We start from the raw sequence: 57,671 nt of genomic DNA on the forward strand, positions 1-57,671 counted from the left end.
TTCCTCGCCGCCATGGCTGCCGCCAGCATCACTGAAAGGGGGGCCGCAGAAACGGATCTTTCCTCGTCCCGCTCAGCCTGGCGGAGATCCGCAAGCTCATGGCAGCTTGCCGCCCTGGAACAGGTCACCGTCAGCGCACACAGCACGCCCTGAGATGGTCCCGCTTCCGGCGCAGCCACCAGGCCACCGCCGAACGCTGTCACTACCAACGCCGCACCCCGCATCACGAACTCCGGCAACATGGCGGACAGTCAGCTCGCTACACTCGAAAACAAGCCTTTGACCAGCGGCAATAGCAAAGTGCAACTGGAGTACTAGACCTGATGCGCGAGGCGCGCTTCACCACCATGTTCGCCGGCATTGAGACCCCGGACGCAGATGCGCTGCGTGCCATGAACAAGCGGCAGAACCTGCGCTCGCCACTACTCGAAGCCGTAGCCACCTCAATGCCCACGGCATCGAAGTAGTCGGCGGCATCATCATCGGCCTCGACACAGACACCGAGGCGAGCTACGGCCGTCTGACCGGCTTCATCGACGCCAGCGGCATCCCGCTGCTCACCATCAACCTGCTCCACGCACTTCCCCACACACCCCTGTGGCGACGCCTGCAGTCCGAAGACCGAGTTCTTGACGACCCAGGAGAACGGGAGTCGAACGTCGAGTTCCTGCTGCCCTACCCGGTGGTGCTCAATGGCTGGCGCCAAGCGATCGCCCACGCCTACGACCCTGAGCGCCTCTTCGCACGCTTCGCCCACCAGATGCGGCACACATACGTCCACCGAGCCACCAGTCCGCGATCGACCGCCATGCCCAGCCGTGCTGAGCTCCAGCGCGGCTTGCGAATCGCTGGCCGAGTGCTGTGGCACTGTGGGATCCGAGCCTCCTACCGCACAGCCTTTTGGCGTATGGCACTGCCTGCCCTACGACGCGGTGACGTGGAAGGGATGCTGCATGCCGCCCTGGTGGGTCACCACCTCATTACGTTCACTCAAGAGGCTCTTACCGGACGCGCCGAGAAAACGTTCTACGCGCCACGCGGCGCGGTACCAACCGCTCCCTGAGCCGACGATCGCGTGAAGGCTACGTCGTTCTCCCCCCACTGGTTACCAGGAGCGCCTTCAGCTGTCCGTTCGACGGCAGGCGAGGACATCACCGATACGAGCTCCGCGAGCCAGATGTCGTCTCCCACAAGCCCGGTGAACAGAGCCGCGAGGCCGGTGAACAGTACAGGGCTACCAGGGCCGGCAAGGACGTACATCGCTGCGCCGACGAGAGTCGGGGGTGCTCCCGCGGCGGCGAGGACGGTGCCGGTGCCTGCCATTACCGGCCAGCTGTACCGGACCGGGCGACCGCCCGCTGGGCGGCCATGCACAGAACAGCCCATTGGCAGGAGGTGCGGCACGGGCGCCGCAGTCCGGCGTGACAGGATCACGGGGCTGTGTCATCTGTCTCCTGCTGGCGGACTAGTTCCTGCTGGAAGCGGGCACGGGCAGCGGCACGGTTCACCTCTGCGGAAGAATCCCTTCGTCGGACGTCCAGGTCGCTGATCACCTCCCGGGGTCCGTAGAGCACCATCACGTCGCCGGCGCGCAGACAGGTTTCCGGCCTTGGCGCGCCGACCCAACGACCGCTTCGCCGCTGGATGCCCAGCACCAGTACGCCTTCCCCGCGCAGGTCCAGCCTCCGCAGCGGCTGGTCGACCACCCTGTGGTCTTCGCATACACGCAGTTCGCCCACCATCCAGTTGTCCGACAGGTGTAGCAGACCGGCGTAGTCCCTGGCCTCAAGGGTGGTGAACCGGCGCAGAAGGCGTTGCAGGACATGTGTCAGCCACCGGTCGGCGGCGGCTGTGCGGAGCACGATCAGCAAAAACCCCAGGCCGCCGACAATGATGCCAAGACGCAGCAGGCCGTCGGCGCGGCCGTGCAGGCCGGTGAAGGACAGCAGCAGCGAAGCCACGACAGAGACCATGCCTGCGCTGCCGAGCAGCATCAGCGTCATGGCGATACGTCGGCGTACTGGATGGCTGACCATGGTCTCGGCTTCCGAGGTCGTGAAGCCCACGCCACTGAAAGTCGAGCGGGCCTGGAATCGTGCTGCCTCGCGTGACATGCCGGTAAGGACAAGGGCGACCGTCGCGACCCTATTGATCAGCAACGACAGGATGATGACCACAAAGAACGAAAGAACACCGATCATCTTCGACCCCCGAGCGCATACTCATGGCTCCACACGTGCGACCTGGAAGGAACCACCGTTCTAGAGTGTCACCGGGACGGGTAGAAGCGCGGGGGCTCCAGGGCCTGCTTGGTTCAGTGTCCAGCAGCGGCTGCACCTTTATTGAGCATTGTGCGAGCGGCGCGCTCCCTTTGCCTGCACAGCGTGCGTCAAAGTCATAAGTAGCAGTCCCCCTGCGAGGTTCCCGGCGCCCGCCAATAGGAGATTGGAGCCGACATCAAAGTAGGTCACTGCGTCACCCAGCCATACGCCGAAGACCAGGTGCAGCACAGAAACGACGACGTGGTCGAACGGGCCCAGCGCGAGAAAGAATCCCACCACGTACGCCAAAATGATGCGACTGGTGGCGGAGTTGACGGCATGGAGGAGATAGGACAGCAGCGTCAGGAGCGTTCCGGCTGCCACGCCCCTGGTGAAGGTTGCCAGGCTGCTCTTGCTTGCGATGTCCTTGGCTACCTCCTCCAGGCTGTGATGCGCTCCCGCAGGCAGCGTGCCCTCCACGGTGAAGACCACGGCCATGATCGCCCCACCCACCAGATTGAGGAGCAGTACGACAATCCACAAGGTGCCGAGCTGAGTCCATGCCGAAGCCCGACGGCGATCAATCGCTGTAGCGACAGGATCGAAGAAGTTCTCCGTGAACAGTTCCGAGCGGCCGATCACAACAAAAATCAGCCCGATACCGAAGGCCAGCGCGCCGACGAGCTTGCCGACACCAGGGCCAAGCTCCGGCTCCACGAGCTCCCGCGCCATACCTAGGGCCACGATGCCGAACACGATCGTGACACCGGCGATGAATCCGGTGGACGCCTTTTCCAACAACGGCATGGAGAGCCGGCGCTCGCCTTCCCTCTTGGCTCGCTCGTAGATGTCACGGGGAGCCGGAGCTGTCGTCATGGGTGATCTCTACCACGTCGCCTGTCCGCATGCGCCTTGAAACAGGTAGCGGCAGTGGAACGCCGCAGGTTTCGAAACGGGGCGGCATAACACGCATCGCCGGTTAGCCAACCGGCGATCCCGCGCATCTTGATAGCCCACCGCCACGACCGCCCGTACGTCGAAAGGCACCACCCAGACGACCACAGACAAGCGTGAAGCGCTCATGGCCAAGGTGCCGTCAAGCGATCACGCTGCTGCGTAGCTCGCACGGAACAGATCCCGGGCATGCTCCAGGTCCCGCTCGGTGCGCAGCTGCACCTCCAGGTCGCCAGTGCCATGGTGGCCGACCCCTGTCACGTCCCGGGTGAACCCGGGCACGAGGTCTACCGTCTTTGGATCCGCCTTCAGGTAGACCAGCACCTTGGTCTGCTGGGGCGGTATCACGCAGGCGAAGTTCCGCAGCCGCTGATAGGCCGCGTACGTCTTGCGCTGGACACGGGTGACGCTCTCCCCCAAACCGAGGAGAACCTCGTCGGCAGCCTCGGCCAGCTCCGCGATGGCCTCGGTTCGCATCTGCGGCACCTGGAGCCCGCCCGCGCGCCGACGAGCCCGCCAGTTCGCACCCGACTTCCCGGCGACCGAGGCCACGGCCTCAAGACCGAGGAGGTCGGTGCCGAAGAGTCGGTAGCGCACCAAATCGATGCTGCGCCGGTGCTCACGTACGGCGTGCACGTCATAGCGAGTGAAGTCGCCGGCGATGCAGATAAGCCTCGGTCCGCTCCACAGCACCTGGGCCGCGGCCGTGATCCCGAGCCGGTCGCGGACCAGATGCTCGAACTCCGCCCGGTGGTCCATCAGCCAGCTGAGGTAGAACAGTCCCTGATTGATAACGCCCGAGTCGACGCCCCGCTTGTACTCGACGATGACCGGGGATCCGTTCTCATCGAGACCGAGCGAGTCTATCCAGCCACCGTGGACCGCACCGGTGCTGTACTCGCTCGCCAGGAAGCGGACCCCGAGCAGTGCTTCCATGTGGGCCTCGACGAGACGCTGCGCATCGGCTTCGACCTCGGCAAGACGCGACGTGACCTCAGTCACGCCGCCCTTCGTGCTGTAGAGCTTCAGGTTCGACACCGCCCCTCCCGTGCACCCAGTGTGACCGGTAACGAAGAGCGGAAGCAGTTGAATTTATTTCCGAACGCGCCCGAACCTGAACCCGCGCCCTTGGTGATGGAGAGCTTCGTGGCGATGTCGCGCCGGCTTGGTTTCTGGTCCCGCAAGTGGAGGGCCATGGACGGCATGGCTCGTCGGTGGCGGCGGCTCCGCCGATGCTCTTGCCGCAGGCGCCCGAGCACCACGCCGAGCAGCCCTCCCACGGTCAACTGATAGACGATGGCATGCCACGCCGCAGCGCTCGGAGGGCGGGTGTACGGCCCGCCAACAGGGATGAACCACGCGTACGGCCGCCGTGGCCAAAAGCAGATCCACCCCGCCGCACAGGGTCGGCCGGAGCGACGCCGCCGCTCACCGCGGCCGTGGCGCAGGCCGCGGTTCACCGTACGGGCCAGTGCCGGCGCAGGTGTAGGCGGGGGACGGCACGGCCGACGCGGAGCCGGGGCGCGGCCAAACTGGAGGTCGGCACCCCGCAGGGCCCCGGAATTCCTCACAACCGGACCATGACTTCTGCCCGTACGTGCCGAATGGGCGGCGCTGACCTCCGCCGGGTGTACGCCACGGTCGGCGTGACCGCATGGCGCTTGTATCGCGTCAAGCAGTAACGAGGAGGAAGTGCCGGAGATCGCGTTCGCCGGCGGTTGCCGTAGAAGCCCTACCACACCTACCAGTGCCTGCACGGCTCCGTGTCCGCACCGCGTGGGCGCTGGTCCGATACCGCGTCGCGGTCGGCGAACCGCGGCAGCCGGCGAGCCTGTCTCGGGCCCACAGGGTCTGCGTCTGCGACGAGCGCGGTTCAGCGGGCGCCGGCTTCCTGCTCGGGGTCCGCGGATTTGGGGGGATGTGCGCGCAGGGAGCCTGGGTGGGCCTTGGCGGTCGGGTCGTGCCTGGTCTTGATCAGGCTTGCCACGGTGACGACCGCGAGCACGAGGGCGATCACGGCAAGGCTGAGCGGGGTGGGGATCTCGGGGATGGCCTCGTGCACGTCGACGTGCGCCCAATGCAGGATGAGCTTGACGCCGATGAACGCGAGGATTAGCGCCAGCCCGGCAGACAGATACACCAGCCGGTCCAGCAGCCCCTTGACGAGGAAGAACAAGGCGCGCAGGCCCAGCAGGGCGAAGGCGTTGGCGACGAAGACGATGTAAGGCTCCCGCGTGACCCCGAACACCGCCGGAATGGAGTCGAGCGCGAAGAGCAGGTCGATGCTGCCGATGGCGAGCAGCACGATGAACAACGGGGTGACCATCCGACGGCCGTCGACGCGGACGGTGAGCTTGCCGCCGACGTAGTCGCCGGTGATCGGCAGGAGCCGACGGGCGGCCTTCACCATCACGTTGTCCTCGATGTCCGGGTCCTCGTCGCGGTGCCGGAACAACTGCACGGCCGTGTAGATCAGCAGCAGGCCGAACAGCAGGAACATGAACGAGAACAGCGCCAGCAAGGTGGCGCCGAGCGCGATGAAGATCGCGCGCATGACCAGGGCGAGCACGATGCCGAAGGTGAGCACCTTGTGCTGGTGTTCCGCCGGCACGGCGAACGTCGACATGATGATGACGAAGACGAACAGATTGTCGACCGACAGGCTCTTCTCGACGATGTAGCCGGCGAAGTACTCGGTGCCGAACTCGCCGCCGTATCGCGCGGCGAACCAGATGCCGAAGCCGACGGCGACGAGGATGTAGAACACCGACCACGTGGTGGCCTCACCGAAGCCGACCCGGTGCGGGCGGGCTGCGGCCAGGGTCAGGTCGACGGCGAGCAGGGCGAGGATCAGGGTGATGGTGACGGTGACGGTCCAGGTGAGTGCGCTGATGTCCAGCACCGGTCCTCCATTCGGTTTCGGGGTCGGTGTCAGTTCCGGTTCGGTCCTGGTTCGGCGGGGGTGACGTGGTGGTTGCGCCGGTGCCGGCCGGGGCGGTGAGCAGCAGCACCGCTCCGGCCAGGGCGGCGGCTGTGGAGGCGGCGAGGATGCCGACCTTGGCCTGGGCGATCAGGGCGGCGTCGGTGAAGGCAAGGTCTGTGATGAACAGCGAGACGGTGAACCCGATACCCCCCAGCGCGGCGACACCGAGGATCTCGCGGTGGTGCATGTCCGCGGGCAGGGCTCCCCAGCCCAGGCGGCGCACCAGGCAGGTCACCCCGCCGATGCCGACGATCTTGCCGAGGACGAGCCCGGTGATGATCGCCCAGGTCACCGGCTGGCCGAAGGCGTCGCCGAGCGCGCCGCCGCGCAGGTCGCCCCCTGCGTTGGCCAGGGCGAAAAGCGGAACCACCAGGAACGCGCTGACCGGGTGCAGGGAACGCTCCAAGTCGTCCAGGACTGCGCGCCCGGCCACGGGCGGGGCGGGGGTGAGCAGTCCGAGCGCGACCCCTGCGAGGGTGGCGTGCACGCCGGATTCCAGGGTCACGAACCAGACCAGCACCCCGACGGGGACATATGCCCAGGATGAGCTCACCCCGAGCCTTCGCATACCGGCGGCGACCAGCAGCCCGGCCACCGCGCCGGCCGGCCACCAGAGCTTGACGCGTTCGGTGTAGAAGATCGCGATGACGCCGATGGCGAGGATGTCGTCGACGATGGCGACGCTGAGCAGGAACAGCTTCGCCCCGCTGGAGGTGCGGCGCCCCCAGCAGCGCAAGGACACCGACAGCGAAGGCGATGTCGGTGGCCATCGGAATACCCCACCCGCGCCCCGCTTCCCCACTACCGGCCACGGCCACGCACACCAGCGCCGGGAAAACGACACCGCCGGCAGCGGCCAGCGCGGGCAGCGTCGCCGCACGGCGGTCACGCAGCTCCCCCACGACCAGCTCCCGCTTGATCTCCAGGCCGATGACGAAGAAGAACAGGACCATCACTCCGTCATTGACCCAGTGCCGCAGGTCGTGGGTCACCCTCGCCGCTCCGCCACCGAGGCTGACCTTCTGCTGCCAGAACTCGACGTAGCCGTCTGCCGCCGGGCTGTTCGCCCACACCAGCGCGCTCATTGCGGCAACGACCAGGATGATCCCGCCCGCACTCTCCGCGTGCAGGAACGCCCGCAGCGGGGAAGCGACCGCAGCCGCCACGCGTCTGACCGAACCAGCCACGCTTTCCGTCGCCTTCCTGCCCACGATGGTCATGCCGCTCGCGATGGCCGTGCGCGCGGCTCGCCTCGACTCTCGCAGAGATCGCCCGCAGCCGCACCGCGCCCCACCGGGCTGGGGGGACTCGGGCCGATCGCAGAGTCGAGCAGCTACGCAAGCAACCCGACCGCGTGTTCCTGGGCTACCGGCCCTCTATCACGCCACGGCCGCCCCACCGGCCCTGCGGGAAGCGTCCGCCGCGTGGTCGACCCTGCGTCGTACCGGGTGCCCGTCCCCCTCTGACACGTGTATCAGCGCGCATCCTACCTGCGCTGACGACCCGGACGAGTAGCGCGAGGAAGGGCATCAACTGACAATCAGGGGGAAAGAGGAAAAGGCTGCCGCCTTGTGTACGGCGGTGTCGCGGAAGGCGGTCACGATGGCCCTGTTGCTGTTCCTCATTCTCGTAGCAGTGGTCCTGGGCCTCATCGGTGCCGTGGTCGAGGGATTGCTGTACCTGCTCGCGATCGGCGTGGTCGTCTTGATTTGCGCGCTCGCCTATGCTGCGCTGCGGTTCCGCCGGGGAGGTCGCCGGCACCGCTGAACTCCCGCACTCCTCGAGCCTCCGGCGCAACGTGAGCGTCCATCAGTGCGCAGGTGCGGTGCCAGGGCCCAAAGGCAGTGGTGACCGGGACGGCGAGGCAGCATCCGCGTCACTCCGGCGCTCATCAGCACGACGTTGGAGGCGCCAGCCTGCGGCACAGGGTCCGGTTCCGCCACGCGGAAGAAGAGCTGAGCCAGGAGGTGACCCGGCTGTGACGATGCCGACCAGTCGGTTTCCTCCAGCATGAGGGCAGGATGGGTGGAGCCGGTCTGCAGCTTCGGCATGAGCCGGGCCATCGGTTCGTCGGAGTGGGGGGTCGGCAGGTCGTCGACCGGCGCCATCACACGGGCGACGGTCGTGGACTCGCGCTCCGTCTCCGGGACCCGCGTCTGCGCCTTTCAGGGTGACCAGGCCCACCGCGGTGTTCTCGTTGTCGACGACGGGAAAGGCGGCCGAGTGGCGGTAGCGATAGGGCGGGTCGGTGAGGAGTTGCTGACCGTCGTGGTATTCGGGACGGTCACCGGATCGGGCGTCACCGCGTCGCTTACCGGCAATCCTCCCAGCAGTTCGCGCAGTTTCGCCTGGCCGCCTTCCGCTGCGGCCACCGCGGTGACGAACCAGCCGACGACGACCAGCCACGGCGCAGGAAGACCACCGCGGTCACGCTGAGGCGAGCCAGTACTGCCATGCCGGGCGATCCGAATGAGCTTCCCGGAAGCCGCCCTCAGCCCCACGAGGATCACGGCGAAAATGACCAGGAAGCTCCAGTACACCTATCCGGATACCGGCCACGCGGCCCAAAACCGCACCGGCAAAGCGTCGAAAGGAAAGGGAACCGCCGAACCCGGGTGAGCAGGCGTTTCCTTTGGACCGGTGGCTCCTCCACCCGCGCTGGCACCGCGTCTACGGTGAGCTGAGGCGCAGTCCTGGTTCGACCTCCATGGGTCCGCAGGCGGCTCCGCGTCACGGCCCCGCAGTGGGCGGCGGATCCCCGGACGATGCGTAGCGCATGCGCAGCTCGTGGATGACTCCCAAAGCGGCGGCGGTGACCGGCACCGCGAGGAGCACTCCGACGATCCCGGCCACGGACGCGCCCGCGGTGAGCGCCACCAGGATCACCGCGGGGTGAATCCGCACGGTCCGGCTCTGGACCATCGGCTGGAAGATGTTTCCCTCCAGCACCTGTACTACAAGTACTAGCCCGACCACCCACAGCCCGATGACGAGCCCGCGGTCGGCGAGCGCGACGAGCACGGCTACGGTCCCGGAGACGAAGGCGCCGAGGTAGGGGACGTAGGCGCCGATGAAGACGATCGTGCCGAGCCCGATGGCGCCCGGCACGCGCAGGATCAGCAGGCCGGCGGTGATGAAGACGGCGTCGATGAGCGCTACCACGGTGGTGCCCCGCATGAATCCCTCGACGCCCTCGAAGGCCCGTCGGGCCATCGCCTCGACGGCATCGGCGCCGCCGCGCGGTACGAGCGAGCGCAGGGTGCCGGTGGCCCGGTCGGAGTCGCGCAGAAAGAAGAAGACCAGCAGCACCGCGAGCACCGCCATACCCAGGGCCTGGGCGACGACGCTCACTCCTGTGACGACCCCGGTAGCGACCGACCCGCCGAACCTGCCCAGCACATCCAGGGCGTGATCGGCGAGATCCTCCAGCGTGGTGCCGACCGCCCCGAACTGATCGGCCACCTGCCGCACCGCCTTCCGCAGCGAGGCGATGATCTGGCCCCAGGTGTCGACCAGCGCGATGGTGACGACGCACACGGCGCCGCCGACCACCGCAAGGACAGCGGCGCAAGTGAGCCCGGCGGCGACGGACCGGTTGGCCTTGGCCTTCACGAGCCACCGGTGGAAGGGGAGGAGCAGCCCGGTGCCGAGCAGGGCCAGCAGTACGGGAACGACGGCCGCCCGGAGCGCCACGCACACCTGGATCCCGTCGTAGCCGACCCCGGCGACCAACAGGATCACGGCGCACCAGGCGGCCACCCGGCGAACAGGCTCCGGAAGCAGCTGCACGCGCCCAGGGTACGCACCGTCGGCACCGATACTGCGCAACCGGCCCGCCCGCTGACATGCCGTCAGCTCCCGGCATGCGCCGCCCGGTGGCTGGCTGCGATCTTCGTCAGCCCTGCGTTCCTATGATGGCCGCATGCCCGGCCTGCACGCGAGCTCGCATAGCGCACACCGCCGCAGTGGGAACGCTAGGGCCGCCCGATCACCTGGCTGGTCCAGGTGATGCCGGTGTTCTTCATGGTGGGCGGGTTCGCCACCGCCGCCTCCCTGACCCCGCCACTCATAGGGGCGGCGAAATCGCCGACTGGCTGCTCAACCGCAGCGCACGGCTCGTACGGCCGACGACCCCACTCATGGTGACGCTCCCCACCGCCGCGCTGATCGCGCGTCTGGCGGGCGTCGATCCAGCCCAGGTGGGCCGAGCGGTGTGGTTGGCCTCCATCCCGCTGTGGTTTCTGCTCTCTACCTCATGGTGGTCTTTCGGACGCCACTGATGCACCGCCTGCACCGGCGGGCGGGGCTGGTCGTGCCGCTGGTGCTGGTGGGGCTGGTCGCGGCGGGGCCGTGGCGCGTCTGGCGTTCGACGCGCCGACGCTGCAGTTGGGTAACTACCTGTTCGCCTGGCTGGCGGTGCACCAGATCGGCTTCGCCGCAGGACGGGGCGCTCCCGTTCCGGCTCAGAGTGGCCGTGCCGCTGCAGGTGGGCGGTGCCGGGGTGGCGGTGCTGCTCACGGCTGCCGGCCCCTCCGCGGTCAGCATGGGCGACTATGCCGGCATGCCGCTCCGTAACCTCTCGCCGCCGACGCTCGCGATGCTGGCGTTGGCCACGGCTCAGCTGGGACTGGTGCTACTCCTGCGCGACGTGGGGAATCGGTGGATGCAACGCCTCGAGCCGTGAATAGCCGTGATCGCAGAGAACTCGGCGATTTTCACCGCGCTGCTGTGGCACACGAGCGCGCTCGTGCTCGTCGCCGTGGCCGTGTACGCCTCCGGTCTGGTCCCGCTGCCCCGACCCACTGCGGACACGGGAGCGTGGCTGCTGTGGAAACTGCCCTGGCAGGCCGTGCTCCTCACCGTGCTTGTGGCGGTCTTCGGCCGGCTCGAAACGCGCGGCATGCGGCGCAGCGACCTCACCTCGCGCAGTTGGTGGACGCCGAGGGCGCTCGGTCGGCCCAGGCCGCACGCCGCCGCGACCACGGTCGGTTACGCCGCCTGCGTGCTCTGCCTGCTCGGTGTGGTCGACGCCGGTCCGGCCGACCACGGGCCGTTCGGACTGCCGACCGCAGCCCTGGGCGGCTTCCTGGCCGGGGCGGCCCTGCCCCCGGCCCGCGCGGCAAGCGACTGCCGGGCTGGCTGAGGCGCTCCGCCGGCCCGCCCTTAATAGGGCTCTTTGAGATTGGCTCTGGCCGCAGTTTCGTGAACCACAGCGCCTGGTGCGCCAACACAGACAGATGCGCCGATCGCCCCGTCTCCCGACCGTAGGGCATGCTGTCGCGGTGAGTGATCCTCAACCAGCATGGCAGGAATGGCTGAACAGCCTGGACGTGCCACGAAAGGCTGCCGCGGAGTCGCTGCGTGCCCAGTTCAGCGCCCTCGGCGTGACCGATCCTGTCGACTTGATCAAGTCGGAGGTCATGGAAGACCTTCCGCAGCTCGCGGGATTCGTGCTGCTGCGGAGCCTGTGGCACGGTGCGATCGACGGCTGGGCCGAGCCGGGCTGGCTCGATCAACTGCCAGCCGCGCAACGCCTTCTTGCCGCCGGTGCGGACCGGGAGGACCTTGTTCGCCTGGTCCGAGCCGTTGCCTATGAGGTGGTGTTCGCGACGCTCGACGAGCTGGACGCCGGCGGCGATGTGAACGTGTCGGGTGTGGAGGCGGGCTGGGTGGTCATGGAGTGGGCGAAGATGGCTCTCCGACTGGGCGGGCCTTGTCGGGCCTGCATGAAGACCTCCTGACAATGGATCCCAGCGGGCGCGACGGAGCTGACCTCTGGCAATGAGGGCAGTGTTTTAGGCTGATTGATGCAGGTCACGACTGGGTGAGGATGCGGGTCCGGAGGAGTTCGAATGAGGCTCGTCCATACATGGCTCGCTTAAGCGTTTTCACCCGGTTCACGTGCCCTTCGACCACCCCGGAACTCCACGGAAGGGTGAGCCCGGCGGTGACAGCGTCGAGGTCCTGGCGGAGGAAGCCGGCGAAGCCCCTTATGGGCTTCGGTGCGTCCTGCTCGGCCTGCCGGATCCACTCCAGCAACAGGTATCCGCGCTGGTGGCGGGCCAGATTGGCGAACGCCCGAGCGCGATCGCAGGCCCGGGTGATCCGCGCAGGCGAGCCGGACTTGGAGGAGTCGCTCGCCCTGGCTTTCGGTGAGCGTCTCCCGGGGCCGCATGATCCACGAGGTGATCTCGCGAGGGCTCGGAATGTCGGCCCGGACCGGTTCGGCGGTGCCCGCGCGGAGGGCGGCGAGGTGTTTGCGGACGACCTGGCGGCTGCCGCTGTAGCCGCGAGCCTGGATCATTAGGAACAGGCGTGTGCCGCTGACCTGGCCCTGGGCGCTTCGGTGAAGCGGGCGTTGAGGTATGCCTTGAACGGCTCCAGGACGCCGTTGGGGCAGCGCTCGCGGGCGGAGGCCAGCAACTCGTCGAGGTCGGTGTCGCGGAAGCGGCGAACGGTCTTGCGGCCGAGGTTCAGACGACGGGCGATGGCGCTGATCGTTCAGCGTTTCTCCAGCAGGCGGCGGATGCCCTCGTAGCGGTGGCGGGTGCGTTCGATGATCTGGGTGCGGGGCAGCTCCGCGGGCGGTAACAACATCGGGGGCGGCTCGGGCGCCTCGGTCACTGTGTCCTCCGCGGCGTGTTTTGGCGCAGGCAGTGGCGGTGCTGGTGGCACGTCTTCTCCACCGCGGCGGACAGGTTCTGCAACAGGTGCCAGCGATCTGCGACTTCCAGGGCATGAGGTGCGGCTTCCTTGACCGTCTTTGTGTAGGCGCTGGCCCGGTCCCGGCAGATGATCTCGGCTCCGGGATGCCCGGTGAGCCAGGCCGCGAACGTCTCGGAGGTGCGGTCGGGCAGCACGTCCACGACCCGGCCGGCCTCGACGTCGACCAGCACGGTGCCGTAGGTGCAGCCCCCGCGGAAGGCGAACTCGTCCACCCCCAGAACCCGGGGGGGCGCGGTCCGGTACCGTCGGCGCCGTCAACAGCCTGAGCAGCCGGGTCCGGCCCGCCACCAGCCGCAGGCGGCGGCACAACCGCGCAGCTGGACGTCCGCCGAGTTCGATCGCGATCGACCGCAGCCAGCCTGTCAACCCGGTGCTGGAGCGGCGGTGCCGCTCGGACAGGCGCGGCACCTGCTCGACGAACGTCTTGCGGAAACAACTCTTCCGGTCACAGAAGTACCGGCGCACCCGCAGCCGGACTATGACCTGGCGAGAGGCTAACGGCCGCTCGTCCAGGGTGCGTTGGTATGCACTCTGAATGTGCCTCGCCTGTTTCCGGCAGTCTGGGCACCGGCCCGGGTGAGCCGTGGACACAGCCTCCGCTACAAGGACGTCGGTGGAGTCGCTGACGTGCTCCACTCGCACGTCGATCCCCGGAAACAGCGCCTCGACCGTCTTGCTCGCCATAGCAGGAAACACTCTGCCGAAACGATCCCGCGTTCCCGCCCTTGACCTGGGGATTCACGGAACTGCGGCCAGAGCCAAAATCACGGACGCGCCCGATTCATCCCCCAGCAGATCGCCGCCGCCCACTGCGCCGGTGCGGGGCGGCCGCCGCACACGGCACCAGGTGCCTTCTGATGGCACTGTGGCGTTATGGACGGCTACTGGTTCATCCTCGTACTCGTTGCCGCGCTGATCGTGCTGAATGCGCTGTTCGCCGGGAGTGAGATCGCGCTGATCTCCCTGCGGGAGAGTCAGGTGAGACGTCTGGGCCGCACTGGAGGGGCCTCTGCGGCTCGGCTGGTGCGCCTGACTGAGGACCCCAACCGGTTCCTGGCCACCATCCAGATCGGCATCACCCTGGCGGGATTCCTGGCCTCGGCCACCGCCGCTGTGTCGCTGGCCGAGCCCCTGGTGCCCGTCCTGGGCTTCGCCGGGCGGGCCGCCGAGCCGCTGGCGATCGCCCTAGTGACCTTGATCCTGACCTTTGTGACCCTGGTGGCGGGCGAACTCGCGCCCAAGCGTCTGGCCATGCAGTACGCACAACGGTGGGCGCTTCTGGCGGCCACGCCTCTGGATGTGCTGGCCACCGTCTCCCGTCCGGCCGTATGGGCCCTGAGCCGCAGCACCGACCTGGTCGTCCGCCTGCTCGGCGGCAACCCGCGCGAGGCCGAGCAGCCCCCCAGCCACGAAGAACTGCGCGACATGGTCGTCAGCCACCGGGGACTGACCACGGAGCAGCGCACCATCATCTCCGGCGCCCTGGAAATCCACGAGCGCCCCTTGCGTGCCGTCCTGATCCCGCGCCGCTCCGTGTTCGCCCTGCCCGACGGTACGCCGGCCGCTCAGACCCGTATAGACCTGGCCCGCTCCGGGCACTCCCGCGCCCCGGTCCTGCGAGCCGGTCACATCGACGAGGTCATCGGCATCGTTCACCTGCGCGACCTCATTACCAGTGATGACAGCACCTCGGTCGCCGGCCTCGCCCACCCCGCGCCCTTCTACTCCGACTTCATGAAGGTCTCCGAAGCGTTGCGGCGCCTGATGGCCACCCGCCAGCAGTTCGCCGTCGTCGTTGACGAGCACGGCTCTGTCGGAGGCATCGTGACCATCGAGGACCTCCTGGAGGAGATCGTCGGCGAGATCTACGACGAGACCGACCGCGACATGATGACCGTGCACACACAACGCGATGGATCCCTGGTCCTGCCCGGCAGCTTCCCCATCCACGACCTGCCCGACATCGGAATCGACATCGGCGACCTCGCCCGCGGCCCTTACACGACCATCGCTGGCCTCGTCTTGGCACGATTGGGGAACCTGCCGCAGCGTCCCGGGCAGAAGATCGAGCTCGCGGGCTGGTCCGTCGAAATTACCGGCATCCATCGGCACGCCATCACGACCGTGCGTCTCCGACCGCCGCGTCGGTAACCGAAACCCCGGTCGTTGGCGCTCATGTGCAGGACGTGACGCATCCTTCCGCCGTAGTCCTCAGGCTGTGGCTGCCCCGAGCAACCCGGCCGCCCAAGACCCAGTCATCGACAGCCTTGAGCGGATGCCTAGCGTGGGACGGTCAACTGACAAGGCGTTCGGCCAGATGCGGGCCGAAGGACTTCGACGTTGTTCCCAGCCCGCTGGGCGGCCGAGGTGGGGGCGAGAGTCAGGGCCCACCGCCACGGGCTTTGGCAAGGCACGCCAAGACTGGTCAAGGGGAATTTTTGGTCATGGTGTGCTCGGGCGTTTCCAGGTACTCGGGGCAGCCGGGATTACGGCAAAAGCCAGGCGCCCACACGGGCACCAAGACCCTCAGCGTCTCGTGCCGTCTCTTAATGACCATGTCCACACGCTGCTTGCAGACTGGGCATACCAGCCTCGTCCTTTTAGAAAAGTCCGGTTATCGGGCGCCGATGACGCCGAGGAGGAGCAAACGGCGCTGGTATGCGCGGGGAATTTGAAGTAGGCGAAGATCACGGCGAAGACGAAGAGGTTGTCGACCGACAGGCTGCTCTCCAGCAGCCAGGCGGTGGTGTGCTTGGTTCCTGCCGTCGTACCGAGGATGGCGAAGACGACGGCGCCGAAGAGCAGCGCGAGGCCAACCCAAAGACCTGCTCCAGGCCGCGGCCTCTCTGAACCCGATGACATGTGTTGTGCGGTGGGCGAGCAGGTCCACCGTCAGCGACACCACCACGGTCGTGGTGAACGCCAACCATAGCCAGAGGGGACTGCGTACACGTGGCCAGCCTCCCTGCGGCCGGTGTCGGAATACGCCGACCTTTCATACGTATCTGTTGCATATCGCCTCACGCGGCATGACAGCACCTGGGCTCTGGCCTCGCGGGTCCTCCGACCGCGATCACTGCCCCTCAGGGGCAGCCGCACCTGCAGCCGACCGTGGGACCGGCCCGCGGTGGCACCCCTATCGGCGGTGCGAGAGGCTGGGAGAGCAGGGTGCCGGGCCGTTGCCCGCGTCGACGCCATGGCGAGGAGAACGCAGCGTGATGCCCAGGCCGGTCGTAGTGGGAGTGGACGGCTCCCCCTCCGCGCTGGTGGCCGTGGAGGCCGCGGCGCAAGAGGCTCGGATGAGGGGAGCCAAGCTGCACGTCGTGCATGCCTTCATCTGGCTCGCCATGCATGTTCCGCCCGGCGGGTCGCCGCTCGGCCCGCCCACGGGGGGCGTGCGAGAAACCGTCGAGCGTCTGCTCGCCGAAGCCGTCGAACGAGCCCTGGTTGCCGCGCCCGGGGTGCTGGCCGACCAGGCGGTCATCGGGGGCGAGGCGGTCACAGCACTGGAGGCGGAGTCGCGGACGGCGCAGCTGATGGTGGTGGGCCATCGCGGCTCGGGCGGCTTCGCAGGGCTTCTGCTGGGTTCGACGTCGCTCCATCTGGCCTCTCACAGCCATTGCCCGGTGATGGTGGTGCGGGACCGGCTGGCAGAGGACGGGCCGGTGCTGCTGGCGGTGGACGGCACTCCCCAGAGCCGTGGGGCGGTCGCATTCGCTTTCGAGGAGGCTTCGCTGCGAGGCGCGGACATGGTGGCGCTGCACGTGTGGGGGACGTGGAGCGATCACGGTGACGCACGCCCGGCGGACCTGGTGGACCTGACCGGTGACGTCGAGACGCTTCAGGCCCAGGAGGAGCGCCTCTTGGACGAGTCCCTGTCCGGGCACCGGAAGGAGCACCCCGAAGTGACCGCCCATACGCGTGTCCTGCGAGGCCGTACGCGGCCCACCCTGATCGAGGCGAGTCGTGACGCCCAGCTCATGGTAGTGGGTGCACGCGGACGCGGCGGATTCACCGGACTGCTTCTGGGCTCGGTCAGTCAAGCCGTACTCCATCATGCGCACTGCCCCGTCACCGTAGTGCGTGCCGGTCTGATGTGACTCTCGTACACATGGGTCCGCGCACCTATGCGAAGGAGTGCGTGCCATCTGCGGCAGGCAGTCTGCGAGCCCCCAGAGCGCCTGTCCCGGCGTTCCTGGTGTATCCAGGCCGGATGCATGCCCGGTCGAAATAGGGGTGCCGCGGCCACTGCCCCTGGTGTCCCGCCCAGAACCCCAGGAAGACGACCCCGCCGAAGACGACGGCGAGCCCGACCCACACCCCGCTCCAGGCGGCGGCTTCCTTGAACCCGATGACATGCGCCTCTCGGCGCGCCATCAGATTTACGGCCGGCGACACCACCACGGTGACGGCGGACGCCGCCCATAGCCAAACGGCACATCGAGCACTGAAGGCACCCCACACGTGGGAATTGGAAGCCTGCATCCGTGAAAATTTTGACGCACCGGTTCCGCTTGTCGCCCGCACCCGCGCGCGGGTCCCGGCCTGGGCGTCGTCCAGAAGTGTGGCTGGAAGGGCGCCTGTGCCGATGGTGGCGCTGTCTGGTCGCCGGTGACGGCAGTCGTGGTTGCGGTCAGGTGCCGTCCGCGCAGCCTTGTTCTCGACGCGGTGCGGGTATCCCCAGAACGGCAGCGCGACCTGCCGCCCTCCGTCGGCTGGTCACAGCAGTCGACTTGCCTTCGGCTCCGTCGAGGCGCACGGCATAACCCAGGGACGTTGGTGTGCCGCTTGCCCACCGCACACGGCAGAGGGCGGTCCAGTCGCGCGGCTCCCGCTGGTCACTCCTCGAGGGTGGCGACCGTGTCGAGGCGGACTTCGTGCAGGGTCCGCCGTACAGCGCGGCGCGCCCCGAGGATGTGGAGCTCGGCTGGCTCCGGCAACGTAGTGGCTGCCCGGAGCAGTGCGTAGCCGCACGCCAGGTCCATCCGGGTCAGTTCGCTCATCTCCAGCTCCCATCTGGGGGCGTGGCGCAGTCGGGGATCGGCGAGCTGTTCCTCCAGCGGGCGGACCATCTGTGCCTCCAGAGCGCCGTTGAAGATCAGGGTGGCAACCTTGCCGTCGGTCGTCCTCGCTACGGGAAGGCGGCGGGGCGCGGGTGTGGGGCTGGATTCGGTGGCCACGGTGGCCTTCCTCATCGGACTGTCACGGGGCCCGTGCTTCCCGTTCCCCATCGGATGCGGCGGTGTTGCGGCCGTGTCCGAGAGGCTCGGGGAAGACGCGGGTGGAGTCGTCGGCTTGCCCAAGGTCGCTCGTCTTCGAACAGGGCGGTCTCTCGTGCGTCGCAGGGCCACCTGACACCCAAGGCGGGTGTGGCGGCCATCAGTTCTCGCGTCTCGTTCCGGGCGAAGCTGTGACGCGTGGTCTGTACGGGCGGTACGCCGGGTGGTGTTCATTCGGACCCGTTCCTGCGCAACTAGGGCCTGTTCGGAGCCGTGATCATGTGGTGGGGCGGAGGCTGCGGATCCAGATAATCGACCCCCGTAACTGAAGCCCCGCCAGGTAGCTGTCCCGTGTCTTGTCATAACGGGTGGCCACGCCCGCCACGCCTTCATCTTGTTGATCAGCCGCTCCACCGTGTTGCGTTCCCGGTAGAGATCGGCGTCGCAGGAGACGGGGCGTCCGCCCCTGCTGCTGCGCTTCTTGCGGTGGGCGGCCTCGTCCGCCTTCTCCGGAATCACCGCCTTGATCTGGCGTTTGCCCAGGTAGGCACGGTTGGCGCGGGACGAATACGCCTTGTCCGCCGCGACGGCGTCCGGACGGGTGCGCGGGCGGCCCACCGGGCCGCGGACCTTGACTTTCTCCAGGGTGGCGATGAACCGGGGGCTGTCTTGGCAGCCTGCCCCTCGGTCACCTCGAAGGCCAGCGGGCGGCAGCGCCGGTCGGAGGCCAGGTGGATCTTGCTGGCCAGTCCGCCGCGCGAGCGACCGAGTGCCGCAACCTTCAGCCTCGCGCGGCGCCGACGCCGGATGCGCCGCCGCTCAACTCTGTCGGGATCGTCCTCAGCCGCTCCTGCCGCGACCTACTCCTTTTGTCCTTTCCGGGCGCCCCCTTTGGCCGCTCGGCGGTCTCCTCCAGCGCGGCCAGAACGTCCTCGCCCACCCGCATGCCCGCCGCGTCGTGATGGGCACGGGCCACCGTGGAATCGACACTGACCAGGGACAGCTCCGCTTGTCCGCGGCAGGCAGCCTCGGTGATCATGCCCTCGTGGAGGGACTGGAAGACGCCGGCGTCGCGCCACTGGGCGAACCGCTGGTAGACCGTCTGCCAGGCCCCGAATTCCGGCGGCATCTCCCGCCACTGGCTGCCGGTGCGAAACCGCCAGATCACTCGCTCGACCTGCTCACGCAGGTGCTTTGGGTAGGGGACGTAGCGCCCGACCGGCAGGAATGACTCCACCAACTCCCACTCGGCGTCGCTGAGTTCGCATCGTGTCACGCGAGCGTTCTACCAGCCCTGCGCGTTTCCGGCGCGGTGGGGCCGACGGACTGCCGCCGACCCCACCATCGGGTCACCGCTCGTGCCGCTCCGGGCTCGTGATCCTGAAACGGGCCAGGTTGTCCTCGGTGGCCCATCGATGGAAGCCGGCCTTCTCCAGCACACGGACCGAGGCCGGGTTGGACAGTTCCACGTTGGCGCACACGGTATGGACGCTGGGCGCGGTGAAGGCGAACTCGGCAAGAGCCCGGGTGGCCTCTGGGGCATAGCCCAGGCCGCGGCGGGAGGCCACGGTGCCGTACCCGATTTCGAGGGTTCCCTCGCTGGGCGGCCAGAACAGGCCGATGGAGCCCACCACCAGGCCACTGTCACGTTCGATGATCAGACGGTGGCCATATGCGCCGAGCCAGGCGGGATGTTCTTCGAAGAGGCCGGCGATGACGCGGTCACCGTCGGCCGGGAAGTCGTCGGCCCAGTGCACCGACCTGGTGTCGTCGAGGACCGCGGCGGCCTCGGCGGTGGTCCAGGGCCGAAGGGCAAGGCGGGAGGTGGTCAGCTGCACATGGGCTGATGAAGAGGAGGAAGACACGTATCACTCCGGGTCGTTGGTAACGACCGGACCGCGCTGTCCTAGCACGCGGACCGGATGAGGGCATGCCGATGAAGGCCGACGGCGGCCATATTCATCAACCTCCCCATCCCGTGATCACGCGTCTCTCGCGTCGGCGTGACCGTAGCAACCCTGCCCCGGCCTGCGCAAAAAGGTTTCGATCCAGTCGCCGGTCGCACCGACCGACGGCCAACCCTCGAACACGTTGATCACGACTCCGAACAGGCCCTAGCGGCGCTGGACGACGCCGAGGATGTCCTGTGCGGTGATGATGCCGCTGAGTTGCCGACCGTCCATGACGAGGATCGGCAGGCCGCTGCGCGGACGGAGCTGCTTCCGCGGCGGGCCGCGGCACCCCCCTCACGGCTCTGGTCTCCGAGTACCTCGACTCCGCCTGCCGGGTGTGGGAGGACCTGCCCGGCACCCGCCGGGCAAAGGACCATGAGGGCGTGACAGCCGTGGTGTCCGCCCTCCTTCGGGCGGTCGCCGATGCGACGGTTGGGCTGACCGAGGGATACGAGACGACCCACCGGGCAGCCATCCGCGGGGAGGAGGCGACACGGCGGAAGTTCGTCGACGACCTCCTGGAGGGGCGCACCAGCCTCGGCCGGCTGGCCGAGCGCGCGCGGGCCGCGAGCGCCTTCGGCGCGGGCGATCCCGCCACTCTCTACGTCGAGGAGGGCGTGACCACCCGGTTCGCCGCGCGCGAGGTGCTGATCACCACCAAGGACGGCCTTCTGGTGTGTGTCCCGCGGCACGGGACCGGACGTTCCCGCTCCTTCACCACCGCTGCGGGCAACGCGGTCGGCGACCAGCACCAGATCGCCATCAGCCGGCCACGGCGGGGCCCCGGCGGTATCGTCCACTCCTGCCAGGAAGCACGCAGCACCCTCGACCTGGCCACCCAGCTCAGTCTGTCCGCCCCACTCGTCCACGCCGCGGACGTCCTGGTCTTCCAAGTCCTCTGCCGAGACCGCGCAGCCATCACCGACCTGGTGGCCACCGTCCTCTGCGGGCTGGAACAAGCACGCGGCGGCCCGCGGCCGCTCCTGACACCCTCACCGCCTACTTCGCCAGCGGCCGCCTGAACACCGCCACCGCCCGCCGCCTGGGGATGAGCGTGCGGGCGGTCGCCTACCGGCTCAGCCGCATCCGGCAGCTCACCGGCCACGACCTCACCGACCCCGACCAGCGCTACATCCTGCAGACCGCCGCGCTCGGCGCACGCCTGCTGAACTGGCCGTCCCACCCCCCTCCAGCCCGCCGACTCACCTTGAAGGGCCCGACGGTCGGCATGGTGCACGGGTCTCCCGAGGAACCTGCCGTGCTCCGCTGCCCCGTCCCTCCGCGGAGGCCGGTTGACCTTCTGCGTGTCCGCCGACCACGAGACGCCTCGGCAAGAGGTGATGAGCGACCATGGGCCGATGCGCACGCCGCCGCCTCTTTCTCGGTCGCTCCGCCTGGCCGCCTGGGTGGTGGCAGTCGTGAGCCTGAGCGTCTTGGCCCTTGGGGCGACGCTGCGGAGCACCGTGCTCGATCCGGACTTCTACCGTAGGGCCCTTGACCACGAGCGGGCGTACCAGCGGATTTACGACGACGTGTTAGCCGATCCGCAAAGCGCCGACCTCACCCGTGACCTGCTCGGCCGACTGCCGGTACCGGAGTCCGCGGTGACCGCCAATCTGAAACTTGTCGTTCCTCCGGAGACGCTGCGTGCCATGGGCGACCGCCAGATCGCCGAGGTGGTCCGCTACCTCAGAGGGGACCAGAACCATGTACGCCTCGCGGTGGACATCAGGCCCGTGGCAGAGAACATCGGCAGTCTCGCCGAAATCTATTTCGGTGAGGCCGTCGCCGCGATGCAGCAGCAGCCCGAACCCGATTTCCAGGCGTTCACCGAAAGCCTGGGCAAGGCAGCCGAGCGTGTGGTGGCAGGACATGCGCCGAAAGGGCTCCCCTCGCTCCCGCTCTCCCGCGAGCAGGCGGTGCGGGTCACCGCAGTGTTGCTGCGGGTCGTACCGGAGGCCGAGCGCTCCAAGGTCAGACGGGAGATTCAGGCGGCTCTGGAGAGCGGTGACGTGGCCTCGGCGCTCACCACCGTCACCTCGGCCGCAGTGTCCGACCGCACGCGCGCGGCCGTCGCGGACGTGCTGCGCGAGAGCGGTGGCAGCACGTGGCTGATCACCGCCGACATCGAAGCGTCGAAAGACGTCCTGGCTCCCGTCCACCGGGCCCGCACGGCCATACACATCGTGCGGTACGCGGTGGAGCCGGTTGCCGCTCTGCTCGGCACCGTCTCGCTGCTCCTGCTGTGGTTCTCGCCACCGCCCACCACGTCGCGGCGGCTTATGGCCTTGGGCTGGTCACTGGCCACGACCGCCGCCCTGATCCTGTCAGCGGTGGTGTACGGCCATCTCAGGGCGCGGGACCATCTGGTCGACAGCCCCTCCTCTTGGCCGCCCGCAGCGATCCGCCTAGTCGATGACGTGCAGCGCGCCCTGCTTGACCGGGTTCTCACGACCGCGACCACGGCCGCGACCCTCTTGCTGACAGCGGCAGCGTTGCTCGTCGCAGTCGCCTGGGCCGGGCAGACTCGGCATGCCACACTGTCGTCGGCGCGCACTCGCCCCATCCTGTTCCTGGCCATCGCGGTGACCACCGGCGCGGTGGTCGGCGCAGTGGTAATTCCGCCGGTGATCAACGGGCCCGCGCCACGGGTCTGCCAGGGCAGCCCGGACCTGTGCGATCTCCGCTACGACCAAGTCGCTCACCTCACCTCCCACAACGCCATGGCCTCGACGGCCGACCAGTTCATCAGCCCTTCCCAGGATCCGGACATCATCGGACAGCTCAATGCCGGAGTACGCGCGCTGCAGATCGACACCCACCGGTGGGAAAAGCCCGCGGAGATCGCCGACCGTCTTCGCGACTCGGACTTCTCACCCCGCCAGCAGCGCCAGCTTCTCCACGCTTTGGAGCAGGTGAACCCGCCCCGTGAGGGATTGTGGCTCTGTCACTCGGTGTGCGGCGCCGGCGCGCTCGAACTGGCGCCCACCCTGCGGGAGATCGGTGGCTGGCTGCGCTCTCACCGCTCGGAAGTCGTGACGCTGATCATCCAGGACGGAGTCAGCCCCGAGGAGACGGCAGAAGCGTTCATGCGGGCGGACTTGACCGACCTGCTGTACAAACAGGATCAGGATCCCACTCAACCGTGGCCCACCCTCGCCGACATGATCGACAACGGTCAGCGTCTGGTCGTCTTCGCAGAGCAGGCAGACGGTCCCGCGCCCTGGTACCGCGACTTTTACCGCTACGGCATGGAAACGCCGTTCGACTCCCGCAGTCCCCAGCAGATGACCTGCCTGCCGAACCGGGGAGGCACCGGCAAGCGGCTTTTCCTGCTCAATCACTTCGTCACCGATTCCGGGGCGAGCCGACTCGACGCCAGTAAGGTCAACAGGCGAGAGGAGGTCCTGCGGCGGGCGCACCGATGCGAGCGCAGGCGTGGCAGCCTGGTCAACTTCATCGCGGTGGACTACGCGACCCTCGGTGACCCACGCGGCGCGGTCGACGACCTCAACGCCGAGCGTGCGCGGTAGCTCGCCAAAGGAGCCGGCTCGGTGACATGTGCGCTGGAGTCAGGCGAACCAGGCCGCCGTGGAGAGGTCTGGGCGTATTCCCCGGGTGGCGCGGGCCAGAGCGACCGCGCTGGAGATAAGACCGACGTGGCTGATGGCCTGCGGACAATTACCCAGATACGTGCCGTCGGACGGGTCGATCTGCTCGGGCAGCAGCCCCACGTGGTTGGCGTGGGAACACAGGCGATCGAACAGGTCACCGGCCTGCTCGATCTTGCCCTGCCCCGTCAGGTTGTCCACGAGCCAGAAGCTGCACAGCAGAAAGGCGCCCTCGGGCTGATGATCCATGCCGTCCGGTGAACGCTCCGGCAGGTATCGGTACAGCAGTCCCCCGCCCGCACCCAGTTGCTCGGTGATCGCCCGGCAGGTCGCCACCATCCTGGGATGGTCGGCAGGCACTACCCGGCGCAGCGGCAGAGCGAGGAGGGAGGCATCGAGCGCTCCTCCCTTGCCCAGGTGCTCGGTCAGGGCACGGGTCTGCTCGTCCCAGGCATGGCAGAGGATGCGCTCAGTGAGCTGCTCGGCTTCGCGAGCCCAGTGGTCTGCGTCACCGGGCAGCTTCAGTCGGCGTGCGAGCCTGGCGGCCCGGTCAAGGGCGACCTGGCACATGGCGGCGGAGTAGGTGAAGGGCCTGCCGGAGGTGCGGACCTCCCAGATGCCGTGGTCGGGACTGCGCCAGGCATGCTCAGCACGCCCGGCGAGGCCGGCCAGCCAGTCCCCTAGCGTCGCGTCGAACGTTCCTCCGGTGGCTGCCCACTGGAAGGCACAGTCCAGGACCTCCCCGTAGACGTCGTGCTGGGTCTGCTCGACCGCGGCGTTGCCCCACCGAACGGGTGAGGACCGGCGATAGCCTTCAAGGCCGTCGTCCACCACCTCCGGCGCCGGGACTTCACCGTCGACGTCGTACAGAACCCGCGGCTGATGGTTGTGACGAGCGGCCCCAAGGGCCCACTGCAGAAAGCCCCCGGCCTCCGACGGCAGTCCGATGCGGCGAAGCGCGAAGACGGTGTAGGCGGCGTCACGGATCCAGGAGTAGCGGTAGTCCCAGTTGCGTGTCCCCCCGATGTGCTCGGGGAGTGACGACGTGGGAGCCGCGATGATCGCCCCGTTCTCGAAGTGGTCCAGCAGTTTCAGGGTCAAAGCCGACCGGCGCACCAGGTCGGACTGCGGCACATCGTCGACCACGAAAGCGGCCCAGCGTTTCCAGGCACGCACCGTGCTCTCCAGGCCGGCTTCCACAGACTGGTAAGGGCTGGGCGACCCCTCCCAGCGCAACCGCAGGGACAGCTCCTGCCCGGCGTGGAGCGTCAGGACGCTGTCCGGAAGCGTCACCTGAGGTGAGGACCACAGGCGCAGGGTGATGCCCTGCCGCACGCAGTCGAGCATCCAGTCTTCTCCTCGGCGACGGATGCGGGCGCCGCCGCGTGGCTCCAGGCGGAGACGAAGGGTGACCTCGCCCTCGACAACGCGGACCTGGCGTATCAGCTCCCCCGCCGCTGCTGGCGCGTCTTCCTCCAGACGTGCACCAGGACGCAGCACAAAGGCGTCCGTGACCCGCAGGACGCCGGTGCCCGTGCGAAGCTCCGTGATCAGAACGGCGGTGTCGTCGACATAGCGCTGGTGGCTCTCCCGCACTCCGTCCGGCGAGAGCTGGAAGCCACCGCCATGACGCCGGTCGAGCAAGGAGCAGAACACGGGGTCGCGGTCGAAGCGCGGAACACACATGAAGCTGATCTCCGCGTCCCGGCCGACCAGGGCGCAGCCGCGGCCGTCACCGATCAGGCCATGATCCTCGATCGGCAGGTACCCGTCTCGGCGTGTCAGTGGCTGCCAGGGCTCCATGAGCGAGCGAGTACCCACAACCGGGGCGGTTGATCCGTCCCTACCCGGCTCACGGTCCCCCCGTGGGGCCAGGCTCCGGCGCATCAATGCGGAGCGTATGGCGGTCACAGGGGCGCCAACCGTCAGCGGTAGCGGAGCACAGCATGGCGGCGTCATCGTGCAGCGGAACGCTGACGTGCTGGAGCAGGTCTTGGCGCACCATCTCCAGGACTGCCTGCGGGTCGCGTTCCTTGAGCAGGTGAGCGCGGTCGGCGAGAGGACAGAAGCGGCCCGCGACGTCGCGTGCTTCGGTGACTCCGTCGGTGCAGAGCAGGAGCCGGTCGCCGTGGAGGAAGCTCAAGCGGAACGGCTCCGGATGCTCTGTACCGTGACCGCCCAAGCCGAGCGGGAGGTCTCCACCACGCCCAGTCCCTTGCCTTGGACGTCGCCCGTGATCACCCTTACGCCATGGGGTGAGGTGACCACTTCGTAGAGGTCGCGGCCTATACGGGCCTCAGCCACGGCGGACATGTAGGAGACGGCCACACGCACCGCCCGGCGAGCCGCGGAACGGGCTTGACTCCGCGAAGGGCTGTTAGTTCACCGTGCGCCTTGGCGATGCGGCGGTGTTCCTAGCCCCCTCGCGAGCGAGAGCTGGTGGCAGGCCATCTTTGCGATGGAGCACCTTCGCCGTCTGGTGGATAACGGCAGCGACAGGTAGAGCTCATGCTCTGGCTCGCGGGGCGGGGTACGAGCAGGAGAGCTCTGACGGATACCTCACAGGCAGTCAGGGCAGGCGCGCGACAGCTTGGCGGGTCGTCGAACTCCGCAAGTCCGCGCGGAGAATGCGGAGCGCAACAGGTATGCCTGTGAGGAGTGGGAAACCGCGAGGTAGGGCTGCGGGCGTCTACCGCCCGCAAGAGCGTCTCTGGGAACCGTGGCGGAACAGCGTGGTGTCAGGGGTGGTGCCCACGGAGGTGTGCTTCAACCGGCACGCGGAGTGGGCGGAAAGCCAGTCCTGATTACCTCGTCTTGCCGAGACAGGGCGTTGTGGTGTCGACAGGCGGCAGACGCCACCGTGGACACGGCCCAGAAGACGTGGCCGGGCCAGTGTGCAGGCCGCCGATACGGATTCAGGACGGGATGCCGTCGGTCGCCTTCCGGTGGTCGCACCACCGCCCACCATGGCCACCGAACCTTGGTGGGCGCTGCTCAAGCCGCGCCCACTCGCCATCCGTCAGATCGCCCAGCCCCACGGCCAGAGCATGATCCGCCGGACAGAACCAGCGGCACCAGGCGACCCACCGGCTCAACCAGCAGTTTCTGCTTCCGCAGTTGGCCGAGGCCGGCTCTGCCTGGGCCTGACTGGACCGCTGCGTCCGGTGGGTCCTCCGCTACCTGACCTGATCGGGCGTTACTGTGTCTGCCGGAGTGATCCTGGTTTGTTCCGGCCTCCTGGAGCGGAAGCCGGACAGGGGCACTCGTTACAGGTGAGTGGTGATGGCCGGCATGAGGTCCTGGAAAGTGCGGCCGTCGGCGGGGCTGCCGATGGCTGCCATCTGCCAGCCTGAGCCGCTTCGCTGCACCTTGGCCATGATCTGTGCGGTGTGGCGGCCACCGCCGGTGAGGGTGTAGCGGGCGAGTTCCTGGCCGGTGGTCTCGTCGAGGAGGCGGCAGAAGGCGTTGTCGACTTCCTCGAAGGTCTGGCCAGTGAAGGAGTTCACCGTGAAGACGATCTGGTCGACGTGAACGGGCACGCGCTGCAGGTCCACGATGACCGACTCGTCGTCGCCGCCCTGGCCGGCGCCGCCAACGCGGTTGTCACCGGTGTGACGGACGGAGCCGTCGTCACTGACGAGGTGCTGGAAGAAGACAACGTCCACCGGCTTCTTGTCGGCGAAGAGCACCGCCGAGGCGTCCAGGTCGATCTCTCGGGCAGTGAGCTTGGCGAGGAAGCCCTTGCGCTGAGCGGCCTTCCAGCCCAGTCCCATGCGGACGACGGTGAGCGCGCCACCGTCGGACTTGCTCAGGCTGATCTGCTGGCCCTTGGTCAGATTCACGGACATGCGCTGCCTATTCGTTGTGGTTTTCGTGGTGGCTGTGCGGGAGGTACTGAGCGGCTGAGGTCAGGTCCGTACCGGTCCGGTGCCGGCCCCTGGCCCGTCGCCGGGCCGTTCGCCAGTCCTGTCACCAGGCTGCACCTTGATGATGCGGGGATCCTGGCGTCGCTCGGCGGCGTCTTCCGCCTTCATCGTCTTGCTCTCACTCTTGAGGATGCGTGCCGCCTTTCCCGCGTTGCGGGCCAGCTCAGGGAGCTTCTTGGCGCCGAAGAAGACGATGACGACGATGACGACGATGAGGAGTATCGCGAGTTCGCTGAATCCAAACACCAGTGTCCGCTCTCTGGAGTGGTGGGTGAGCCGGGCACGGGGTGCGGGTTTCGCCCGCACCCCGATGACGCTTTCGTCAGACGTTGACGCCGAAGTCGGTGGCGATGCCCGCCAGGCCGCTGGCGTAGCCCTGGCCAATCGCACGGAACTTCCAGTCGGCGCCGTTGCGGTAGAGCTCGCCGAAGATCATGGCTGTCTCGGTGGCGGCGTCCTCGCTCAGGTCGTAGCGGGCGAGCTCGGCGCCACCATGTTGGTTGACCACGCGGATGAAGGCGTTGCGGACCTGGCCGAAACTGTGGCCGCGGGCTTCGGCGTCGTGAATGGAAACCGGAAAGACGATCTTCGACACGTCGGCGGGGACAGCGGCCAGGTTGACCTTGATCACCTCGTCGTCCCCGTCGCCCTCGCCCGTGAGGTTGTCGCCCGCGTGCTCGACCGAGCCGTCCGGACTGGTCAGGTTGTTGAAGAAGATGAAGTGCTGGTCGGACGCGACCTTCCCGGCATCGTTGACCATCAGCGCACTGGCATCGAGGTCGTAGTCGGTGCCGGTCGTCGTACGGACGTCCCAGCCCAGAGCCACCAGTACGGCGGACAGGCCCGGCGCCTCCTTGCTCAGCGAGACATTGCCGCCCTTGGCGAGGCTCAGACCCATATCGCTTCCCTTCTCAAGACCTGGGCCCGAGAACGGGACGCCGCTTCGGACCCTCGTATGACACACCATTAGGAATCTACAGCAATGTAGAAACAGGTAGGGATGTGCTGGGCATGTCGGTAGGCGCCTTCAGGTCACACTGCCGACTCGGCCGCTGGGTGGGGCGGGCGGCGGGTGACCAGTACGATGCCCCCTCGACGCTCGTACGGTTCGGGGCGGCGGGACGGAAAGGAGGCCGCGCCATGGTTGACGGCACGGAGAAGACGAGCCCAGATGGGCGCGGTCGCAGGCGCCAGGGTGAACTCGAGATGCAGGTGCTGTCGGCGCTCGGCTCGGCACCCGGCCCGGTGACCGCCGCGTGGGTACAGGAACAGCTCGGCGGCGATCTGGCGTACACGACGGTCATTACGATCCTGACCAGGCTGCACGCGAAGAGGGCGGTGACCCGCACCAAGGCCGGCCGGTCCTTCGTGTGGACGCCGGTGGCGGACGGAGCCGGTCTTGTGGCCATGCGCATGCGCAAGCTGCTCGACAACGAGGAAGACCGCGATGCGGTGCTCTCCAGTTTCGTGTCGTCCCTGTCTTCACACGACGAACAGCTCCTGCGCTCCCTCCTCAATGAAGCTGACGATCCGGAGCGTTGACCGATGGGCGTCTTCGTCTTCCTGCCCCTGATCCTGCCGCTGACCGCACTGCCGATCGCGCGGCTGGCCGAACAGCATCTGCATCCGCGCAACGCGGCGCTGTTGCTGACCTGGGTAGGGGCGATCCTCGCCGCGTGCAGCACGCTGTGCCTCGGGCTTCTGGTGGTCGTTGGTACCGCGCAGCTGCCCGGCAACCCGCTGCCCGACAGCTGGTCCGACCCCGAGGTACGGGAAGCCGTGCCATACGACGAGGTGGCCGGGAAGGCATCCATCGGCGCTCTCGCCCTCGTGGTCGCGGCGTGCGCGCTTACCCTGCGACGGCATTACGGCTTCCGTGCCCGCGCCCACCGCACGCTGGCCGTGCATCCCGACACCTCGGAGGTCGCCGTACTCACCGATGAGGTGCCGTACGCGTACGCGCTGCCGGGCTCTCCGGGCCGGATCCTGGTTTCCACCGGCATGCTGTCCGGCCTGAACGAGGCAGAGCGACGGGCCCTGCTCGCCCATGAGCGCGCCCACCTCGCCGGACGGCACCACCGCCTTCTGCTCACGGTGCAGCTCGCCGGCTGTGCCAACCCGCTGCTGCGCCCGCTCCGTTCCGCGGTGGGCTACAGCACGGAGCGCTGGGCCGACGAGGAAGCCGCCCGGGTGACCGGTGATCGGCGGATGACGGCCCGCGCCGTGGGCAAGGCGGCGCTGATCTCCCAACACGCCGCCGTACCGGGGCTGGCCGCCTTCGCCGAGGCGGGCCCGGTACCGCGCCGCGTTGCCGCGCTGCTGGGGCCTGTGCCGACGCCCGGCAACTGGCCGCCTGCCCTGACCACGGCCGGGATCGCCGCTATCGTCGCCGCAGCCGGAACGGCCGCGTCGACCTTGTCCGCGCTCAACGCGGCGATCGCCCTGTTCTTCGTTCTGCAATCTGCCACCTACGGGTAATCCGGGCTGACCTGCGCAGGACTTGGCTGCCTCTACGCGACTGTAGAGTTCACGCACCGCATGGAGCGGCGGTTGCGGATGAACGAGCGCGAAGGCCCGGAGGATGCCAGGTGGGTACGCAGGACAGGAGGCGGCATGGTCGCCGGGCACAGTCGACCCGGCGACGCCGCAGGGTGGAAGACGGGTCCGGCCGGCTGACCCGACGCGGGCGGATAGCACTGTGGACCGGTGGGGCGCTGGCCGTCCTCGTGTTGGTGACGGCAGGGGCCGGGGCCTGGGTCTACCAGGGGCTGGACGGGAACATCAATTCCGCGGACGTGGACAACAAGCTGGGCGACGACAGGCCGGTCAATTTGAGTCCGGGCTCGAAGAACATCCTGGTGGTGGGCTCTGACTCGCGGGACGGCAAGAACGCGAAGTACGGCAAGGACCTGGACACCATGCAGTCGGACACGCTGATGGTCATGCATCTGTCCGCGAACAGGGACTGGGCCACGGTGGTGTCTCTGCCGCGGGACTCCTGGGTGAGCATCCCGGCGTGTGATCGCGGAAACGGGACGATGTCCACTCCCCGCCATTCAAAGATCAACGCGGCCTTTGCCATTGGCGGTACGAGCGGCGATGTTTCCGGAGCCGCCGCCTGCACGATCAAGACGGTGGAGCAGTCCACCGGCCTGCGTATCGACCACTTCATGTCCGTCGACTTCCAGGGCTTCAAGGGCATGGTCAACGCCCTCGACGGCATCGAGGTCTGCCCCGAGACGGCGATCCGCGACGAGAAGGCACACCTCGACATGGAGGCTGGGTGCCAGACCGTCAAGGACGAGAACGCCCTCGGGTACGTCCGCACCCGCTACAGCGTCGGTGACGGCTCGGACCTCGGGCGCATCGGCCGCCAGCAGGAGTTCATGCAAGCCCTCGCCGCCAAGGCTCAGGAGAAGCTCACCAGCCCGACCGCCCTGTACGACTTCCTGGACTCGGCGACCAAGTCCCTGTCCACTGACGAGAAGTTGCGGGAATCAAACCGCTGACCGGTCTTGCGAACGAGATCAAGAGCATCCCGAGTGACCGGCTGACCTTCCTGACCGTGCCCAATTACGGACGCGAGGCGGACGTACCCTCCGACAAGGCCAACGTGGTGTGGCAGTACCCGCAGGCCGCCGACCTGTTCACCTCGCTGGCCAAGGACCACGAGGTTGACAAGAAGAAGCTGGCGGCCGACTCCAAGGGTCCGGTGTACGCCGCTTCGGTGCGCGTGCAGGTGCTCAACGGCAGCGGGGTGCCCGGCCAGGCCGCGAAGGTTGCCGAAACGCTGCGGATGGCCGGTTACAGCATTACCGGCGCCGGCAATGCACCGACCTCTGCGGAGAAGACCACGGTCACGTACCCCCCGGGCCTCGAACAGCTGGCCGCGGTGCTCGCTTCCCGGCTGCCCGGTGTCGCGGCAGAACCTGACCCGGACGCCATGGCCGGCACCGTCATTCTCGTCGTGGGTGCGGACTTCACCGGCATGCGCTGACGCGACCTACTGGTTGGGGGAACGCCGGTGGGCCTGCGGCTGAGTGCCCCAGGCCCACCGTTTCCTTCCGATCGGTACGGGGTGTCAGCGCCGGGACTTGACGCGTTCCAGGGCAGCCACGCCCACGACGGCGAGAGCGATCTGAATCAGCCATTCGATCCAGTCGATGCCCTTGGAGTCCGCGACACCCAGCCCGCCCGCGATGGCGGTGCCCAGGAAGGCCGCGGCGATACCGACGAGGATCGTCCACAGAATGCCGATGTGCTGCCGGCCCGGAAGCACGAGCCGTCCCAGCACACCGATGATGATGCCGATCACGATCGCGCTGATGATGCCTGAGATCTCCACGCCTGCTCCTCCGGTACGTCGTATGAGGTACGTGTGCCCCGCTTGTTACAGGTCGAACTCGTGCGGCGGCAGATCGAGCGTGTAGCAGGCTTCGCGCACGATGGCCTGCTCGTCCTTGTCGAAGTCGCCGTCGGCGCCGCCGATGACGATGCCGATCTGGATGACGGCGCGGGCCTCGGCGGGCTTCTTCTTCGCCTTGGCGATCTCCTGAAGGACGCTGACCTTGCCGAAGGCGAAGTCGGCGGTCAGTTTGTTCAGGTTTTCGTCGAAGCGGCGCTGGAGGTCGTCCGCGGCGAAGTTCTGGAGTACGTCGTTGGTGGCGATGAGCTGGGCCACCCGCTGGCGCTCGGCAGGGTCGACGGTGCCGTCGGCGGCGGCGACCAGGGCGCACATTGCCATGCTGGCGTCGCGGAAGGCGCCACTCTTGAGGTCGTTCTTCTTCGCCATGAGCTGCGTCTGCATCGTCGACGCGGACTCCTTGAAGCGATCCCACAGGGCCATAAGAACTCCATATGCGTCAGGAGGTGTCCGGGCAGGAAGGGGGGGCCGACCCGGACACCCACATTCTTCTACAGTCACGTAGAAGCTATCAGGAGAGCTTGCCTTACTTCAGCCCTCTTCGCCCTCTTCGTCGTCTCCTTCGAAGAAGTCGCCCACCTCGTCGACGACTTCGGCGGCCACCATGCCGCCGACGACGCCGACGGCCAGCCCCGTCGCACCGGCGGCAACCACGGTGCCCATGCCGGGCCCGGAGCGGTGGTGACTGTCGCTGTGGTGATGCTCGCCGTGGCCGTGGCCGTAATCGTGCGGGACGTGGGTGGCGTGGGCGCCGTGTCCGGCAGCCAGTTGCCGTACCCAGCCTTCGACCTCGGCGTTCCAGTCGCGCTGATCGACACCCTGGTGGCCAACGGTGAAGCGGTTGACGGCGTCGTGGCCGGAGGAGAAGAGGCCGCCCGGCTTGTCGGCCTCCAGTACGACCTCCATGCCACCCGGGTTGGCCAGGAAGGTCACCTCGACCTCCCGAATGGCCTGCGCGTACTGCGGAGCCGGCGTGAGCTCGACTTCTTGGTAGAAGGGCAGTTGCTGGCCGGTGCCGCCGATGTGTCCGTACTCCAGGTCTGCCGACTTGAAGCCGAAGCCAAGCTGCCCGAACGCCTCCAGGACAGCCTCCTGCACAGGCAGCGGCCGTACTGTCAGCGGGTCCAGATCGCCCTTGTCCTTGCCGCCCGCCACCTGACGGGCCGAGCGGCACCCCATCGATCCACTGATACTCGGTCCCAGCAGACCCGTAGTCCTCATCCACACCCTTTCAAGGAGCACGTCTTGTCCGCCAGTCTGACGGACCCCGACGGTCCGGGACTCAGCCCCCGGGTTGTCCGATGAACGCCGTACTCGGCCTGTCGGCCGTCCTCGTCCTAACGGCAGGAACCGGCTACTTCGTCGCCCAGGAATTCGCGTACGTCGCCGCCGACCGGCTCGCGCTCGCCCGTGAGGCCGAAGCGGGTGACAAGCGCGCGGCGCGCGCGGTGAAGGTGCTCGAACGGCTCTCCTTCATGCTCTCGGGCGCTCAACTGGGGATCACAGTCACCGGCCTGGTCGTCGGCTTCCTCGCCGAGCCGGCCGTCTCCGCGCTACTGCGCCCCGCACTGGACGGCACTGGCCTCCCCGACGGCGCGGTCTCCGCCATCTCGGTGACGCTGGCCTTCGTCATGGCGACATTCGTGCAAATGGTGCTCGGTGAACTGGCTCCCAAGAACCTGGCGCTGGCCGTCCCTGACCGGCTCGCCAAGTCGCTGTCGGCTTCCACGCTCGCGTACCTCAAGGTGGTCGGCCCGGTGGTGCACCTCTTCGACGCCACGGCCAACAAGTTGCTGCGCAGGGTCGGCATCGAGCCGGTTGAGGAGTTGCACCACGGCGCGACTCTTGAGGAGCTCAGCCACCTGATCGGCGAGTCACACGAACAGGGCGAGCTGCCTCGCGCCAACGCCGAACTTCTCGACCACGCGCTGGAGTTCTCCGAGCGCACCCTGGACGAGGTCATGGTCCCGAGTGTCGATGCCGTCTACGTAAGCGCCGACGCACCGGCCACCGAGGTCGTGCAGCTGATCGCCAAGTGCGGCCACTCCAATTACCCGGTCACGGGCGAGCGCCACGACGACATCAAGGGCGTCATCGGCGTACGCGAGCTGATGCGACTGCCGGCCGCCCGCCTCGACCGGACCACCGCCGGTGAGCTGGCCAGACGCCCGCTGCTGCTTCCCGACACGCTGGCGCTGCCCGGCGCCGTCGAGCAGATGCAGGGGCACAAGCAGGAGTTCGCAGTCGTCCTCGACGAGCACGGAGGCTTCGCCGGAATCGTCACCTTCGAGGACATCGCCGAGGAACTGGTCGGCGAGATCGCGGACGAGTCCGACCGGGTCATCGAGATCGCGGTCGCCGACGGAACCGGGTGGCTGGTCGACGCCGGCCGCCGCCTTGACGAGATCGCCGAAGCCACCGGCATCGCACTCCCCGAGGAAGAGGATTACGGCACCGCCGCCGGCCTGATCGTGGACCGGCTCGGCCGGTTCCCGGCCATCGGAGACCGCCTCACCGTCGGCACCGTCCTCATCGAGGTCCGCACCCTCGACCGCCACGTCCCCGAGCGCATCCGCATGGAGCGCCTGCCGGACACCGACCCGGACGCGGATCTGCACGCCGCCCCGGCCGACGAGGAGCCGACCGCATGAGCTTCCCCCTGGCCCTCTTCGTCACCCTCCTCCTGCTGATCGGCAGCGGCTTCTTCGTCGCGGCCGAATTCGCCCTGGTGGCCGCCAAGCGCCACCGCATGGAACGCGCCGCCGCCCAGGGCCAACGCGGAGCCAGGTCGGCCCTGGCAGGGATGCGAGAACTCTCCCTGATGCTCGCGGGCGCCCAGCTGGGCATCACCATCTGCACCCTGGGCCTCGGCTCAATCTCCAAACCCGCCATCTCCCACGAGCTCGACCCGCTCCTGGAGAAGTTCGGCCTGCCCAGCGGACTGAGCTACGGCATCGCCTTCGCCGTCGCCATGACCGTGGTCGTCTTCCTGCACATGGTCCTCGGCGAGATGGCCCCCAAGTCTTGGGCCATCGCCCACCCTGAACGCTCCCGCCATGCTGCTCACCCCGCCCTTCCGCGCCCTGATCCGCCTCGTACGCCCGCTGATCTGGCTGCTCAACAAGATCAGCAACGCGCTCGTACGCCTGTGCCGCGTCACCCCGCGCGACGAACTCACCGCCGTACACAACCGCGAGCAGCTCACCCACCTCGTCGAGGAGTCCCAGCGCCTCGGCCTGATCAGCGAAACCGACTCCAGCCTGATCACCCGCTCCCTGAGGGAACCGCAGACCCCGGTGGCACAGCTCCATGTGCCCGCCGCCCAGATCAGTTACGTCGAAGCCGACGCAGACACCGATACGATCCTCGCCGCCGCGACGGCTGCCGACCACACCCGGCTGGTCGTACGAGACGGTGAAACGGTCGTTGGCTCGGTGCACGCCCGCGACGCCCTGGTCGCACGTGCCCAGGGCAGGACCCTGACGGCCCGTGAACTCGCTTGCCCCGTCCCGGAACTCGCCCCGAGCCACACCGTCGCCCACGCGGTCGAGCAACTCCAGTACCGCCGGGCTTCGCTCGCCGTCGTACGCGACACGGAGGGTCGGCTGACCGGCCTGATCAGCCTCGACGATCTCATCGTTCGACTGATGGGATCCTCGATGCGCTCGTCGTAGCTGGTTCGGCGACATGGAAGCCCCAGGCGGTTGCCTGGGGCTTCCTGTGTGACGAACACCCGGATCGCGCGCTGCCCCGATGACGCCGTGAACCAGCCAGGCACCGGGAAAGCGGTGCCTTGCCTCTCACACGGTCCGTAGTAAGGAGGCCGGTCCACGGAGGGGAGGATCTGGGCTCAGCCAAGGCTGAGGTACCTCACGAGGGACTGAAGATGTGATGCACCCCATTTTCATGCCCCCACGGATGCGAGAGCCCCGCTCCCACCGGTCGGGGAGCAGGAGCCCGCAAGTCCCCTTGCACGGACCGTTGTGACCACCGCGCGGCGTGGGGCCCCGAAGCAGCGGGACGCGCTCTTCGACAATGCGAAGTACTGTTGATCGTGTTCGTGGCGATGGCGCACATGCAGGAGCCGGTCATGGACGGCAGCCGCGCCACGTCTCACGGTCGATGCCCTCGTTGTAGAGGTTTTTCCTCGCGTCGATGAGGGGGCTCGGGCATGGAGGGGGTTGACACCGCTTACCCCGGCGATGTGGTCGGCCTCGTCAATGCCGCTGCCCTGCGCGTGGGCGACACCCTCTATGACGGCCGCCGGCTCTGTTTCCCGCCGATGCCGACCTTTACTCCGGAGCACTTGGCGGTCGGACATCGGCCGCTCGAAGCAATTCAGGCGTGGCATAGCCCAGTCAGGCCAAGCCGGTGTTGTGCAGGTCCTGGTGCCAGAGGTGCACGGTGACCGGGCGCCGGTGTCCGGCCGTCGTGGGGCCGATGGCGGGTCAGCCAGCCGTCGAGAGTGCTACCGCCTGTGCCGAACTGGTCGTAGTCCGCTTCACGGGCCTGCTTCTGAAGGTCACCCGCTGGATGGCCTGCAAGAAATCAGCGGTTCTGGAGGTCAAGCACACGGCGCTCGCAGGGAACGTCGTCCGAAGGCTTCGCCGAAGCCCTGACCGCGGTCGAGAAGTACCGTCGTCGGCCCGTACGCCGCCCTTGTGGTGGTAGCCCGTCCGGGGGCTGGAGTGCAGACGTGTCAGGCATCGCAACCGCCGCCGATTGCCTCGGAACAGTGGGATGAACCTGGGCGCGCACCTCACGACCAGTCGAATGCTGCCCGGCCGCGTCTCAAGGCGATGCGGTGCCACCTGTAACCCTCGATCCGCTGGGGCTGGTGGGAAATGCTCTCAAGGTTCGCGGAAACCGGTAGGTGTGGTGGCATCGCCCCTGACCAGCACATTCGTTGGTTGCCCGACCCTTGCCTGGACATCGCCTCCCATCACCCGGACGCCATGGGGTGAGGTGACCACTTCACATGGTGACAGACAGGCCCGCCCCTCCCCTTCCCCTGGGAGCAGCGCCCACTCCGAGGCGGAATCCGAAGACGTTTCGCTTGAGCTTCCTGGCTCCCCTGCGGACCTCGCCGGCAAGCGCCCAAAGGCATCACCGGAGGCGTTTGGAGCAGTCTGGGTTCGGGTACCCGTGGGGGCCCTGGGACCAATGCCCGCCGGGAGCAGCCATGACCAGTGCCACGCAGCCGCCGGAGCGCCCCATCATCGCCGGTATCGACAGAGGGCCCGGACATGAGCATCTCGTCCGGTTCGCAGCCCGCGAGGCGGCACTACGCAGACACCCCCTGCAAATCGCCCACGCATTCCAACTGCCACTGCCCGGAGTTTCAGTCTCCGACGAGGAGGAGAGCCGCTCCGGGGCCAAGGCGAGTGCCCAGCTGGTGGAGCACTACGAGCGGCTGGCCCGCGAGGAGGTTCCTGGCCTCTCCGTCGGCGGCGAGCTGATCATGGGGCATGCGGCTGCCGGGCTGATCGAACGCTCCGCGGAGGCGGAGCTGATCGTGATCGGCCACCGGGGCAGTGGCGGGTTTCCCCGGCTGCCGCTCGGATCGGTGAGCTGGCAGGTGGCCACGCATGCCGAGTGCCCCGTCGTCGTCGTGCGTCCCTCGCAGTCGGCGGAGCGGCCGGACAATCGTGTCGTGGTTGGCGTCGACACCGACGACGCCTCGCTGCAGGCCCTCGATGTGGCGTATCTGGAAGCCGATCTGCGCGGTGCTCGCCTCGACGTGGTGCACTGCGCCTTCGATGTCGCCACGTCTCCCACTGGGGCTATCACAACCGTCCCAGTGGACCCTACATTGGTGAAAAGCGGCCAGCAGGAGTTCTTCGACACCGAACTCAGAAGGCGGCGTGACCGCCACCCCGGCGTAGAAGTGAACCTGCGCATCGATCGCGCATCACCCGGACCCCTGCTCGCCGAAGCCTCCACAGGTGCGTGCCTGCTGGTCGTCGGCTCCCATCGGCGCACCGGGGTGCGCAGATTCCTGCTCGGGTCAGTCAGCGCCGAAGTGCTGCACACGGCACACTGCCCAGTCGCCGTAGTACCTGGTCAGCGCGATGGCTGATTCCCGTTACAGGCTCGGTCGGCCCCACAGGGCAGGCCAGGCCCGTTTGAGCCTGCGGGCCGCGGTCAACCCGGCACGGGCCGGAGGTCTACGAGGCGCGGACGACCAGGCCCGCCGGTCTTACGAATGATCCGATCAAACCCACGCTTGAAAGGTAGGACGCCCCATGAAGACCACGGTCAAGGACATGCTCGCCACCTATCCGGCCGACCTCGGGCAGATCGACCGCGACAAGCTCACTCGCTGCATCGAGGAATGTATCGCCTGCGCCCAGGCATGTACCGCCTGCGCCGACGCCTGCCTGTCCGAGGGCATGGTTGGCGAACTCACCAAGTGCATCCGCACCGACATGGACTGCGCCGACATCTGCAACGCCACGGCGTCCGTCCTGTCCCGTCACACCGGCTACGACGCCAACATCAGCCGCGCGATTCTCCAGGCATGCGCCACCGCCTGCAAAGCCTGCGCCAACGAGTGCTCCACCCACGCCGACCAGCATGAGCACTGCCGCCTGTGCGCCGAAGCCTGCCGCTCCTGTGAGCAGGCGTGCAATGACCTCCTCCAAGCCCTCGGCTGACCAAAACGCAGTCCTGCGGACGCATGCTCGCGTTGTCGGCGACGGCCGCAGCGAGCCATGACTCGCGCCCTGTGCTGACCACTGGCCATCGCCCTGACTCTTCGAGGCGCTGCTGAAACCTTCCACGGAGTCGTCTCCGAATACTGCCGTTAGCCACGTCACATCAGCGGACTTCGCGCCCGCCCTGGGTGTCCTGGCTATGGTCGCGCTGGGTCTCGTTGCAGTTCTCGACTGAGTTCTCGCCAGAGCAAGGGCGAGCACGGAAGTTCGAAATACCGGTCTGGCGCAGCTTCCCGCCGTGAACCGGCCGCTGGTCGCACAGGGCCGTGTGGCGTCCCGCAGCCATTTCGCCACCTGATCCCTCTCGGGGCTGCCACGGCGGACCGTGGCCTCGCCCTTGTCCTCGTCTGGGCTCGAAGAACATCCGAGGACAGACGCGCGCCGGGTGGGTACACGAGCGGCTGGCGAGACTCGATGCGCCGCGGCGGGCAGGAGTGTGGAGTGACGCTTTCAGACGTGGTCTACATGTGCCTGGGAATCGGGGCGCTCGGGGCAGCTGTCCTGCCCCGGGTGGTCTCCAAGCGGCCGTTCTCCCTGCCCATAATCTTCCTTGTCACAGGTGTCCTTATCCAGCTGCTGCCGCTGCCCGTACCGGTGGTGGATCCCGTACGCGACCGCTTGTGGGTCGAGCACACTACCGAGGTGTGTGTGATCGTGTCGCTGATGGGCGCGGGGCTCGCCATCGACCGGCCCGTCAGCCGTCGGAGGTGGTCCAGCACCTGGCGGTTGCTGGGCGTCACCATGCCGCTGACGGTGGTGGCCGTCGCTCTGCTGGCCTGGGGACTGCTGGACTGGCCGCCCGCCGTCGCCCTCCTGTTGGGTGCGGTGCTCGCCCCCACCGATCCCGTGCTTGCCGGGGAGGTACGGGTGGGAGAGCCGCTCGGTACCGAGCGTGACGAGGACGAGGCGCGGTTTGCTCTCACCAGCGAGGCGGGACTGAACGACGGACTCGCCTTCCCATTCGTCTATGCGGCCATTGCCCTCGCCACGGCGGCGGGCGCCGGGTGGTCGGCGGAGTGGATCGGCCGTTGGGCGCTGACCGACGCGCTGGGCAGGTGCGCCGTCGGGCTGGCCGCGGGCGCCGCTGTCGGCTGGTTGCTGGGGTGGATGTTCTTCCGTGCCAGGACGCCGGCCCTGCGGCTGTCCGAGCACATGGAGGGCTTCGTGGCGCTGGGGGCCACCTTCTTGTCCTACGGGATCGCCGAGGTGCTCCACGGCTATGGCTTCCTGTCCGTGTTCGTCACCGCCTGCGTCATCCGTGCCGCCGAGCGCAGCCACGGCTACCATAAGGTGTTGCACGAGTTCACTGAGCAGATCGAGCGGTTGCTCACCGCCCTTCTGCTGTTCCTGCTCGGCGGATACCTCGCCGCCGGCGCCTTGTCCGCCCTGACCCTGAGGGGGGCGGCCGTCGGTGTACTGGTGCTGCTGGTCGTCCGGCCTCTCACCGGATGGCTGGCTCAGGTGAAGAGCACAACTGGGCGACCGGAGCGCGTTGTCGTATCCCTGTTCGGCATCCGAGGGATTGGCTCGCTTTTCTACCTGTCCTATGCGCTGGGGCAGAACTCCTTCAGCGGACTGGAACGCGAACTGTGGACCCTGGTGGCCTTCACCGTGGTGGTCTCGGTGGTGCTGCACGGAGCGATGGCAACCCCCGCCATCAACCGTCTGGAACGCAGAAACCACCATGCGAAGCCCGGCGCTGCCCATAGACGCCCCTGACATGTGAATTGTCCGGTACCCAACCGCTCTCCGAGCCGCACACATGGCGTCAGTCGTCAGGTGCCGGGCACGAGCTGCCGCGTGTCAGGCCACGCATCAACCCCGCACACACCGAGGAAGGCCGTGCGGTCGCCGCTGGTAGCTGGTGAGGGCGGCGATGTCCATGCAACCGCACTGACCGGCCGCCGTGTTTTGCGTCAGGGCAGAAGGGGACACAGGCAGAATCTGCAAGGAGCCGAAGAGGCGTTGCCATGTTCGCCCTCAAGCGTCCCGCCGCGCGCGGCGCGGCACTGTGCCTGGTAGCCGCCTTCATGGCGGGATGCGCTCACGATCCGATCGGTTCCGCCGCACAGTCGCCGGACCCAACCCGACACCCGCCGGCTCCCTCACGGTCGTCGAACGGGCCGGGCAGACGATGGGCTTCGTGCCCGTGACCATCGGGGCGAGGGACCCTTCGCTTTCGTACTGGACACCGGCGCCTCAGCGAGTGCCGTCGATGATGACGTAGCCCGCGAACTGGACCTGTCCCGGTCAGGGGTCAAAGCGAACGCCCGTGCAGGGCGCATCACTTGCGCGAAGGTGAAGCCCGAAGGGTGCGGCCGCGTACCTCAGTCCGTGCCCGACGCCTGCGGACCTCCGCCCGGACCCTGACCGGACAGCGGTAGATCGAACCCGGCGCCCGTGAGGTTGTGAGGTCATCGCCCCTGCGCTCAACCCCAGGGCGGTCGACGATGTAGGCGACGAGTACGCCGGCGAGCATCGACCACGCAAGGGCCGCGTGTCTCGACTGCCATCCCGTGGCGCCGAAGAGGATCGCTGCTGTCAGACCCGCTGTGAGGGCTGAGGCGTTGGTGGCGAAGGCCCATTCCCGGCGTGCGCTGCCCGGTTCCCGCAGTTCCGCCGCGGCGGTCCTGACGGTCAGGGCGGCGACGATGATCGCCACTTCATCACTGAGGGGTCCATGACCCTGCCCTATCCGTCAGTGCTCGCCGGTACCGGTCCGCTGGTGCGCTGGTAGATGTCGGGGATGCCATCGTGGTCGTCGTCCCGGTTCTCGTCCTCGTACAGGCGGCGGTAGATCCCGTTGCGGCGCTTGATCAGCAGTGCGGCCAGGCCCGCCGCGATCAGTGAACCGATGAGGACTGCGGCCTTGATGTGTTCAGCTGCGGTCGGGTCGGGGAAGGCGAGCTCACCGATCAGCAGCGCGACGGTGAATCCGATCCCGGCCAGTACAGCGAGCGCGAAGACGTCGGCCCAGGCGAGGTCCGGGTTCAGCTGGGCTTTGGTGTAGCGGGCGGCCAGGTAGGTGCCGGCGAAGATGCCCAGGGTCTTGCCGATGACCAGTCCCAGCACCACTCCGAGCGGCTCGGGCTGGGTGAAGACCTCTCCGAGTGACGCTGCGGAGACACCGACGCCCGCGGCGAAGAAAGCGAACAGCGGCACGGCGACTCCTGCCGATACCGGGTGCAGCAGATGAGAGGTCCGCTCGGCAGGCGTGGAATTCTCGCCCTTGTCGCGGGTGGTGCGCAGGATCAGGCCCATGGCAACACCGGCGACGGTGGCGTGCACGCCGCCGTTGTACATCAGAGCCCAGGTGGTGATGCCCAGGGGGACGTACCACCACCAGCCCCGGACGCGGTAGCGCTGGAGAAGGTAGAAGACGACCAGGCCGGCCAAGGCTCCGCCGAGGGCGAGGAAGTTCAGATCGCTGGTGAAGAAGATCGCGATGATGAGGATCGCGCCCAGGTCGTCGACGACGGCGAGAGTGAGCAGGAAGGCACGGAGCGCGGAGGGCAGGTGGGTGCTGAGGACCGCCAGGACGGCCAGTGCGAAGGCGATGTCGGTGGCCATAGGCACGGCCCAGCCTTCGAGGCTGCCACCGCCCGACATCACCGTGGCGGCGTACAGGGCGGCCGGCACCACCATGCCGCACAGCGCCGCGACGACAGGCAGAGCTGCCGTGGCCGGGGTGCGCAGCTCGCCGACCACGAATTCGCGTTTTAGCTCAATGCCCGCGACCAGAAAGAAGATGGCGAGCAGTCCGTCGGCGGTCCAGTGCTGCACCGAGAGATCCAGGCCGAGGGCCGGTATCCCGAAGTGGAAGTGGCGTATTTGCTCGTAGACGTTGCTCCACGGGGTGTTCGCCCACACCAGCGCCACGACGGCGGCGGCCAGGAGCACCAGCCCACCGACCGTTTCCGTCCTCAGTGCTTGGGTTACGGCGGTCCGCTCAGGCAGCGGCAGCAGGCCGAGGAAAGGGGAACGCTCGCGTGGGGCGGGGGCCATCAAGGAAATCCTCCGGGGCATCGGCACAAGGGCATGCAGCCCCTAGGACGCCGACCAGACTTCCCGGCACACCGCGCGTCCGATGTGGCCGCTTCGGGCGGCCGTTGACGCGTTCTTTGCACCCTAACTGCCTTCTCCGAATCCCGCCAGGAGCCGGTTCACCTGCTGAAACGCACAACGAGCGGGTCCGTACACACCAAGGCGCGAGATGTGTACGGACCCGCTCAGGAGCCGGGCCGCAGGGCGGTCAGACGGTGGTCTTCACCGACTCCTGGTCTTCGTCGGCCTCGCCCGTCTCGCCGGCGTTGCGGGCGCGGACGAACTCCAGGAAAAAGTTCAGCTCGCGCTTGACGACGGGGGCGAGCAGGTACAGGCCGATGATGTTGATGACGGCGAGCATGAAGAGCACGGCGTCGGCCATGTCGATCAGGGTCTGCAGCGTCAGGAGCGAACCGGCGATCGCGAACAGGGTGTACACGACCTTGTACGTCAGTTCGCTGGCCTTGCTGCGGCCGAAGAGATGCGTCCATGCCTTGAGGCCGTAGTAGCCCCAGGTCAGCACGGTGGAGATGGCGAAGAGCATCACCGCCACGGTGAGGATGTACGGGAACCAGGGCATCACCGTGCCGAACGCGTCGGAAGTGATCGTGACGCCGACAGGATCCCCGTCCTTACGCGCTTGGGCCCAGCTGGCGGGGTTGGCGATGACGATGGTCAGTGCGGTCATCGTGCAGATGACGACGGTGTCGATGAACGGCTCCAGCAGGGCGACCAAGCCCTCGCTGGCGGGGTGCTTGGTCTTGACCGCGGAGTGGGCGATGGGCGCGGAGCCGAGACCCGCCTCGTTGGAGAACGCGGCCCGCTTGAAGCCGACGATCAGGGCGCCGAGTACACCACCGGCGACACCTTCCGGGTTGAAGGCGCCTTCGATGATCGTTGCGATGGCGGCCGGGACGGCGGTGACGTGCACCAGGATGACCACCAGGCAGGCCGCGATGTAGATGCCGGCCATGGCGGGCACGAGCTTGCTGGTGACGTTGGCGATCGAGCGGATGCCGCCGAGGAGCACGATGCCGACGAGCGCGGCGATCAGGATGCCGAAGAACAGGGCGCCGGCGGAGGAGCCCATCAGGCCGTCCTCGCCGCCGGTGACGGAGACCAGCTGGGCGTACGACTGGTTGACCTGGAAGAGGTTGCCGCCGAAGAGGCCGAAGAACAGGATCATGAAGGAGGCGAGGACCCCGAGGACCTTGCCGAGGGTCTTGCCGTTCTTGCCGAAGCGGTCGGCCAGGCCCTTGGGCAGGTAGTGCATCGGGCCGCCGGAGACTGTGCCATCGGCGTGCACCTCGCGGTACTTCACGCCAAGGGTGACCTCGACGAACTTGGTGGCCATGCCGAGGAGACCGCACAGGATCATCCAGAAGGTGGCACCGGGGCCACCGATGGAGACGGCCACCGCGACACCGGCGATGTTGCCCAGGCCCACGGTGCCGGAGACGGCGGCGGTCAGCGCCTGGAAGTGGTTGACCTCGCCAGCCGAACCCTTCTCGTCGTACTTGCCGCGCACCACATCGATGGCGAGGCGGAATTTGCGCACCTGTACGAAGCCGAACCAGCCGGTGAAGACGAGACCGGCGACGACGAGCCAGGCGACGATGAGGGGCAGGGCCGCCCCGCCGACGGGCACGGAGTAGAAGACGACTTCCACGAGCCACGTGGCTATGGGCTCGAAGAAACCGCTGACGGCTTCGTCGACGGTCTGAGTGATGGAGTCGAGTGACACTGTGGCTACCTCGATGGCGCAGGGCCGGGGCACGGGAGGAGTGCGCCGGTTGGTGTGCGGGCTTTGAGCGAACGCCGTTGTCCGATCGGCGACCCTGAGTGCGGTCCGTGGACTCGGACCGTGATCACTCTGGTCGTGCTGCCGGTGCGTGCCGGCGACTCCTTACGGCGGCTGGGGGTGGTGCCACCTGCGGAGTTGCGCAGTTCTACCACGCCTTTACGAGATCTTTAGTGACTCAAGTCACATAACTTTAAGTGATGATGGAAAGTCCCTGCGAACGAAATCAGACCGTTATGCGGGGACCGGGTTCCGTTCATCGGACACTTATGTCTTAGCCGACGGGCGGGCAGGGGATTCCCGTGCGATCCGTGCACCGAGCGAGGCACTTCTACGCAGGTGCCTTCACCTCCCCCTCCGCACTCTTCAGACAGCCCGGCGGGACACATGGTCGTCTGCGGTGACGACGCCTTGGCCCACCGATTGGCCGGGGCCTGCCGCCCCTATCCATCCGCTGCCGATCTCTCGTGGGCGGTCTGCTCGCAGGCCGAGCGCGGCGGTCGAAACGGCCATCACGCGCGCCACGGACCCCCGCCACCTGCTGAGCCGCCCGCCGGGCCGACACGCGGCCCGCCAGGGAAGCGGCCCGGACCGATGCCCCATAAGCTGCCGTCAGGTGCGCCGGGAAGTCTGGTCGACAAGTGGACATTCCCTGCCCCGGAGCCGCCTGATGCCGCTGTGCCGGGCCGGCGCAGATCGCATCGTCCGGACAGGATGGTTGTAAGGCTGCGAGGGCACATCGACGCGCGCAGCGCCGAACGCACCAGCCAGGCCCTCGTGAATGCCCTGGGGGCCTCCCCGACGAGCCTGGAGATCGACCTGTCGGGCGTGCAGCACCTGAGTGCCGACGGCACCGGTGCCTTCTCACCGGGCTCAAGGCGGCTCGCTCGCGTGGCACGCGGCTGACTGTGACTCACGCACCTCCGCAGGTGGCCAAGGTGCTCAACCGAGTCGGACTGCTGAGAATCCTGCGCGCCGAGGAAGGGCACGGCACTCCCGGCTCATGACGCTCCGGGAAACGGTCCCGCAGCTCTTCGAGAGAAGGAAAGCCGTGGCCAAGCCGGTGAACGCCGCTGTAGGCGGGACATGGATCTGCTGTCTCATGTGCCCAAAGCGACCAATTCCGGGTACGCGCGGTGAAGCGCAACAGCTTCGACCTCGAATTTCCGCAGTTGGCGTGGGCGGACGAGTCAGCGACCGCTCTAATCTGCTATCTGTCACCGTGATCCTCTGCAGGCTGCAGTACCAGGCAGTGCAACGGCGATTCCAGTCCTGGCTTGAGGGCTCGGGAACGGTCGTCGGTCTGCTGGGCCATGAGGTTCCCGGACACCGTGCCCGTGGGCTCAGGTGGCACAACCAGTTCCAGCAGTGCACGGTCACCGCCTGGCTCAGCGGTCCTCCGTGACGCGAAGTGCGTGGCGCTGGAAGAGTCGTGAGATGTCTCGCGCGGTGATGATGCCCATGAGGTGCTGGCCGTCGGTGACGAGGATCCGCATGCCGCTGCTCTGGTGGACCTTTTCCAGAACGTCTTCGAGGAAGTCGTCGGGCGCGCATGTGGTGCACTGCGTCAGCGGGGTTGCCACGTCACGTACGCGCAATGTCTCCCGCTGCGGCGCCGGCGTCTTCGCCAGTTGCGGCAGGTGGACCATGCCGCTGGGGCGTCCTTCGAAGTCGATCAGGGGCAGGGTGGAGTGGCGGGCCCGCATGGCCACTTCGTCGATGCAGCGTTCCACGGTGAGCCAGTCGGGGCAGGTTTCCACGGGACTCGACATGGCATCGGCTGCGCGTACCCCGTGCAGGGCTGCGGCCACCCCGGCGTGCCGCCGTTCCGCGTTGGCGACGATCATGATGAAGAAGCCGATGATCATTAGCCAAAGACCGCCGAAGGCGCCGCGCAGAACGGAGATCCATCCGGCGGCGATCAGCAGGAAACCGAATACCTGCCCACTGCGTGCGGCTGCCCGCTCGGCCCGGTCCCGGTCTCCGGTACGCCACCACATCAGCGCCTGCACCACACGTCCTCCGTCGAGCGGCGCGGCAGGCAGCAGATTGAACACTCCCAACACGAAGTTCACCCACCCCAGCCACACCATGACGGCCGCGGGCACCGCCCAGCCAGTCAGCGCGTTCAGACCAAGGCCCGCCCCGAACGCCGCTGCACCGACGACCAGGCTGGTGAGCGGGCCGCTCACGGCAACGAGGAAGGCTGCGCCGGCCGCGCGCGGCTTTCCCATCGCGGTCATCCCGCCCAGTGCCCAGAGCGTGATGTTCTCAACCGGGATGCCTTTCTTCCCCGCGGTGATCGCGTGGGCGGCCTCATGAGCCAGCAGGCTTCCGAGCAGCAGCAGGGCACCGGCCAGGCCGGCGACTGTGTATGTGGCGTTCGACTGTTCCGGAACCCAGGCGGGGAGCGTCTGCCCGCCCAGGCTGTATCCGAAGAACACCACGAGCAGGGGCACGGTCCAGTGGATGCGCAGCGGCACCCCGAGAACTCGTCCTATCCGTACCGAGCTGTTCATCACTGCCTCCCGCGGACTGAAGCAGGCGGTCCCTCACCCGAGCCGATGCGCCCTCCGGGCGTCCCCGCGACGGACCAGCACGGTGTCCGTCCACTGACAGTCTCCCTCGGTGGGGACAGGCGGCTGAGGGCGTGGCATTCCTTGACATGGATGCGTCACCTGTCGGGTGCGGCTGGGGCGTCGGGGCCACCGTTTTGCTCAGGGCGGCCCGCGTTCGGGCTCTCCCGGTCGGTGCTGTTCTGCGGGCGGGGGGAATCGCCTTGCTGGTAGATGTCGGGGATGCCATCGGCGTTCTCGTCTAGGGTCTCCTCCTCGTACAGCCGCCGGTACTTGTTGTTCCGCAGCTTCAGCAGCCCACATGCCAGCAGTGCGGAAGTCAGGGATCCGAGGAGGACGCCTGCCTTGATGCGCTCAAGGTCTGCAGGGTTCGGATAGGCGAGTTCACTGATCAGCAGCGAGACGGTGAAACCGATGCCGGCCAACATGGCCACGGCGATCACGTCCGGCCAGGCGAGGTCGGGGCTGAGTCGGGCCCGCGTGAAGCGTGCCGCGAGGTAGCAGCCGCCGAAGATACCCACAACCTTGCCGATGGCCAGGCCCAGTGCCACGCCCAGCGGTTCGGGTCGGCCGACGACGTCGCCCAGGGTGTCGCCGGATACGCTGACTCCGGCCGAGAACAGGGCGAACAGCGGAACGGCCACTCCGGCGGAGACCGGACGGACCAGGTGCGCGATCCGCTCGGCCGGACGTCGGCCTCTCTCTCCGTCCTTCGTCACCCTCAGCAGCAGCCCCATGGCGACTCCTGCCACGGTGGCATGTACGCCGCTGGCGTACGTCAGGCCCCAGATCACCAGTGCCAGCGGTAGGTACCAGTACCAGCCGTGCACCCGCCTTCGGTCGTGCAAGTGGAAGAACAGACCCAGCCCGAGTACGGCGCCGATGAGGGCCGCCAAGTTGATCGTGTGGGTGTAGAAGACGGCGATGACGACGATGGCACCGAGGTCGTCGACTACCGCCAGCGTGAGCAGGAAGGCGCGCAGCGCGGAGGGCAGATGGGTGTCGATCACCGCGAGTACGCCCAGCGCGAAGGCGATGTCGGTGGCCATGGGGACGGCCCAGCCGTTCCACGTTCCTCCCATGGACGTGGCGACGAGTCCGTAGAGCAGGGCCGGTACGGCCATGCCGCTTACCGCTGCGACGACGGGCAGTATCGCTGTTCCGGGGTGGCGCAGATCGCCGACCACCAGCTCACGTTTGAGTTCGGCGCCGGCGACGAAGAAGAAGATCGCCAGTAGCCCGTCGGCTGTCCAGTGGGTCACGGAGAGATCCAGCCCCAGTGCCTCAATGCCGAAGTGGAAGTCCCGCACCGACTCGTATGCGCCGCTCAGCGGTGTGTTGGCCCACACCAGCGCCACGGCAGCCGCAGCGAGCAGCACCATGCCACCGACGGTCTCCGTGCGCAGAGCGTCCGCCACGAACGTGCGCTCCGGCAGCGGGAGACGGCCGAGGAAGGTGCGGGTCTTGCGGTTGCCTCCGGGCATACAGCTGGCCTCTCGGTAATCCGGCAGAGAGTGATGGGATGCTTCCAGCCAGCAGGCTGCTCACGCCTGGCGGAGCCGTTCCAGCAGATGGGCGGCCGTGACGACGCCGAGCGCTCGGCCTGGGCCCCCGGCGCCCCCCTCGACAATGGCGATGAGGGGACTTCGGGTGCGAGTCATCAGTTCTGCGAGCTCGATGGCTGTGCAGTCGGGAGCGGCAGTGGGCAGGAATGGCCTTCCCACCGGGAGGCATTCGGCGACCTTCCGTCCCGCGAGCGCGTGATACAGGTGATCGGCATGCGGCTCGTCGATCACGTTGGCGAGCACGGGGTCTTCCTGCACGTAGCTGGGCACGAGGGCCCTGACCACGTCGGAAGCGGGCAGAATCGCGTAAGGCTGCCCAGCAGGGTCAACAACCAGCAGACCGGGCAGAGCGTGCTCGATGAACAGTCTCACCGCCTCTGCGGCATCGGCCTCCGTGCTGACTGACACGTATGGCTCTGCGAGGTCACGCGCACGCATGAGGGCTCGCCCCTTGGGAGTTCGCTTGGCTGTCACCTTTGCCCGGGCAGCGCTGCCCTGGTGCTCCCCCGGACCGTAGACCACGGTGCTGGGTGTATATGGATACCGCGGGAGCGAGGCCGTTCGGTGGGACGTGGTTGTCCTCGGCGGAGGGCGGCCTTGTGAAGATCGCCGTGAGGATCATGCCCACCACCGCCAGAATGGCGAGTGCCACCGCTGCCTTCACGCGCCAGTCGCCCCGTTCGCCGTCGCTGTTACGTTCGTCGGCCTCATCCTGAGCGCCTGGGAACTGGCAGTTCAGTGCGTCCATCAGCGATGTCAGCTCGGGGTCGTCCCGGGCGAGGCGTCGCTCGATCTCTGCGAGGATGCGCCGGTCGTCCATTGAGGGGTTCATACCGACCACCTGTGTCCTTGGGCTCTCCCCCCGCAGAGCGCACGACCGCTCGGCGGGGTCTCATGCCTATGAGGTGTGGGCTGGGCTCTGCGCTGCGTCGGGGGGCCGGAGCATGTCGACGAGGCGCAGGATCTCCATGGGCAGCGGGAAGATGAGGGTGGAGTTCCGGTCGCTGGAGATCTCCGACATCGTGGACAGGATCCGCAGGTGCAGTGCCGCGGGATGGCCCTCCAGCCGCACTGCGGCGTTCGCCAGTGTCTCGGCGGCCTCGAATTCGCCCTTGGCGTGGATGACCTTGGCGCGCCGGTCACGCTCGGACTCGGCCTGCCGGGCCATGGCCCTGCGCATGGTCTCGGGCAGCTCGACGTCCTTGACCTCCACCAGGGTTACCTTCACACCCCAGGGGTTAGTCACATCGTCGATGATCTGCTGGAGCCGCTGGTTGATCTCGTCCCTGTTGACCAGCAGCTCGTCGAGGTCTACTTGTCCGAGGATGCTGCGCAGCGTGGTCTGAGCGATCTGCGAGGTGCCCTTGATGTGGTCCTCAATTGCCACGACGGACCGGTTCGGGTCGACGACGTTGAAGTACGTCACGGCGTTGACTCGTACGGTGACGTTGTCCTTGGTGATCACATCTTGCGGTGGGATGTCCATGGTGATGGTCCGCAGGGAGACGCGGACCATGCGGTCGACGACGGGGATGATGAAGAACAGTCCCGGCCCTTTGGCGCCGATGATCCTTCCGAGACGGAAGATCACCCCGCGCTCGTACTCGGGCACGATCTTCACGGCGGCCATCAGTAGCAGGAGCAGGACGGCTGCGCCGACGATGATGCCGATCAGTCCTGAGTTCATGATCCATCTTCCTGTGGGTTGTGGCGGTCTTCCGGGGGCTCGGCGTTTTCGACGATCAGGCGCAGGCCGTCGCGATCGACGACGCGAATGTGCTGCCCTTCAGTGACGGGTGACTTACGGCCGAGGACGGTCCACCACGCGCCTTCGAGCAGGACCTGCCCCGTGCCGCCGTCGACACGACGCACCACGGCTTGGCGGCCCAGCAGTCCCTCGTGTCCGGTCGTCGCGGGAGCGCGGCGGGCACGCCACGCCAGCCGGCCGGCGAGTACCGAGCCCCCTCCGACCACTACGGCGGTGGGCCACAGCACGGCAGGGTCCACGCCGAGCTCACCGCGGAAGAGCAACACTCCAGCGAGTACGAGCGACACGGTTCCCCCGGCGGCGAAGATGCCGACACCGGGTGTGAGTACTTCTGCGACGAACAGGGCAGCGGCCAGCCCGAGGAGCAGCAGTCCTGCGACGTTGAAGGGCAGGACGCTGAGCGCGACGAACCCGAGGACGAGCAGGATCGCGCCCGTGATGCCGGCGAATCCCATGCCGGGGCCGGCAAGCTCGTAGATCACAGCCAGCGTGCCGATCGACAGAAAGAGGAACGCCAGCTCCGGGCTGGCCAGCAGTTGCCGCAGCTCGCCGAAGAAGCCCAGATGGTGCTCCACCACCCGCGCACCAGCCGTCTGCAGAACCACCTGGCGTTCTGCGTCCGCCGGACCGACGGTGACGCGGCGGCCGTCCAACTCGGTGAGCAAAGCATCACGCGACGGTGCCACCAGGTCGACCACGTCCGTTCGCAGGGCCTCCTGGTCTGACACCGCGGTGCCGTCGCGGACCATGTCCCGGGCGAAATCCGTGTTCCGCCCGCGCTGCTCCGCGATCGAGACCGCGAATGCGACCGCATCATTGATCACCTTGTCGCTCGCCTCCTCGCCCTGGCCGGACACCGGTGTCCCGGCGCCGATGTGGGTTCCGGGCGCCATGGCGGCGACGTGTGCGGACAGCGTGATGTAGGCGCCCGCAGACGCCGCACGTGCCCCGGACGGGGCGACGTACACGATGACCGGAATACCGGAGGCGAAGACGTCCTTGACGATCTCCCTGGTCGATTGCAGCAGCCCGCCCGGGGTGTCTGTCTCGACCAGCAAAGCAGCGTGCCGCTCCCGCTCGGCGATGCGCAGCCCTTCCTCAATGTGATCGGCGACCACAGGGGTGATGGTGCCCTCCACCCGCGTCAGCAGCACAGTCGACGACTGGGCCGCACTCATGGCGGGGGCGGCAAGAAGACAGCCCAGCGTCACAAGGAGGACCTGGATGACCCTCCGGACCAGTGAGCGGAGGCAGCTTCGGGGCACGGCGCGGTTCCCCTGTTCGCGTGGGTCCTGGTGGGCGTATTACTCACGGATTACCCGTGAGCGCAGGTCGGACGCCTGCCGAGGCCGGCAAAGGACGGCCGTCTCGCACCCACATAATTTGCCGTAGTGCGGCAAAATGGCACCATGCCGATGGGAAAGCGCAGCCCGGGTCCGCATGCAGCCACACCAGGTGCCACGGTGCCCGCACCAGATACCGCAGCCGCCGCAGAGAACAACCCCCCGACGGTGCATATGGACAGCCACCTGGAGCAGCTCGCCAGCATCTCGGTCAGTAGACAGCGGCTGCCTGATGAAGAGCTCGAAGGGCTGAGGCAGCTTGCAGCAGCTGCGGCCGGCCGGGGTATGGCCTTGCGCGTCCTGGTCGCCGAGTACCTTGCCTCGGCCTGCCGTGTCTGGACGGATCTGCCCGGTTCCCGTCAGGCTCAGAACCTGCAAGATCTGAAGGATGTGGCCTCCGCTCTCATCCGGGCGGTCAGCGATGCGGCGGTGGCACTGACCGAGGGCTACGAAACCGCTCACCGGGCAGCTGTCCGAGGCGAAGAGGCGACGCGGCGCGAATTCGTCGACGACCTCCTCGAAGGTCGCACCGATCTTGGCCGGTTGGCCGAGCGGGCCGAACGGTTCGGCCTCCGGCTGGTCGGCCCGCACAGTGTGGCCGTCGCGCGGGTCATGAACGCCCCCCTTGGGGCCGGCGATGACACCACCCGCTATGTCGAGGAAGCGTTGACCGCCCGGTTCAGTACGCGGAACGTACTGATCACCACCAAGGACGGCCTGCTGGTGTGCATATCCCCCGGCGCGGTGCCGGAGGTCCCTGAGTTCTTCGCCGACAAGGTACGCAACGCTGTCGGCGAGCAGTACCAGATCGCCATCAGCCGGCCCCGGCCCGGCCCCAGCGGCATCGTCCGCTCCTACCAGGAAGCACGCAGGTCCCTCGACCTCGCCGCCCTCCTCTGCCTGACCACCCCCATCGTGCGCGCCTCGGACCTGCTCGTCTTCCAGGTCCTCGGCAGGGACCGCGCAGCCATCACCGACCTCGTGGCCACAGTCCTCGGCGGCCTTGAGGAAGCACGAGGCGGGCCCAAGGCACTGTTGGAAACCCTGACCGCTTACTTCGCCAGCGGCTGCCTGAACACCACCACGGCGCGCCGACTCGGAGTGAGCGTGCGCACGGTCACCTACCGGCTCACTCGCATCCGGCAACTCACCGGCCACGACCCCACGGATCCCGACGAGCGATACATCTTGCAGACCGCCGCGCTCGGTGCTCGTCTTCTTGGCTGGCCGTCCCGTTCCCTCCAGCCCGCCGACTGATTCCCACCGCGCGAGAAGGGCGCAATCAAGGCCGCCATGGTGAGGCGTCCCCAGGGCTCTGACCCGGGCCACGGGAGATGTGTTCCGGGAAGGGCAGCGAAGCGCTATCAGCTGCTTCCGAGATACGGCCTCGACAAGTGACTTGAGTGAGCCTACCGGCAAGTACTCGATCCCCATGCCCCGCGACATCGCCGAAGCCGCCACGGCCCGCAGCGGTCCGTCCAGGCTGTCCGCCTACGTCGCCGTAGCCCGCCAGATCGAACGCGAAAACCTCAACGAACTCATCCAGGTCGCCGAGGCCGAACACGGACCCGTCACCGACGGGGAGATCCAGGCCCGGCCGATGCGGATGACGCGTCCGTGCACGCGGCGCAGGTAGGCGGTCCGGTGGATCACGTCCCGCACCGTGTCAGCTGGCCCGAGCGGAGGAGTTCGCGGCCACGCTGCACGAGCGTCTGGCGCCAGCACCCTCGCCCGTGGCGACGTCGTAAGCGGTCCTCACAAGCGGAGCAGGTCCGCATGCCCCCCGTGAACGGTGGCAGATACGCCGCTCCTCGTAGCGGAGCGGATGGGCGACGGGCTCGGCATGTGGTGGAGACCGCGCTGTCCGAGCCGTCGGGCAGACTCACCTAACTGATGGTTTTCAGAATGAGTTCTGCGAAATGCCCGTTACGTGTATGTCATCCGAGCCGATCATCAGGGGCACCCGTCACACAGGAGCGGGGGCGAGGCTGTGAGCGACGGGGGCCAGCAGGGCCGCCGGGCCCGGCCCATGAAGGGCCCCGCTGGTTTGCGGGGCCCTTCATGGGCCGACGCTCAGCGCGGTTCGATGGTGACCGTGGCGAGGCCCGATGCGAAAGCGGGGGCGCCCAGCTCGATGCCGACCCGCACGGTGCCCGGCTCGGCACCCTCGTCGACCTCCATCTCGGGGTAGACGACGGCCCACTTGCCCCGGGCCAGATCGAACCGGACGTCCTGGCAGGTCAGGGTGCGGTTGCCGTTGGACCGCTCGCCGACGCTCACGATCTCCTGCGTCTCGCCCTCCCGGGACATCGCCAGCTGGTCCTGGGTGAACCGCATGCCCTCTGGGGCGGTGAGCACGAGCCGCAGGGCACCGATGGTGCGCTGCCCCGTGTTGGTGATCGTGAACACCGCCGGGTACACCCACTGCTGGCCGGGCCGCACCCGGGCGTTCTCCGGCTGCGACTGGGTGACGCGGGCGGACAGCCCCGTCGTCGCGGCGATGACCTTGCCGACGAGCTGTACGGGCGTGCGCTTGCCGATGCTGGCCGAGCCGTCGCTCTTCAGGCCGGCCGTCGCGTCTTGCTGGGCGCGCATCGGGATGGTGTAGACGAGGCTGCCTGTGTCGCTGGCCGTGGTGTTCAGATGCGGGTTCGCGCGGATGATCAGGGTGCGCCCGGAGTCGTACACCTCATGGTCGAGAGGGCCGGAGACCACGCCGTCGACCGTGCCGTGGTAGGCGAAGACCGGCTGGCCGGTGAAGACGAAGCCGGTCGGGGCGGTGTAGCGCTGGATGATCACGCCGGGATTGACCGGCTGGCCGGTGGGCGCGAGGAAGCGCAGGTTGCAGCGGCTGGTCTGGCCGGGGGCGCTCTCGGGCACGACCTCCTGGAAGACCGTCAGCGCTGTCTCGTCGGCGACCGGTGCGGGCACGATGATCACGACCGGCAGGGTGAAGGTGTTGTCCTTGAGGTTGAGATCGCCGCCGTACTGGATCTCCAGGGTGGCCTCGTAGGTGCCCGGCTTGGTGGACTCGGGCGCCTTCACCCGGAAGACGCCGTCCAGGGAGGCGCTGAAGGGGACGAGCTGGGAGCCGGCGAAGGTGCGGGAGAGCCGGCGGTCGGTGCCGCCTGCGGCGTCGACCAGAACCAGACCGTAAGGCAGGTTCAGCACGACGGTGATCAGTTCGCCGTCGACCGTGGCGGGGCCGCGGCTCCTGATCCGCGCCCCGAGGTCGAATTCCTGGTCGCGCGGCACGGACGCCGGCGCGACGATCTCGCCGTACAGGTCGGCGATGGGCGGCGTCGGGGGCACGACGGCGGTGACGCCGTAGACCCGGCGGACGCGGTGGTTGTACCCGTCCCCGATGTACAGGCTCCCGGTGCCGTCCACCGATACCCCGTGGGGGTGGTAGACCCGGGTGCCGGCCGCAGGCCCACCGTCCGCGACGTAGCCGGCAGTGCCGGTGCCCGCCACGGTGGTGATGATCCCGCCGACCGTGACCTTGCGGACGCGGTGGTTGTTGGTGTCCGCGATGTAGAGGTTGCCCTCCTTGTCCACGGCCACACCGGCCGGGTAGTGGAGCCGGGTGGCGACGGCAGGGCCGCCGTCGGAGATGAACCCGGCCGTGCCGGTGCCAGCGACGGTGGTAATGATGCCGTTCGCGGTGACCTTGCGGACCCGGTGGTTGTAGCGGTCGGCGATGTAGAGGGCGCCCGCCGCGTCGACGGTCACTTCAAACGGGTGGTAGAGCGGGGTGGCGACGGCGGGGCCGCCGTCGGAGACGTACCCCGCGTTCCCGTTGCCTGCCACGGTGGTGATGTTGCCGTTGGTGGCCACCTTGCGGACCCGGTGGTTGTTGGTGTCGCCGATGTAGAGGTTGCCCTGCTCGTCGACCGCCACCGACCAGGGGTAGTTGAGCGGGGTGGCGACGGCGGGGCCGCCGTCCGAGATGTACCCCGAGTTCCCGTTGCCTGCCACGGTGGTGATGATGCCGTTGGGGGCGACCTTGCGGATGCGATGGTTGTGCCGGTCGGCGATGTAGAGGTTGCCCGCGGCGTCTACGGCCACCCCGGTCGGGTAGTGGAGCCGGGTGGCGACGGCAGGGCCGCCGTCGGAGATGAACCCGGCGTGCCCATTGCCCGCGACGGTGGTGACGGTCCCGTCGGGGGTGACCTTGCGGACCCGGTGGTTGTAGCAGTCGGCGACGTAGACGTTGCCGGCGCGGTCGATCGCCGTGCCGTGCGGGTAGTGGAGCTTGGTGCCGATCGCGGGGCCGCCGTCGGCGACGAAGCCCGCCTCGCCGTTGCCCGCCGCCGTGATGATCGTGCCGGCGGGGAAGGCCGCCGCCTGCGTGGAAGCACTCGTGGTCATCGCTGGTTCTCCTGTCCGAACATGGTGTGCCGCCGCGCACGGCGGCACACCGCCTCAGCCGGAAGTCATGGAACTCTTGCGCGAATTCGAAGCCGGACCCATGCACGATGCATGTCTTGTGTCGGGGAGAACCGATGAACGATCCGGCGGGACGTCGAGCCTAGCCGTCTCGACGTGGCAGATTTACCGCGCTCTTCGGACAAAGGTCCGGGCTTGGCGCACGGCCGGAAATCATCCGGCCCGCCACCTCGGAGAGCCGTCCCCAGCGGGTTTCCGTCCGCCGTCACCGCACCGTCCCGCTGCGGAAAATCGCCGCATGCACGTTTCTGCAAACGGCCCGATCGACGCTCTTGCCCCAGATCGATGCGTGGTGCAGTCGGCCCCGCGAGGTCGGCAAGGTAATACGATGCCGATCCAGCGCAGCGGAATTCGGGGTGGACCAAGCGCTTTGACACAGTTTCACGCCACGGTTTCGCCGGCTCGCAGCCGAGCATCCGCTGATTCGGGAATCAATCATTCCGGTAAATGGGGGCGGTCATGAATCTCGTAAGGAACGGCGGCTTCTCCGAGTACACGTTCAGGCAAGGGGCCCAGTGGGGGACCGGAAACCGTGGCGTGATGGCCGCCGGCCGCCACAACGGTGATCAGTTCCTCAGCCTGGCCGACTGGACCTGGGGGAAGTACACCGGGAACGGAAAGGCCGAGTATCCGGCGGAAGCGCAGGACGCCGTCGATCTCATCAACGGTGCCGCGGACGGGCACTTCCCGGAGGACGGGGACCACCCGTTCGCCAACACCGAGAACTTCCTCGACCTGAACGGCAACAGCACACTCGGCTTCATCGAACAGACCGTCCCGGTCACCGGCGGCCAGGCCTACGAGCTGTCCTTCTACCACGGCTACAACATCTGGCCCGGACACGACATCGGCCGCCCCACGTATCTGCGGGTCGAGGTCGAGACCGACGGCCGGCCGCTGCTGAGCGAGGACTACGTCCAGTACTACTCCGGCAAGGGCGGCAAGGCGTCCCACAGCGACGACCGGATCAACGACCCCGCCTGGCGCAAGCGCCGGCTCTCCTTCCGGGTGCCCGAGGGCCGGCAGCAGGTGACGGTACGGTTCGCCAACCCCGGCAGGGCCGGGCTCCACCCCGACCTGGGCGCCAACGCCGACGGCCACAGCGGCATGCAGCTCGCGCATGTCCGGCTGGACGGCTCCGGCGGCGGCAGCACCCTGCTCACCGTCGCGCAGCGCAAACCGGAGCAGACGAAGGTCAGGCAGGGGCAGATCTGGCAGTTCCCGGTCGTGCTCACCCTGACCAACGCCGGCAACCGCCGGATCGGGACGCACCGGGTGGTCTTCACGGCTCCCGAGGGGCTCTACTTCATGGAGGACCGGCTCGTGATGACCCGTCAGGAGGACGATCCGACGG

Annotated in this window: 47 protein-coding genes and 10 pseudogenes (1 of these 57 running past the window's edge); 24 read left to right on the forward strand and 33 right to left on the reverse strand. The window is 67.8% G+C overall.

Annotation, left to right across the window (positions count from 1 at the left end; all coding sequences use genetic code 11):
• The 3 genes and pseudogenes from G412_RS41835 to G412_RS38585 all read left to right on the forward strand — a co-directional run.
• Positions 1-153: pseudogene (locus tag G412_RS41835) on the forward strand (IS701 family transposase); the annotation flags it as partial.
• 170 nt (positions 154-323) lie between these two features.
• Complete coding sequence (locus G412_RS39855; RefSeq protein WP_157839175.1) at positions 324-467, forward strand: hypothetical protein; 144 nt, start codon at positions 324-326, stop codon at positions 465-467.
• Between the two features lie 140 nt (positions 468-607).
• On the forward strand, positions 608-1,063 hold the full coding sequence (locus G412_RS38585) for a DUF4070 domain-containing protein (protein ID WP_244283259.1): 456 nt from the start codon (positions 608-610) through the stop codon (positions 1,061-1,063).
• Positions 1,064-1,430: 367 nt separating this feature from the next.
• Here G412_RS38585 and G412_RS0127955 read toward each other — a convergent pair whose 3' ends face one another.
• The 6 genes and pseudogenes from G412_RS0127955 to G412_RS41840 all read right to left on the reverse strand — a co-directional run.
• Complete coding sequence (locus tag G412_RS0127955) at positions 1,431-2,201, reverse strand: cation:proton antiporter regulatory subunit (RefSeq protein WP_037650073.1); 771 nt, start codon at positions 2,199-2,201, stop codon at positions 1,431-1,433.
• Positions 2,202-2,339: 138 nt separating this feature from the next.
• Positions 2,340-3,137, reverse strand: a complete 798-nt coding sequence (locus G412_RS0127960; protein ID WP_028814962.1) for a formate/nitrite transporter family protein — start codon at positions 3,135-3,137, stop codon at positions 2,340-2,342.
• A gap of 228 nt (positions 3,138-3,365) precedes the next feature.
• On the reverse strand, positions 3,366-4,253 hold the full coding sequence (locus G412_RS0127965) for a DUF5655 domain-containing protein (RefSeq protein WP_028814963.1): 888 nt from the start codon (positions 4,251-4,253) through the stop codon (positions 3,366-3,368).
• An 835-nt stretch (positions 4,254-5,088) separates the two neighbouring features.
• The gene (locus G412_RS0127970; RefSeq protein ID WP_028814964.1) at positions 5,089-6,117 is read right to left on the reverse strand and encodes a TerC/Alx family metal homeostasis membrane protein; all 1,029 of its coding nucleotides are present in this window, start codon (positions 6,115-6,117) and stop codon (positions 5,089-5,091) included.
• On the reverse strand, positions 5,999-6,934 hold the full coding sequence (locus G412_RS41150) for a Na+/H+ antiporter NhaA (RefSeq protein ID WP_244283251.1): 936 nt from the start codon (positions 6,932-6,934) through the stop codon (positions 5,999-6,001). Before G412_RS41150 ends, G412_RS0127970 begins: the two co-directional genes overlap by 119 nt.
• A gap of 43 nt (positions 6,935-6,977) precedes the next feature.
• Positions 6,978-7,418: pseudogene (locus G412_RS41840) on the reverse strand (Na+/H+ antiporter NhaA); the annotation flags it as partial.
• Between the two features lie 382 nt (positions 7,419-7,800).
• Between G412_RS41840 and G412_RS40345 the strand changes: the two are divergent.
• Complete coding sequence (locus G412_RS40345; protein ID WP_167546497.1) at positions 7,801-7,965, forward strand: hypothetical protein; 165 nt, start codon at positions 7,801-7,803, stop codon at positions 7,963-7,965.
• 963 nt (positions 7,966-8,928) lie between these two features.
• Here the strand turns inward: G412_RS40345 and G412_RS0127990 are convergent.
• Positions 8,929-9,987, reverse strand: a complete 1,059-nt coding sequence (locus tag G412_RS0127990) for an AI-2E family transporter (RefSeq protein WP_028814966.1) — start codon at positions 9,985-9,987, stop codon at positions 8,929-8,931.
• A 685-nt stretch (positions 9,988-10,672) separates the two neighbouring features.
• Between G412_RS0127990 and G412_RS39860 the strand changes: the two genes are divergently transcribed.
• The 3 genes from G412_RS39860 to G412_RS36305 all read left to right on the forward strand — a co-directional run bounded on the left by G412_RS39860 (position 10,673) and on the right by G412_RS36305 (position 11,939).
• Complete coding sequence (locus G412_RS39860) at positions 10,673-10,882, forward strand: hypothetical protein (RefSeq protein WP_157839176.1); 210 nt, start codon at positions 10,673-10,675, stop codon at positions 10,880-10,882.
• A gap of 6 nt (positions 10,883-10,888) precedes the next feature.
• Positions 10,889-11,341 carry a hypothetical protein gene (locus tag G412_RS37425; protein ID WP_028814968.1) on the forward strand — a complete coding sequence of 151 codons (453 nt, stop codon included), beginning with the start codon at positions 10,889-10,891 and terminating at the stop codon, positions 11,339-11,341.
• Between the two features lie 139 nt (positions 11,342-11,480).
• A complete protein-coding gene (locus tag G412_RS36305; RefSeq protein WP_244283252.1) occupies positions 11,481-11,939 on the forward strand; it encodes a hypothetical protein in 459 nt (152 codons plus the stop codon).
• A 73-nt stretch (positions 11,940-12,012) separates the two neighbouring features.
• Here G412_RS36305 and G412_RS36310 read toward each other — a convergent pair whose 3' ends face one another.
• The 3 genes and pseudogenes from G412_RS36310 to G412_RS41845 form a co-directional block, all read right to left on the reverse strand.
• Complete coding sequence (locus G412_RS36310; RefSeq protein ID WP_078607453.1) at positions 12,013-12,303, reverse strand: transposase; 291 nt, start codon at positions 12,301-12,303, stop codon at positions 12,013-12,015.
• 515 nt (positions 12,304-12,818) lie between these two features.
• Entirely contained in the window at positions 12,819-13,136 is a 318-nt protein-coding gene (locus G412_RS37430; protein WP_028814969.1) for a transposase, read from the reverse strand.
• Positions 13,137-13,380: 244 nt separating this feature from the next.
• A pseudogene (locus tag G412_RS41845) lies at positions 13,381-13,608 on the reverse strand (hypothetical protein); the annotation flags it as partial.
• Between the two features lie 189 nt (positions 13,609-13,797).
• Here G412_RS41845 and G412_RS0128030 point away from each other — a divergent pair.
• Positions 13,798-15,075: a hemolysin family protein gene (locus G412_RS0128030; protein WP_028814970.1), complete on the forward strand. Its 1,278-nt coding sequence runs from the start codon at positions 13,798-13,800 to the stop codon at positions 15,073-15,075.
• A 469-nt stretch (positions 15,076-15,544) separates the two neighbouring features.
• Here the strand turns inward: G412_RS0128030 and G412_RS41155 are convergent.
• Positions 15,545-15,850, reverse strand: a pseudogene (locus tag G412_RS41155) (TerC family protein); the annotation flags it as partial.
• 292 nt (positions 15,851-16,142) lie between these two features.
• Here G412_RS41155 and G412_RS0128035 point away from each other — a divergent pair.
• Positions 16,143-17,024, forward strand: a complete 882-nt coding sequence (locus tag G412_RS0128035) for a universal stress protein (protein ID WP_028814971.1) — start codon at positions 16,143-16,145, stop codon at positions 17,022-17,024.
• Positions 17,025-17,199: 175 nt separating this feature from the next.
• Here G412_RS0128035 and G412_RS38595 read toward each other — a convergent pair.
• The 4 genes and pseudogenes from G412_RS38595 to G412_RS0128050 all read right to left on the reverse strand — a co-directional run.
• Positions 17,200-17,409: pseudogene (locus tag G412_RS38595) on the reverse strand (hypothetical protein); the annotation flags it as partial.
• Between the two features lie 353 nt (positions 17,410-17,762).
• Complete coding sequence (locus tag G412_RS0128040) at positions 17,763-18,104, reverse strand: STAS domain-containing protein (RefSeq protein ID WP_028814972.1); 342 nt, start codon at positions 18,102-18,104, stop codon at positions 17,763-17,765.
• Between the two features lie 316 nt (positions 18,105-18,420).
• A pseudogene (locus G412_RS38600) lies at positions 18,421-19,419 on the reverse strand (IS5 family transposase).
• 73 nt (positions 19,420-19,492) lie between these two features.
• A complete protein-coding gene (locus G412_RS0128050; protein ID WP_028814974.1) occupies positions 19,493-20,008 on the reverse strand; it encodes a GNAT family N-acetyltransferase in 516 nt (171 codons plus the stop codon).
• Positions 20,009-20,478: 470 nt separating this feature from the next.
• Here G412_RS0128050 and G412_RS36320 point away from each other — a divergent pair, with 470 nt between their 5' ends.
• From G412_RS36320 to G412_RS0128060, 3 genes are read left to right on the forward strand one after another with little or no spacing between them, the layout of a single operon-like run.
• Positions 20,479-21,117: a hypothetical protein gene (locus G412_RS36320; protein WP_051338657.1), complete on the forward strand. Its 639-nt coding sequence runs from the start codon at positions 20,479-20,481 to the stop codon at positions 21,115-21,117.
• 20 nt (positions 21,118-21,137) lie between these two features.
• Positions 21,138-21,584 (forward strand): helix-turn-helix domain-containing protein, encoded by a 447-nt coding sequence (locus G412_RS41160; RefSeq protein ID WP_244283265.1) that lies wholly within the window; start codon positions 21,138-21,140, stop codon positions 21,582-21,584.
• The gene (locus G412_RS0128060) at positions 21,514-23,628 is read left to right on the forward strand and encodes a phosphoinositide-specific phospholipase C-related protein (RefSeq protein ID WP_244283271.1); all 2,115 of its coding nucleotides are present in this window, start codon (positions 21,514-21,516) and stop codon (positions 23,626-23,628) included. Before G412_RS41160 ends, G412_RS0128060 begins: the two co-directional genes overlap by 71 nt.
• Positions 23,629-23,667: 39 nt before the next feature.
• On the opposite strand, the gene G412_RS0128065 is transcribed toward G412_RS0128060, so the two are convergent.
• The 5 genes and pseudogenes from G412_RS0128065 to G412_RS0128085 all read right to left on the reverse strand — a co-directional run bounded on the left by G412_RS0128065 (position 23,668) and on the right by G412_RS0128085 (position 28,530).
• Positions 23,668-25,509, reverse strand: a complete 1,842-nt coding sequence (locus G412_RS0128065; protein WP_028814976.1) for a glycoside hydrolase family 15 protein — start codon at positions 25,507-25,509, stop codon at positions 23,668-23,670.
• Between the two features lie 49 nt (positions 25,510-25,558).
• Positions 25,559-25,912, reverse strand: a pseudogene (locus G412_RS38605) (SpoIIE family protein phosphatase); the annotation flags it as partial.
• 1,060 nt (positions 25,913-26,972) lie between these two features.
• Entirely contained in the window at positions 26,973-27,554 is a 582-nt protein-coding gene (locus G412_RS0128075; RefSeq protein WP_028814978.1) for a TerD family protein, read from the reverse strand.
• A gap of 60 nt (positions 27,555-27,614) precedes the next feature.
• A complete protein-coding gene (locus tag G412_RS0128080; protein ID WP_028814979.1) occupies positions 27,615-27,878 on the reverse strand; it encodes a twin-arginine translocase TatA/TatE family subunit in 264 nt (87 codons plus the stop codon).
• Positions 27,879-27,954: 76 nt separating this feature from the next.
• Positions 27,955-28,530, reverse strand: coding sequence for a TerD family protein (locus tag G412_RS0128085; protein ID WP_028814980.1), 576 nt, complete (start codon positions 28,528-28,530; stop codon positions 27,955-27,957).
• Positions 28,531-28,772: 242 nt separating this feature from the next.
• Here G412_RS0128085 and G412_RS0128090 point away from each other — a divergent pair, with 242 nt between their 5' ends.
• The 3 genes and pseudogenes from G412_RS0128090 (at position 28,773) to G412_RS36325 (ending at position 31,629) form a co-directional block, all read left to right on the forward strand.
• On the forward strand, positions 28,773-29,174 hold the full coding sequence (locus G412_RS0128090) for a BlaI/MecI/CopY family transcriptional regulator (RefSeq protein ID WP_028814981.1): 402 nt from the start codon (positions 28,773-28,775) through the stop codon (positions 29,172-29,174).
• Positions 29,175-29,177: 3 nt separating this feature from the next.
• A complete protein-coding gene (locus G412_RS0128095; RefSeq protein ID WP_028814982.1) occupies positions 29,178-30,110 on the forward strand; it encodes a M56 family metallopeptidase in 933 nt (310 codons plus the stop codon).
• 194 nt (positions 30,111-30,304) lie between these two features.
• A pseudogene (locus G412_RS36325) lies at positions 30,305-31,629 on the forward strand (LCP family protein).
• Between the two features lie 84 nt (positions 31,630-31,713).
• Here the strand turns inward: G412_RS36325 and G412_RS0128105 are convergent.
• The 3 genes and pseudogenes from G412_RS0128105 to G412_RS36330 all read right to left on the reverse strand — a co-directional run.
• Positions 31,714-31,977: a GlsB/YeaQ/YmgE family stress response membrane protein gene (locus G412_RS0128105; RefSeq protein WP_028814983.1), complete on the reverse strand. Its 264-nt coding sequence runs from the start codon at positions 31,975-31,977 to the stop codon at positions 31,714-31,716.
• 45 nt (positions 31,978-32,022) lie between these two features.
• Positions 32,023-32,478, reverse strand: a complete 456-nt coding sequence (locus G412_RS0128110; RefSeq protein ID WP_028814984.1) for a tellurite resistance TerB family protein — start codon at positions 32,476-32,478, stop codon at positions 32,023-32,025.
• 108 nt (positions 32,479-32,586) lie between these two features.
• Positions 32,587-33,261: pseudogene (locus G412_RS36330) on the reverse strand (sporulation protein); the annotation flags it as partial.
• A 95-nt stretch (positions 33,262-33,356) separates the two neighbouring features.
• Here G412_RS36330 and G412_RS36335 point away from each other — a divergent pair.
• The 5 genes and pseudogenes from G412_RS36335 to G412_RS0128140 all read left to right on the forward strand — a co-directional run bounded on the left by G412_RS36335 (position 33,357) and on the right by G412_RS0128140 (position 40,490).
• Positions 33,357-34,706 (forward strand): hemolysin family protein, encoded by a 1,350-nt coding sequence (locus G412_RS36335; protein WP_051338658.1) that lies wholly within the window; start codon positions 33,357-33,359, stop codon positions 34,704-34,706.
• Positions 34,703-35,729, forward strand: a pseudogene (locus G412_RS36340) (hemolysin family protein). The gene G412_RS36335 and the pseudogene G412_RS36340 overlap by 4 nt, the downstream one beginning before the upstream one ends.
• Positions 35,730-37,237: 1,508 nt before the next feature.
• On the forward strand, positions 37,238-38,134 hold the full coding sequence (locus G412_RS0128130) for a universal stress protein (RefSeq protein ID WP_028814985.1): 897 nt from the start codon (positions 37,238-37,240) through the stop codon (positions 38,132-38,134).
• 166 nt (positions 38,135-38,300) lie between these two features.
• Positions 38,301-38,711 carry a four-helix bundle copper-binding protein gene (locus G412_RS0128135; RefSeq protein ID WP_028814986.1) on the forward strand — a complete coding sequence of 137 codons (411 nt, stop codon included), beginning with the start codon at positions 38,301-38,303 and terminating at the stop codon, positions 38,709-38,711.
• 501 nt (positions 38,712-39,212) lie between these two features.
• Positions 39,213-40,490 carry a cation:proton antiporter gene (locus tag G412_RS0128140; protein WP_028814987.1) on the forward strand — a complete coding sequence of 426 codons (1,278 nt, stop codon included), beginning with the start codon at positions 39,213-39,215 and terminating at the stop codon, positions 40,488-40,490.
• Positions 40,491-41,055: 565 nt separating this feature from the next.
• On the opposite strand, the gene G412_RS40580 is transcribed toward G412_RS0128140, so the two are convergent.
• The 3 genes from G412_RS40580 to G412_RS0128155 form a co-directional block, all read right to left on the reverse strand.
• Positions 41,056-41,433 (reverse strand): hypothetical protein, encoded by a 378-nt coding sequence (locus G412_RS40580; RefSeq protein ID WP_208857944.1) that lies wholly within the window; start codon positions 41,431-41,433, stop codon positions 41,056-41,058.
• Between the two features lie 29 nt (positions 41,434-41,462).
• Entirely contained in the window at positions 41,463-42,776 is a 1,314-nt protein-coding gene (nhaA, locus tag G412_RS0128150; RefSeq protein WP_028814988.1) for a Na+/H+ antiporter NhaA, read from the reverse strand.
• Between the two features lie 247 nt (positions 42,777-43,023).
• Positions 43,024-44,559: an alanine/glycine:cation symporter family protein gene (locus tag G412_RS0128155; RefSeq protein ID WP_028814989.1), complete on the reverse strand. Its 1,536-nt coding sequence runs from the start codon at positions 44,557-44,559 to the stop codon at positions 43,024-43,026.
• Positions 44,560-45,330: 771 nt separating this feature from the next.
• Here G412_RS0128155 and G412_RS41850 point away from each other — a divergent pair.
• Positions 45,331-45,522: an STAS domain-containing protein gene (locus G412_RS41850; protein ID WP_028814990.1), complete on the forward strand. Its 192-nt coding sequence runs from the start codon at positions 45,331-45,333 to the stop codon at positions 45,520-45,522.
• A 482-nt stretch (positions 45,523-46,004) separates the two neighbouring features.
• On the opposite strand, the gene G412_RS0128165 is transcribed toward G412_RS41850, so the two are convergent.
• The 6 genes from G412_RS0128165 to G412_RS0128190 form a co-directional block, all read right to left on the reverse strand.
• Positions 46,005-47,135 carry a site-2 protease family protein gene (locus G412_RS0128165; RefSeq protein WP_028814991.1) on the reverse strand — a complete coding sequence of 377 codons (1,131 nt, stop codon included), beginning with the start codon at positions 47,133-47,135 and terminating at the stop codon, positions 46,005-46,007.
• Positions 47,136-47,290: 155 nt separating this feature from the next.
• Positions 47,291-48,676, reverse strand: a complete 1,386-nt coding sequence (nhaA, locus tag G412_RS36350; RefSeq protein WP_078607460.1) for a Na+/H+ antiporter NhaA — start codon at positions 48,674-48,676, stop codon at positions 47,291-47,293.
• A 60-nt stretch (positions 48,677-48,736) separates the two neighbouring features.
• Positions 48,737-49,195 carry a CBS domain-containing protein gene (locus tag G412_RS0128175; RefSeq protein WP_028814992.1) on the reverse strand — a complete coding sequence of 153 codons (459 nt, stop codon included), beginning with the start codon at positions 49,193-49,195 and terminating at the stop codon, positions 48,737-48,739.
• Positions 49,182-49,577 (reverse strand): DUF3040 domain-containing protein, encoded by a 396-nt coding sequence (locus tag G412_RS37435; protein WP_051338659.1) that lies wholly within the window; start codon positions 49,575-49,577, stop codon positions 49,182-49,184. Before G412_RS37435 ends, G412_RS0128175 begins: the two co-directional genes overlap by 14 nt.
• 78 nt (positions 49,578-49,655) lie before the next feature.
• Positions 49,656-50,444, reverse strand: coding sequence for a slipin family protein (locus tag G412_RS0128185; protein ID WP_028814993.1), 789 nt, complete (start codon positions 50,442-50,444; stop codon positions 49,656-49,658).
• Positions 50,441-51,679 (reverse strand): NfeD family protein, encoded by a 1,239-nt coding sequence (locus tag G412_RS0128190; protein ID WP_244283255.1) that lies wholly within the window; start codon positions 51,677-51,679, stop codon positions 50,441-50,443. Before G412_RS0128190 ends, G412_RS0128185 begins: the two co-directional genes overlap by 4 nt.
• A 255-nt stretch (positions 51,680-51,934) precedes the next feature.
• Between G412_RS0128190 and G412_RS0128195 the strand changes: the two genes are divergently transcribed.
• Complete coding sequence (locus G412_RS0128195) at positions 51,935-53,125, forward strand: PucR family transcriptional regulator (protein WP_078607464.1); 1,191 nt, start codon at positions 51,935-51,937, stop codon at positions 53,123-53,125.
• A 142-nt stretch (positions 53,126-53,267) separates the two neighbouring features.
• The gene (locus G412_RS0128200; RefSeq protein WP_028814996.1) at positions 53,268-53,504 is read left to right on the forward strand and encodes a hypothetical protein; all 237 of its coding nucleotides are present in this window, start codon (positions 53,268-53,270) and stop codon (positions 53,502-53,504) included.
• Between the two features lie 437 nt (positions 53,505-53,941).
• On the opposite strand, the gene G412_RS38615 is transcribed toward G412_RS0128200, so the two are convergent.
• Entirely contained in the window at positions 53,942-56,239 is a 2,298-nt protein-coding gene (locus G412_RS38615; protein WP_078607463.1) for an NHL repeat-containing protein, read from the reverse strand.
• A gap of 537 nt (positions 56,240-56,776) precedes the next feature.
• Here G412_RS38615 and G412_RS0128210 point away from each other — a divergent pair.
• On the forward strand, positions 56,777-57,671 hold the 5' portion of the coding sequence (locus tag G412_RS0128210; RefSeq protein ID WP_157839178.1) for a hypothetical protein. The gene runs 221 nt beyond the window's last position; 895 of the gene's 1,116 nt are visible here — the first part of the coding sequence; it begins with the start codon at positions 56,777-56,779; the stop codon falls past the right edge of the window.

Origin of the sequence: Streptomyces flavidovirens DSM 40150 (assembly GCF_000429085.1) — a bacterium.
GTDB lineage: Bacteria > Actinomycetota > Actinomycetes > Streptomycetales > Streptomycetaceae > Streptomyces > Streptomyces flavidovirens.

What these genes read in the sequence shown, in the direction of transcription:
- G412_RS39855 (WP_157839175.1), top strand. Translation starts at nt 324, where the DNA reads ATGCGCGAGGCGCGCTTCACCACCATGTTCGCCGGCATTGAGACCCCG.
- G412_RS0127955 (WP_037650073.1), bottom strand. Translation starts at nt 2,201, where the DNA reads ATGATCGGTGTTCTTTCGTTCTTTGTGGTCATCATCCTGTCGTTGCTG.
- G412_RS0127960 (WP_028814962.1), bottom strand. Translation starts at nt 3,137, where the DNA reads ATGACGACAGCTCCGGCTCCCCGTGACATCTACGAGCGAGCCAAGAGG.
- G412_RS40345 (WP_167546497.1), top strand. Translation starts at nt 7,801, where the DNA reads ATGGCCCTGTTGCTGTTCCTCATTCTCGTAGCAGTGGTCCTGGGCCTC.
- G412_RS0128030 (WP_028814970.1), top strand. Translation starts at nt 13,798, where the DNA reads ATGGACGGCTACTGGTTCATCCTCGTACTCGTTGCCGCGCTGATCGTG.
- G412_RS0128035 (WP_028814971.1), top strand. Translation starts at nt 16,143, where the DNA reads ATGCCCAGGCCGGTCGTAGTGGGAGTGGACGGCTCCCCCTCCGCGCTG.
- G412_RS0128065 (WP_028814976.1), bottom strand. Translation starts at nt 25,509, where the DNA reads ATGGAGCCCTGGCAGCCACTGACACGCCGAGACGGGTACCTGCCGATC.
- G412_RS0128075 (WP_028814978.1), bottom strand. Translation starts at nt 27,554, where the DNA reads ATGTCCGTGAATCTGACCAAGGGCCAGCAGATCAGCCTGAGCAAGTCC.
- G412_RS0128085 (WP_028814980.1), bottom strand. Translation starts at nt 28,530, where the DNA reads ATGGGTCTGAGCCTCGCCAAGGGCGGCAATGTCTCGCTGAGCAAGGAG.
- G412_RS0128090 (WP_028814981.1), top strand. Translation starts at nt 28,773, where the DNA reads ATGGTTGACGGCACGGAGAAGACGAGCCCAGATGGGCGCGGTCGCAGG.
- G412_RS0128095 (WP_028814982.1), top strand. Translation starts at nt 29,178, where the DNA reads ATGGGCGTCTTCGTCTTCCTGCCCCTGATCCTGCCGCTGACCGCACTG.
- G412_RS0128110 (WP_028814984.1), bottom strand. Translation starts at nt 32,478, where the DNA reads ATGGCCCTGTGGGATCGCTTCAAGGAGTCCGCGTCGACGATGCAGACG.
- G412_RS36335 (WP_051338658.1), top strand. Translation starts at nt 33,357, where the DNA reads ATGAACGCCGTACTCGGCCTGTCGGCCGTCCTCGTCCTAACGGCAGGA.
- G412_RS0128130 (WP_028814985.1), top strand. Translation starts at nt 37,238, where the DNA reads ATGACCAGTGCCACGCAGCCGCCGGAGCGCCCCATCATCGCCGGTATC.
- G412_RS0128135 (WP_028814986.1), top strand. Translation starts at nt 38,301, where the DNA reads ATGAAGACCACGGTCAAGGACATGCTCGCCACCTATCCGGCCGACCTC.
- nhaA (WP_028814988.1), bottom strand. Translation starts at nt 42,776, where the DNA reads ATGGCCCCCGCCCCACGCGAGCGTTCCCCTTTCCTCGGCCTGCTGCCG.
- G412_RS41850 (WP_028814990.1), top strand. Translation starts at nt 45,331, where the DNA reads ATGGTTGTAAGGCTGCGAGGGCACATCGACGCGCGCAGCGCCGAACGC.
- G412_RS0128165 (WP_028814991.1), bottom strand. Translation starts at nt 47,135, where the DNA reads ATGAACAGCTCGGTACGGATAGGACGAGTTCTCGGGGTGCCGCTGCGC.
- nhaA (WP_078607460.1), bottom strand. Translation starts at nt 48,676, where the DNA reads ATGCCCGGAGGCAACCGCAAGACCCGCACCTTCCTCGGCCGTCTCCCG.
- G412_RS0128175 (WP_028814992.1), bottom strand. Translation starts at nt 49,195, where the DNA reads ATGCGTGCGCGTGACCTCGCAGAGCCATACGTGTCAGTCAGCACGGAG.
- G412_RS37435 (WP_051338659.1), bottom strand. Translation starts at nt 49,577, where the DNA reads ATGGACGACCGGCGCATCCTCGCAGAGATCGAGCGACGCCTCGCCCGG.
- G412_RS0128185 (WP_028814993.1), bottom strand. Translation starts at nt 50,444, where the DNA reads ATGAACTCAGGACTGATCGGCATCATCGTCGGCGCAGCCGTCCTGCTC.
- G412_RS0128195 (WP_078607464.1), top strand. Translation starts at nt 51,935, where the DNA reads ATGCCGATGGGAAAGCGCAGCCCGGGTCCGCATGCAGCCACACCAGGT.
- G412_RS38615 (WP_078607463.1), bottom strand. Translation starts at nt 56,239, where the DNA reads ATGACCACGAGTGCTTCCACGCAGGCGGCGGCCTTCCCCGCCGGCACG.